Annotated in this window: 55 protein-coding genes (2 of these 55 only partly in view); 52 read left to right on the forward strand and 3 right to left on the reverse strand. The window is 70.1% G+C overall.

Going from position 1 to position 57,671, the window contains the following annotated elements; genetic code table 11:
- The 15 genes from SOM11_RS03060 to SOM11_RS03130 form a co-directional block, all read left to right on the forward strand.
- Positions 1-1,049: the 3' portion of a SufS family cysteine desulfurase gene (locus SOM11_RS03060; RefSeq protein ID WP_320477348.1), read on the forward strand. The gene continues 217 nt to the left of window position 1, outside the view; the window shows 1,049 of its 1,266 coding nt (coding positions 218-1,266); the start codon falls outside the window, past its left edge; its stop codon occupies positions 1,047-1,049.
- Positions 1,046-1,552 (forward strand): Fe-S cluster assembly sulfur transfer protein SufU, encoded by a 507-nt coding sequence (gene sufU, locus SOM11_RS03065; protein WP_320477167.1) that lies wholly within the window; start codon positions 1,046-1,048, stop codon positions 1,550-1,552. The genes SOM11_RS03060 and sufU overlap by 4 nt, the downstream gene beginning before the upstream one ends.
- Positions 1,553-1,647: 95 nt before the next feature.
- Positions 1,648-3,612, forward strand: coding sequence for a threonine--tRNA ligase (thrS, locus tag SOM11_RS03070; protein ID WP_414655445.1), 1,965 nt, complete (start codon positions 1,648-1,650; stop codon positions 3,610-3,612).
- A gap of 2 nt (positions 3,613-3,614) precedes the next feature.
- On the forward strand, positions 3,615-4,196 hold the full coding sequence (locus tag SOM11_RS03075; protein ID WP_320477168.1) for an HIT domain-containing protein: 582 nt from the start codon (positions 3,615-3,617) through the stop codon (positions 4,194-4,196).
- A gap of 23 nt (positions 4,197-4,219) precedes the next feature.
- Positions 4,220-5,134 carry a pyridoxal 5'-phosphate synthase lyase subunit PdxS gene (gene pdxS / locus SOM11_RS03080; protein WP_192060292.1) on the forward strand — a complete coding sequence of 305 codons (915 nt, stop codon included), beginning with the start codon at positions 4,220-4,222 and terminating at the stop codon, positions 5,132-5,134.
- Entirely contained in the window at positions 5,124-5,750 is a 627-nt protein-coding gene (gene pdxT / locus SOM11_RS03085; RefSeq protein WP_320478938.1) for a pyridoxal 5'-phosphate synthase glutaminase subunit PdxT, read from the forward strand. Before pdxS ends, pdxT begins: the two co-directional genes overlap by 11 nt.
- Positions 5,751-5,787: 37 nt before the next feature.
- Entirely contained in the window at positions 5,788-6,552 is a 765-nt protein-coding gene (locus SOM11_RS03090) for a YebC/PmpR family DNA-binding transcriptional regulator (RefSeq protein ID WP_192060293.1), read from the forward strand.
- A gap of 9 nt (positions 6,553-6,561) precedes the next feature.
- Complete coding sequence (gene ruvC, locus SOM11_RS03095) at positions 6,562-7,161, forward strand: crossover junction endodeoxyribonuclease RuvC (RefSeq protein WP_192060294.1); 600 nt, start codon at positions 6,562-6,564, stop codon at positions 7,159-7,161.
- Positions 7,158-7,772 carry a Holliday junction branch migration protein RuvA gene (gene ruvA, locus SOM11_RS03100; protein ID WP_192060295.1) on the forward strand — a complete coding sequence of 205 codons (615 nt, stop codon included), beginning with the start codon at positions 7,158-7,160 and terminating at the stop codon, positions 7,770-7,772. The genes ruvC and ruvA overlap by 4 nt, the downstream gene beginning before the upstream one ends.
- Positions 7,769-8,794 carry a Holliday junction branch migration DNA helicase RuvB gene (gene ruvB / locus SOM11_RS03105; protein WP_192060296.1) on the forward strand — a complete coding sequence of 342 codons (1,026 nt, stop codon included), beginning with the start codon at positions 7,769-7,771 and terminating at the stop codon, positions 8,792-8,794. Before ruvA ends, ruvB begins: the two co-directional genes overlap by 4 nt.
- A gap of 79 nt (positions 8,795-8,873) precedes the next feature.
- The gene (gene yajC / locus SOM11_RS03110) at positions 8,874-9,302 is read left to right on the forward strand and encodes a preprotein translocase subunit YajC (protein WP_243213359.1); all 429 of its coding nucleotides are present in this window, start codon (positions 8,874-8,876) and stop codon (positions 9,300-9,302) included.
- Between the two features lie 90 nt (positions 9,303-9,392).
- Positions 9,393-11,168, forward strand: a complete 1,776-nt coding sequence (gene secD / locus SOM11_RS03115) for a protein translocase subunit SecD (protein WP_243213361.1) — start codon at positions 9,393-9,395, stop codon at positions 11,166-11,168.
- The gene (secF, locus tag SOM11_RS03120) at positions 11,168-12,163 is read left to right on the forward strand and encodes a protein translocase subunit SecF (RefSeq protein WP_320477169.1); all 996 of its coding nucleotides are present in this window, start codon (positions 11,168-11,170) and stop codon (positions 12,161-12,163) included. The genes secD and secF overlap by 1 nt, the downstream gene beginning before the upstream one ends.
- Positions 12,160-12,507, forward strand: coding sequence for a rhodanese-like domain-containing protein (locus tag SOM11_RS03125; RefSeq protein WP_192060300.1), 348 nt, complete (start codon positions 12,160-12,162; stop codon positions 12,505-12,507). Before secF ends, SOM11_RS03125 begins: the two co-directional genes overlap by 4 nt.
- Positions 12,508-12,597: 90 nt before the next feature.
- A complete protein-coding gene (locus SOM11_RS03130) occupies positions 12,598-14,886 on the forward strand; it encodes a RelA/SpoT family protein (RefSeq protein ID WP_371740722.1) in 2,289 nt (762 codons plus the stop codon).
- Between the two features lie 4 nt (positions 14,887-14,890).
- Here SOM11_RS03130 and SOM11_RS03135 read toward each other — a convergent pair whose 3' ends face one another.
- The 3 genes from SOM11_RS03135 to SOM11_RS03145 form a co-directional block, all read right to left on the reverse strand.
- Complete coding sequence (locus SOM11_RS03135) at positions 14,891-15,445, reverse strand: type IV toxin-antitoxin system AbiEi family antitoxin (protein WP_320477170.1); 555 nt, start codon at positions 15,443-15,445, stop codon at positions 14,891-14,893.
- A gap of 93 nt (positions 15,446-15,538) precedes the next feature.
- Positions 15,539-16,771: a DUF349 domain-containing protein gene (locus SOM11_RS03140; protein WP_243213366.1), complete on the reverse strand. Its 1,233-nt coding sequence runs from the start codon at positions 16,769-16,771 to the stop codon at positions 15,539-15,541.
- A 90-nt stretch (positions 16,772-16,861) separates the two neighbouring features.
- Positions 16,862-17,650 (reverse strand): peptidylprolyl isomerase, encoded by a 789-nt coding sequence (locus tag SOM11_RS03145; RefSeq protein WP_320477171.1) that lies wholly within the window; start codon positions 17,648-17,650, stop codon positions 16,862-16,864.
- 91 nt (positions 17,651-17,741) lie between these two features.
- Between SOM11_RS03145 and SOM11_RS03150 the strand changes: the two genes are divergently transcribed.
- The 37 genes from SOM11_RS03150 to gltB all read left to right on the forward strand — a co-directional run.
- Positions 17,742-19,145 (forward strand): replication-associated recombination protein A, encoded by a 1,404-nt coding sequence (locus SOM11_RS03150; RefSeq protein ID WP_192060304.1) that lies wholly within the window; start codon positions 17,742-17,744, stop codon positions 19,143-19,145.
- Between the two features lie 236 nt (positions 19,146-19,381).
- The gene (gene rpsD / locus SOM11_RS03155; RefSeq protein WP_192060305.1) at positions 19,382-20,011 is read left to right on the forward strand and encodes a 30S ribosomal protein S4; all 630 of its coding nucleotides are present in this window, start codon (positions 19,382-19,384) and stop codon (positions 20,009-20,011) included.
- Positions 20,012-20,152: 141 nt separating this feature from the next.
- Entirely contained in the window at positions 20,153-20,341 is a 189-nt protein-coding gene (locus SOM11_RS03160; RefSeq protein ID WP_192060306.1) for a hypothetical protein, read from the forward strand.
- Between the two features lie 65 nt (positions 20,342-20,406).
- Positions 20,407-23,076, forward strand: a complete 2,670-nt coding sequence (alaS, locus tag SOM11_RS03165) for an alanine--tRNA ligase (RefSeq protein ID WP_320477172.1) — start codon at positions 20,407-20,409, stop codon at positions 23,074-23,076.
- 9 nt (positions 23,077-23,085) lie between these two features.
- On the forward strand, positions 23,086-23,595 hold the full coding sequence (gene ruvX / locus SOM11_RS03170; protein ID WP_192060308.1) for a Holliday junction resolvase RuvX: 510 nt from the start codon (positions 23,086-23,088) through the stop codon (positions 23,593-23,595).
- Positions 23,596-23,598: 3 nt separating this feature from the next.
- Positions 23,599-25,029 carry an endolytic transglycosylase MltG gene (mltG, locus tag SOM11_RS03175; protein WP_192060309.1) on the forward strand — a complete coding sequence of 477 codons (1,431 nt, stop codon included), beginning with the start codon at positions 23,599-23,601 and terminating at the stop codon, positions 25,027-25,029.
- Positions 25,030-25,102: 73 nt separating this feature from the next.
- Positions 25,103-26,323, forward strand: coding sequence for a chorismate synthase (gene aroC / locus SOM11_RS03180; protein ID WP_192060310.1), 1,221 nt, complete (start codon positions 25,103-25,105; stop codon positions 26,321-26,323).
- Complete coding sequence (locus SOM11_RS03185) at positions 26,320-26,832, forward strand: shikimate kinase (RefSeq protein WP_320477173.1); 513 nt, start codon at positions 26,320-26,322, stop codon at positions 26,830-26,832. Before aroC ends, SOM11_RS03185 begins: the two co-directional genes overlap by 4 nt.
- Positions 26,829-27,923, forward strand: a complete 1,095-nt coding sequence (aroB, locus tag SOM11_RS03190; protein WP_320477174.1) for a 3-dehydroquinate synthase — start codon at positions 26,829-26,831, stop codon at positions 27,921-27,923. Before SOM11_RS03185 ends, aroB begins: the two co-directional genes overlap by 4 nt.
- Positions 27,924-28,026: 103 nt before the next feature.
- The gene (efp, locus tag SOM11_RS03195; RefSeq protein ID WP_055797347.1) at positions 28,027-28,587 is read left to right on the forward strand and encodes an elongation factor P; all 561 of its coding nucleotides are present in this window, start codon (positions 28,027-28,029) and stop codon (positions 28,585-28,587) included.
- Positions 28,588-28,605: 18 nt separating this feature from the next.
- Positions 28,606-29,016: a transcription antitermination factor NusB gene (gene nusB / locus SOM11_RS03200; RefSeq protein ID WP_192060312.1), complete on the forward strand. Its 411-nt coding sequence runs from the start codon at positions 28,606-28,608 to the stop codon at positions 29,014-29,016.
- Between the two features lie 121 nt (positions 29,017-29,137).
- Complete coding sequence (gene pyrR / locus SOM11_RS03205) at positions 29,138-29,710, forward strand: bifunctional pyr operon transcriptional regulator/uracil phosphoribosyltransferase PyrR (RefSeq protein ID WP_192060313.1); 573 nt, start codon at positions 29,138-29,140, stop codon at positions 29,708-29,710.
- Complete coding sequence (locus SOM11_RS03210; protein WP_192060314.1) at positions 29,707-30,663, forward strand: aspartate carbamoyltransferase catalytic subunit; 957 nt, start codon at positions 29,707-29,709, stop codon at positions 30,661-30,663. Before pyrR ends, SOM11_RS03210 begins: the two co-directional genes overlap by 4 nt.
- Positions 30,660-32,033, forward strand: a complete 1,374-nt coding sequence (locus SOM11_RS03215) for a dihydroorotase (protein ID WP_320477175.1) — start codon at positions 30,660-30,662, stop codon at positions 32,031-32,033. Before SOM11_RS03210 ends, SOM11_RS03215 begins: the two co-directional genes overlap by 4 nt.
- On the forward strand, positions 32,030-32,548 hold the full coding sequence (locus SOM11_RS03220; protein ID WP_192060316.1) for a hypothetical protein: 519 nt from the start codon (positions 32,030-32,032) through the stop codon (positions 32,546-32,548). The genes SOM11_RS03215 and SOM11_RS03220 overlap by 4 nt, the downstream gene beginning before the upstream one ends.
- Positions 32,545-33,714 (forward strand): glutamine-hydrolyzing carbamoyl-phosphate synthase small subunit, encoded by a 1,170-nt coding sequence (carA, locus tag SOM11_RS03225; RefSeq protein WP_192060317.1) that lies wholly within the window; start codon positions 32,545-32,547, stop codon positions 33,712-33,714. Before SOM11_RS03220 ends, carA begins: the two co-directional genes overlap by 4 nt.
- Positions 33,714-36,989: a carbamoyl-phosphate synthase large subunit gene (gene carB / locus SOM11_RS03230; protein WP_320477176.1), complete on the forward strand. Its 3,276-nt coding sequence runs from the start codon at positions 33,714-33,716 to the stop codon at positions 36,987-36,989. Before carA ends, carB begins: the two co-directional genes overlap by 1 nt.
- Entirely contained in the window at positions 36,986-37,858 is an 873-nt protein-coding gene (gene pyrF / locus SOM11_RS03235) for an orotidine-5'-phosphate decarboxylase (RefSeq protein ID WP_320477177.1), read from the forward strand. Before carB ends, pyrF begins: the two co-directional genes overlap by 4 nt.
- Positions 37,846-38,760, forward strand: a complete 915-nt coding sequence (gene gmk, locus SOM11_RS03240) for a guanylate kinase (protein ID WP_192060320.1) — start codon at positions 37,846-37,848, stop codon at positions 38,758-38,760. The genes pyrF and gmk overlap by 13 nt, the downstream gene beginning before the upstream one ends.
- A 73-nt stretch (positions 38,761-38,833) precedes the next feature.
- Positions 38,834-39,100, forward strand: a complete 267-nt coding sequence (gene rpoZ, locus SOM11_RS03245; RefSeq protein ID WP_192060321.1) for a DNA-directed RNA polymerase subunit omega — start codon at positions 38,834-38,836, stop codon at positions 39,098-39,100.
- Between the two features lie 158 nt (positions 39,101-39,258).
- On the forward strand, positions 39,259-40,488 hold the full coding sequence (metK, locus tag SOM11_RS03250) for a methionine adenosyltransferase (RefSeq protein WP_243213383.1): 1,230 nt from the start codon (positions 39,259-39,261) through the stop codon (positions 40,486-40,488).
- A gap of 35 nt (positions 40,489-40,523) precedes the next feature.
- The gene (locus SOM11_RS03255; RefSeq protein WP_320477178.1) at positions 40,524-42,539 is read left to right on the forward strand and encodes a primosomal protein N'; all 2,016 of its coding nucleotides are present in this window, start codon (positions 40,524-40,526) and stop codon (positions 42,537-42,539) included.
- A gap of 14 nt (positions 42,540-42,553) precedes the next feature.
- A complete protein-coding gene (gene fmt / locus SOM11_RS03260) occupies positions 42,554-43,561 on the forward strand; it encodes a methionyl-tRNA formyltransferase (RefSeq protein WP_320477179.1) in 1,008 nt (335 codons plus the stop codon).
- Positions 43,558-44,934, forward strand: coding sequence for an RsmB/NOP family class I SAM-dependent RNA methyltransferase (locus SOM11_RS03265; protein ID WP_320477180.1), 1,377 nt, complete (start codon positions 43,558-43,560; stop codon positions 44,932-44,934). Before fmt ends, SOM11_RS03265 begins: the two co-directional genes overlap by 4 nt.
- 63 nt (positions 44,935-44,997) lie before the next feature.
- Entirely contained in the window at positions 44,998-45,663 is a 666-nt protein-coding gene (gene rpe / locus SOM11_RS03270) for a ribulose-phosphate 3-epimerase (protein ID WP_192060325.1), read from the forward strand.
- A complete protein-coding gene (locus SOM11_RS03275) occupies positions 45,660-45,923 on the forward strand; it encodes a phosphoribosyl-ATP diphosphatase (protein WP_320477181.1) in 264 nt (87 codons plus the stop codon). The genes rpe and SOM11_RS03275 overlap by 4 nt, the downstream gene beginning before the upstream one ends.
- Before the next feature lie 91 nt (positions 45,924-46,014).
- Complete coding sequence (hisG, locus tag SOM11_RS03280) at positions 46,015-46,854, forward strand: ATP phosphoribosyltransferase (RefSeq protein ID WP_243213393.1); 840 nt, start codon at positions 46,015-46,017, stop codon at positions 46,852-46,854.
- A gap of 1 nt (position 46,855) precedes the next feature.
- Positions 46,856-47,650, forward strand: coding sequence for an imidazole glycerol phosphate synthase subunit HisF (gene hisF / locus SOM11_RS03285; protein WP_320477182.1), 795 nt, complete (start codon positions 46,856-46,858; stop codon positions 47,648-47,650).
- Complete coding sequence (gene hisI, locus SOM11_RS03290; protein WP_320477183.1) at positions 47,647-48,039, forward strand: phosphoribosyl-AMP cyclohydrolase; 393 nt, start codon at positions 47,647-47,649, stop codon at positions 48,037-48,039. Before hisF ends, hisI begins: the two co-directional genes overlap by 4 nt.
- Entirely contained in the window at positions 48,026-49,555 is a 1,530-nt protein-coding gene (locus tag SOM11_RS03295; protein ID WP_320477350.1) for an anthranilate synthase component I, read from the forward strand. Before hisI ends, SOM11_RS03295 begins: the two co-directional genes overlap by 14 nt.
- Positions 49,555-50,169: a Trp biosynthesis-associated membrane protein gene (locus SOM11_RS03300; protein WP_192060330.1), complete on the forward strand. Its 615-nt coding sequence runs from the start codon at positions 49,555-49,557 to the stop codon at positions 50,167-50,169. The genes SOM11_RS03295 and SOM11_RS03300 overlap by 1 nt, the downstream gene beginning before the upstream one ends.
- Positions 50,170-50,209: 40 nt before the next feature.
- Complete coding sequence (locus tag SOM11_RS03305) at positions 50,210-50,464, forward strand: DUF6704 family protein (protein WP_192060587.1); 255 nt, start codon at positions 50,210-50,212, stop codon at positions 50,462-50,464.
- The gene (trpC, locus tag SOM11_RS03310; protein ID WP_192060331.1) at positions 50,465-51,238 is read left to right on the forward strand and encodes an indole-3-glycerol phosphate synthase TrpC; all 774 of its coding nucleotides are present in this window, start codon (positions 50,465-50,467) and stop codon (positions 51,236-51,238) included. It abuts the gene before it with no gap.
- Positions 51,238-52,446: a tryptophan synthase subunit beta gene (trpB, locus tag SOM11_RS03315; protein WP_243213402.1), complete on the forward strand. Its 1,209-nt coding sequence runs from the start codon at positions 51,238-51,240 to the stop codon at positions 52,444-52,446. Before trpC ends, trpB begins: the two co-directional genes overlap by 1 nt.
- A complete protein-coding gene (gene trpA / locus SOM11_RS03320; protein ID WP_414655443.1) occupies positions 52,443-53,255 on the forward strand; it encodes a tryptophan synthase subunit alpha in 813 nt (270 codons plus the stop codon). Before trpB ends, trpA begins: the two co-directional genes overlap by 4 nt.
- A gap of 74 nt (positions 53,256-53,329) precedes the next feature.
- Positions 53,330-54,331, forward strand: coding sequence for a prolipoprotein diacylglyceryl transferase (gene lgt, locus SOM11_RS03325; RefSeq protein WP_243213403.1), 1,002 nt, complete (start codon positions 53,330-53,332; stop codon positions 54,329-54,331).
- A gap of 272 nt (positions 54,332-54,603) precedes the next feature.
- Positions 54,604-57,671: the 5' portion of a glutamate synthase large subunit gene (gene gltB, locus SOM11_RS03330; RefSeq protein WP_192060332.1), read on the forward strand. It continues 1,510 nt past the right edge of the window; only the first 3,068 of its 4,578 coding nucleotides appear in the window; the start codon lies at positions 54,604-54,606; its stop codon lies beyond the right edge, outside the window.

The raw sequence follows: 57,671 nt of genomic DNA on the forward strand, positions 1-57,671 counted from the left end.
CCGGGTTCGTCGGCGCCTCCGTCGACGAGATCGTCTGGACGGCGAACGCGACCGACGCCCTGAACCTCGTCGCCTACGGCTTCGCGAACGCGACGCACGGTCGCGGGGGAGCGCCGGCCCGCCGGTTCGCCCTCCGTCCCGGAGACGAGATCGTGCTCACCGAGGCCGAGCACCACGCGAACCTGGTGCCCTGGCAGGAGCTCGCGGCGACGACCGGGGCCGTGCTCCGCTTCGTCCCGGTCGACGACGCCGGCGTCTGGTCGGCGGACGACCTGATCGCCCTGCTCGGCGACCGCACCCGCATCGTGGCGTTCGCGCACGTGTCGAACGTCACCGGGCAGATCGCCGAGGTCGAGCGCCTCGTCGAGGCCGCCCACGCCGTCGACGCCCTCGTCGTGCTCGACGCCTGTCAGTCGGCGCCGCACCGACCGCTCGACCTCCCGGCCCTGGGGGTCGACTTCGCCGCCTTCTCGGGGCACAAGATGCTCGGTCCGACCGGCATCGGCGTCCTCTACGGGCGGGCCGAGCTGCTCGACGCGCTGCCGCCGTTCAAGACGGGCGGATCGATGATCACCACCGTGACGCTCGAGGGCTCCGAGTACCTGCCCTCGCCGCAGCGTTTCGAGGCGGGCACCCAGCCGGTGTCGCAGGCCGTGGCGCTGGCCGAAGCCGTCCGCTACCTCGACGCCGTCGGTCTCGATCGCATCCGCGTGCACGAAGAGACGCTCGCCGAGCGACTCGTCGCGGGTCTCGCCGCCGTCCCCGGCGTCCGCGTCGTCGGACCGCCCGCGGGCGTGGCCCGCTCCGGTCTGGCGTCATTCGTCGTCGACGGGGTGCACGCGCACGACGTCGGGCAGTACCTCGACGCCTCGGGCATCGCGGTCCGCGTGGGGCACCACTGCACGCAGCCGCTGCACCGGCGCCTCGGCGTCGCCGCGACCACCCGCGCGAGCACGTACCTGTTCAGCACCGAGGCCGAGGTGGACCGCCTCCTCGACGGCGTCGCCGGAGTCCGGGCGTACTTCGGGGTCGAGGGGTCCGAGCGATGAGCGCCTCCCTCGACTCCCTCTACCAGCAGGTCATCCTCGATCACGCGAAGCGACGGCACGGCGACGGCGAGCTGCCCGGCGCGCAGGCCGAGCACTTCGAGCGGAACCCCACCTGCGGCGACGAGATCACCGTCCGGCTCTCGGTCGACGAGGCCACCGGGCGCATCGACGGGTTCGCCTGGCAGGGCGCCGGCTGCTCCATCTCGATGGCGTCCGCCTCGGTCCTCAGCGAGCTGGCCCCCGGCCGCACCCTCCCCGAGCTGCGGCTGCTGATCGACGAGTACCGCGCGATGATGCGCTCCCGCGGGGCGGGCGAGCCCGACGACGAGGTGCTCGGCGACGCGGTCGCGTTCCACGGCGTCTCGAAGTTCGTCATGCGCGTCAAATGCGGGATGCTCGCCTGGGTGGCCGCCGAGGCGTGCGCGACCGAGCTCGCGGTCGTCCCGACCGGGAGGGCCGAGGAGGCGCGGGGCACGATCGATCCCGGCTCCGCGCCCGTCTAAACTGGCGTGGTCCCTCCCACGTAAGGAACCTCACGACCGTGACAGATCAGACCGTCCCCGCCGCCCCCGCCTCGACCGACCTGCAGCCCGTCGAGGTGTCCGAGACGACGACGGGGTTCGAGATCTTCACGGACCGGTCGGTGGTGGCGCTGCGGGTCGGCGGCGAGCTGCGCGATCTGGCGACCGAGCTCGACGCGGGCGACGTCGCCGAGCCGGTCCTGATCGGGTCGCCCGACGGTCTCGCCATCCTCCGGCACTCGGCCGCGCACGTCATGGCGCAGGCCGTCCAGGCGATCAACCCCGCGGCCAAGCTCGGCATCGGGCCGCCCGTCACCGACGGCTTCTACTACGACTTCGACGTGGCCGAGCCCTTCACCCCCGACGACCTCAAGGCGATCGAGAAGGGGATGGAGCGCATCATCAAGCAGGGCCAGCGCTTCCGTCGCCGGGTCGTCACCGACGCCGAGGCCCGCGAGCTGCTGGCGGCCGAGCCGTACAAGCTCGAGCTGATCGGCCTCAAGGGCGGGTCGAGCGACGAGATCGGCGACGACGGCGAGTCCGTCGAGGTCGGTGGCGCCGAGCTCACCGTCTACGACAACGTCGACCCCAAGACCGGCGACGTGATCTGGTACGACCTCTGCCGTGGTCCCCACCTGCCGAGCACGCGCCTCCTCGGCAATGCCACGAAGCTGATGCGGGTGGCGGCGGCCTACTGGCGGGGCTCCGAGAAGAACCCGCAGCTGCAGCGCATCTACGGCACCGCCTGGCCCACCAAAGACGAGCTGCGCGCCTACCAGTCGCGACTCGAGGAGGCCGCGAAGCGCGACCACCGCAAGCTCGGCGTCGAGCTCGATCTGTTCTCCTTCCCCGACGAGATCGGCTCCGGTCTCGCGATCTTCCACCCCAAGGGCGGCATCATCCGTCGCGAGATGGAGGACTACTCCCGGCGGCGTCACGAGGCGGCCGGCTACGACTTCGTGTACACGCCGCACATCACCAAGGCGAGCCTGTTCGAGACCTCGGGTCACCTCGGCTGGTACAAGGACGGCATGTTCCCGGCCATGAAGCTCGACGAGGCCCGGAACGACGAGGGCGAGATCACCCGTCAGGGCGCCGACTACTACCTCAAGCCCATGAACTGCCCGATGCACATCCTCGCCTACCGGTCGCAGCCCCGGTCGTACCGCGATCTGCCGCTCCGCCTGTTCGAGTTCGGCACGGTGTACCGCAACGAGAAGTCCGGCGTCATCCACGGGCTGACCAGGGTCCGGGGCATGACCCAGGACGACGCGCACATCTTCACGACCCGCGACAAGATGAAAGACGAGCTGACCGGCACGCTGAACTTCGTGCTCTCGCTGCTCCGCGACTACGGCCTGACCGACTTCTACCTCGAGCTCTCGACCAAAGACCCGGAGAAGTACGTCGGCGACGACGACATCTGGGAGACCGCGACGGCGACCCTCCGCGAGGTCGCGGAGGAGTCCGGTCTCGACCTCGTGCCCGACCCCGGCGGGGCCGCGTTCTACGGGCCCAAGATCTCCGTCCAGGCGCGCGACGCCATCGGGCGCACCTGGCAGATGTCGACCGTCCAGCTCGACTTCAACCTGCCCGAGCGCTTCGACCTCGAGTACGCGGCGGCGGACGGCACGCGCCAGCGCCCGGTCATGATCCACCGCGCCCTCTTCGGCACGATCGAGCGCTTCTTCGGTGTGCTGACCGAGCACTACGCCGGTGCGTTCCCCGTCTGGCTCTCGCCCGAGCAGGTCGTCGCCGTGCCCGTGGCCGACGAGTACGGCGAGTACCTCGACGGCGTGGTCGCGCGTCTCCGAGCCGAGGGCGTCCGCGCCCGGGTCGACCACGGCGACGACCGGTTCCCGAAGAAGATCCGCACGCACACGAAGTCCAAGGTGCCGTACCAGCTGATCGCCGGAGAAGAGGACCGCGCCGCGGGCGCCGTGAGCTTCCGTTACCGCGACGGAACGCAGGAGAACGGCGTCCCGATCGACGACGCGATCGCGAAGATCCTCACGGCGATCCAGACCAAGGCCCAGGTCTGACCGTGTCCGATCCCGCGGCCACCGAGGCCTCGGGCGACTTCGCCGCCGTTCCCGACGCCTTCCAACGTCTGTGGACCCCGCACCGTGCGGTCTACGTCGGGCAGGGGCAGGGCGCGCACGACGACGACTGCCCGTTCTGCGAGGCGCCGTCGAAGTCCGACGACGACGCGCTCATCGTCGCGCGGGGTGAGCACGCGTACGTCGTGCTCAACCTCTTCCCCTACAACCCGGGGCACCTCCTGGTGTGCCCGTATCGCCACGTCGCGACCTACGACCTGGCGACCGTCGACGAGGTGACCGAGATCGCCGCCCTCACGCAGATCGCGATGCGGGTGCTCACCGTCGTATCGCGTGCCCAGGGGTTCAACATCGGGATGAACCAGGGCCAGGTCGGGGGAGCGGGCATCGCCGAGCACCTCCACCAGCACATCGTGCCGCGGTACGGCGGCGACTCGAACTTCTTCCCGATCATCGCCGAGACCAAGGCTGTCACCCGACTTCTGGGCGACGTCCGCGCCGCCGTCGCCGAGGCATGGCCCGCGACCGATCGGGCGTCGGACCCGTCGACGACCCGACAGTCCTGAACAGCCCTAGAATGGAAGGCATCATGAGCGACACGACCCCCGCCTCCACCTCGTCCGCCACAACCGGTTCGGACCGCGTCAAGCGCGGTCTCGCCGAGATGCTCAAGGGCGGCGTCATCATGGACGTCGTCAACGTCGAGCAGGCCAAGATCGCCGAAGACGCGGGGGCCGTCGCCGTCATGGCCCTCGAGCGCGTCCCCGCCGACATCCGCTCGCAGGGCGGCGTGGCGCGGATGAGCGACCCCGACATGATCGACGAGATCGTCGCAGCCGTCTCGATCCCCGTCATGGCCAAGGCCCGCATCGGCCACTTCGTCGAGGCGCAGATCCTGCAGACCCTCGGCGTCGACTACATCGACGAGTCCGAGGTGCTGAGCCCCGCCGACTACGTCAACCACATCGACAAGTGGAACTTCACCGTGCCGTTCGTGTGCGGAGCGACCAATCTCGGCGAGGCGCTCCGCCGCATCACCGAGGGTGCGGCCATGATCCGCTCCAAGGGCGAGGCCGGCACGGGCGACGTCTCCGAGGCCACCAAGCACATCCGCACCATCTCGAAGGAGATCGCGCAGCTGCAGGGCCTCAAGACCGACGAGCTCTACGTCGCCGCGAAAGAGCTCCAGGCCCCCTACGAGCTCGTCAAGGAGATCGCCGAGACGGGCAAGCTGCCGGTCGTTCTCTTCACCGCGGGCGGGGTCGCGACGCCCGCCGACGCCGCGCTGATGATGCAGCTCGGCGCCGACGGCGTCTTCGTGGGCTCCGGCATCTTCAAGTCGGGCAACCCGGCCGAGCGTGCCCGGGCCATCGTCAAGGCGACCACCTTCTTCGACGACCCGCAGGTCGTGGCCGACGCGTCGCGCGGTCTGGGCGAGGCCATGGTCGGCATCAACGTGCCCGACCTGCCGGCGCCCCACCGTCTCGCCGAGCGTGGCTGGTAACAGCACGCAGGTGGGTCGGCGGTCACCTCGCGTCGGTGTCCTGGCGCTCCAGGGCGATTTCCGTGAGCACATCGGCGTCCTGACGTCACTCGGCGCAGAAGCGGTGCCGGTTCGCCGGGCATCCGAGCTGGCATCCGTCGACGGTCTCGTGATTCCCGGGGGCGAGTCGGGCGTGATGGATAAACTGACCCGCCTGTTCGATCTCGCCGGCCCTCTCCGCGCCGCGATCGATGACGGCCTGCCGGTGTACGGCACCTGCGCCGGGCTCATCATGCTCTCCGACCGCATCGTGGACGGCATCGCCGGGCAGAAGAGCCTCGGCGGTCTCGACGTCGCCGTCCGGCGCAACGCGTTCGGAAGTCAGACCGACTCCTTCGAGACCGATGTCGTTGTCCCCGTCATCGGGGCGCCGCCCGTGCACGCCGTCTTCATCCGGGCCCCGGTGGTGACCGAGGTCGGGCCGCTGGCCACGGCGATCGGCGTCCTCGACGACGGCCGTGTCGTCGCCGTCGAGCAGGGCAACCTGCTCGGCACCTCGTTCCACCCCGAGGTGACCGACGACTACCGGTTCCACGCGTACTTCCTCGACAAGGCCCGTGCCCGGGCATCGCGGTAGACTCGTCCCGATTTCCGCCAGCAGTTGAAGGAGCACCGTGTCCGGGCATTCCAAGTGGGCAACGACCAAGCACAAGAAGGCCGTCATCGACAGCCGCCGTGCCAAGTCGTTCGCCAAGCTCATCAAGAACATCGAGGTCGCAGCCAAGCAGGGCGGGGCCGACATGTCGGGCAACCCGACGCTGGTCGACGCCGTTCAGAAGGCGAAGAAGACCTCCGTCCCGAACGACAACATCGACAGGGCGATCAAGCGCGGTGCCGGTCTCAGCGGTGAGAGCGTCGACTACCAGACGATCATGTACGAGGGCTACGGCCCGAACGGCGTCGCCCTCCTGATCGAATGCCTCACCGACAACAAGAACCGCGCGGCGGCGAACGTGCGGACCGTGATGTCCCGCAACGGCGGGACGATGGCCGACCCGGGCAGCGTCGCCTACAACTTCAGCCGCAAGGGCGTCATCGCGGTCATGAAGAACGGCGACCTCACCGAGGACGACGTGCTGACGGCGGTCCTCGACGCCGGCGCCGAAGAGGTCACGGACCGCGGCGAGGGCTTCGAGATCGTCACGGAGGCCTCCGATCTCGTGCCGGCCCGCTCCGCATTGCAAGAGGCCGGCATCGACTACGACTCGGCCGACATCGAGTTCGTCCCCGGTCTCAAGATCGAGGTCGACCTCGAGACGGCACGCAAGGTCTTCCGGCTCATCGACGCCCTCGACGACGACGACGACGTCCAGAACGTCTACGCGAACCACGATGTCCCCGCCGACGTCCAGTCGGCGCTCGACGACGACGACGAGTAGCAGCCCCCGGTGACGCTCCGGGTGCTCGGCATCGACCCGGGGCTCACCCGGTGCGGCGTGGGTGTGATCGAGGTGTCGGCGACCCGGCGGCCTTCCCTGGTGGCGGTGCACGTCATCCGATCGGCTGCCGACTCTCCCCTCGAGCAGCGACTGCTGACCATCGGCCGGGGCATCGAAGCGCTCGTCGACGAGCACCGGCCCGACGCGATGGCGATCGAGCGCGTCTTCGCGCAGAACAACCTGCGCACGGTGATGGGCACCGCTCAGGTCAGCGGCCTGGCTCTCCGGGCTGCCGCCGAGCGCTCGATCCCGGTCGCGCTCCACACCCCTTCCGAGGTGAAGGCTGCGGTGACGGGCTACGGTTCGGCCGACAAGGCCCAGGTGGGGGCGATGGTCGCGCGCCTCCTGGGGTTGACCGAGGCGCCGAAGCCCGCCGATGCAGCCGACGCCCTGGCTCTGGCCATCTGCCATGCCTGGCGTCGCGACGGTTTGGGCGGCGGGGCGGGCGGCACTGCGACCGCGCCCGCCGGCGCCAGCACGCTCACTCCCGCGCAACGGGCGTGGCGGGACGCCGAGAAGACCCTGCGAACTCCTAGGCTGGGCGCATGATCTCGAGTGTCCGCGGCACCGTCCTGTCTGCTTCCGGGGCGTCCGTCGTCGTCGAGGTCGGGGGAGTGGGCCTCCGGGTGGGTGTCACCCCTCAGGTCGCTCTGACCGTCCACCCCGGCGACACGGCGCGCCTCTTCACCACGCTCATCGTCCGAGAAGACGATCTCTCGCTGTTCGGATTCCTCGAGCTGGAAGAGCTCGAGGTGTTCGACCTCCTGCGTGGCGTGACGGGCGTCGGCCCCAAGTCCGCCCAGGGTGTCCTCGCGACCCTCACCCCGAACCAGATCGCGCAGGCCGTCCTCGACGAGGACGACGCCGCGTTCCGTCGGGTCTCCGGCATCGGCCCCAAGACCGCGAAGCTCATCGTGCTCTCGCTGGCAGGCAAGCTCGACGTCGCGCCGTCCGCCCCGAGCGTCACCGCGGCCTCGACCACGGCGTCCGATGTGCTCGTGGCCCTCGTCGGTCTCGGCTGGGCCGAGCGCGAGGCTCAGGCGGCCATCGACGCCGTCGTGACCGAGACCGGTCAGGACTCCGGGCTCGCCGTGCCGCAGCTGCTGCGTGCGGCGCTCGGTCGACTGGGTCCGCAGAAGTCCCCGGCGTCGCGCGCATGAGCGACGACGACGTCACCCGACCGACCATCGAGTCCGAGACGGAGCTCGCCTTCGAGGGGGCCCTCCGCCCGTCGTCTCTCGCCGAGTTCGTCGGCCAGACGAAGGTCAGAGGACAGCTGCAGCTGCTCCTCCGAGCGGCCGAGATGCAGAACCGGTCTCCGGACCACATCCTCCTGGCCGGCCCGCCCGGTCTCGGCAAGACGACGCTCGCGATGATCGTCGCCCACGAGAGCTCCCGACCGCTCCGCATGTCGTCCGGTCCGGCCATCCAGCACGCCGGAGACCTCGCCGCCATCCTGTCGGCGCTCGTCCCGGGCGAGGTGCTCTTCATCGACGAGATCCATCGCATGGCCCGTTCGGCGGAGGAGATGCTCTACCTCGCCATGGAGGATTACCGGATCGACATCATGGTCGGCAAGGGAGCAGGGGCCACGAGCATCCCCCTCGAGCTGTCGCCGTTCACCCTCGTCGGGGCGACCACCCGGAGCGGCATGCTCCCGAATCCCCTCCGCGACCGCTTCGGTTTCACGGCCCATCTCGAGTTCTACGACGAGGCCGAGCTCACCGAGGTGCTGCGCCGGGCCGCGTCGCTGCTCGGCGTCGACGTCGACGCCCGGGCTCTGGCCGAGATCGCCGGCCGCTGCCGAGGCACCCCTCGAATCGCCAACCGCCTCCTCCGACGGGTCCGCGACTACGCGCTCGTGCACGAGCGACCCGCCGACCTCGCGACGGTGCGCGAGGCTCTGGCTCTCTACGACGTCGACGACCTGGGTCTCGACCGACTCGACCGCGAGGTGCTGTCGACGATCCTGAAGCGCTTCGGCGGAGGTCCCGTCGGGCTGAACACCCTCGCGGTCTCCGTCGGCGAGGAGGCCGACACCATCGAGTCGGTGGTCGAGCCGTTCCTCGTCCGGGCGGGTCTCGTCACGCGGACCCCGAGGGGCCGGATCGCGACGCCGGAGGCCTGGCGGCACTTCGGCCTCGCCCGCGACTCAGGGGGCCTCTTCGCCGATGATCTATAATTCCACCAGGTCGGTCGGCGCACAGAGCTAACCGGGTCGCCGACGCCCACACCCCACGAGCTTCGAAAGGCAGTTCCGCATGGACGCCACAACCCTGATCATGGTCCTCCTCCTGGTGGTCCTCGTCTTCTTCATGTTCCGCAACAAGAAGAAGCGGGACAACCAGCAGGCCGACCTCCAGCGCAAGATGGTCCCCGGCGTCGAGGTCATGCTCACGTTCGGGCTCTACGGCACGGTCGTCTCGATCGACGACGAGACCAACGTCGCCGAGGTCGAGGTCGCACCCGGCACGATCGTCAAGGTGCACCGTCAGACCCTGGGCCGCGTCGTCGAGCCCGTCGTCGTCGAGACGAGCAGCGAGACCGACGGCGACGACGCCCTCGACCGCCCCGTGATCGACTCGACCTCCACGGGCTCCCTCGACGAGTCGCCCGCATACGGCGAGCGTGCCGACGAGCCGCGCATCGACACGACCCCGTCGAAAGACTCCGACAAGCCCACTGCCTGATCCGTCCGCCCGGTCGTGTCCTGACGACCGGGCCCGACACGCGCGCGCTCCGACCGGGCGCGCGTTCCCATGAGAAAGCTGAGTTCCTCCGTGGCACGTTCGACGCCGGTGAAGAAAGCCATCCGCTCGCTGACCTGGCTCCTGGTCATCATCGCCGGGTTGACGGCCCTGAACGGCACGGCGACCGTGCTGAACGACTCCGGTCGAGACGGCTGGTGGAACGGCGCGAGCTGGGTCCCCGAGCTGGCGCTCGATCTGCAGGGTGGCACGCAGATCACGCTGGCCGCCCAGCTGCAGAACGGCGAGACGGTGTCGAGTCAGCAGCTCGACCAGGCGGTGACGATCATCCGTCAGCGCATCGACTCCGCGGGCGTCTCCGAGTCGGAGATCACCAAGCAGGGCAGCCAGAACATCGTCGTCTCGATCCCCGGTCGACCCGACAACGCGACTCTCGAGCGCATCGAGGCCTCGGCCAAGCTGTCCTTCCGCCCGGTCCTGTTCACCGGGGCGGCGTCCAGCGCCGAGGTGGGCGGCGAGGCCGACGGCGCGAGCGCCAGTCCGAGCGCCGGCTCGACCACCGCGCCCTACACGCCGAACCCCGACCTCGAGAGCACACCGACGGCGTCGCCGACCAACGGCTCCGACCTCGCGTGGATCACACCCCAGCTCGCAGACGTCTACGAGAACTACAACTGCGCGGCCGACAACGACCTCGCGACGGCGCCCGACGACGAGCCCCTCGTGACCTGCTCGACCGACGGCACGGCCAAGTACATCCTCGGCCCCGTCGAGGTGGCGGGCAGCGACATCAGCGACGCCACGAACGGGCTGGCCACCGACGCGCAGGGCAACTCGACCAACACCTGGGCCGTCAACCTCGAGTTCGACGGTCAGGGCACCGACCAGTTCGCCGACGTCACGTCGCGACTCGTCACCCTCCAGGCCCCGCAGAACCAGTTCGCGGTCACCCTCGACAACCAGGTGATCACGGCTCCGTCCGCCAACGCCGCCATCACCGACGGTCGCGCGCAGATCACCGGCCAGTTCACGCAAGACAGCTCGAAGGCACTCGCAGACCAGCTGAAGTTCGGCGCTCTGCCGCTCAGCTTCTCCGTCCAGAGCAACGAGACGATCACCGCGACGCTGGGGCAGACCCAGCTGGTCAGCGGGCTCATCGCCGGTCTGATCGGCCTCATCCTCGTGGTGATCTACTCGCTGATCCAGTACCGGGCGCTGGCGTTCGTGACCGTGCTGTCGCTGATCATCGCCGCCGTGCTCACCTACCTCGTGATCGCGATCCTGTCGTGGCGCGAGGGGTACCGCCTGTCGCTCGCGGGGGTGACGGGGCTGATCGTCGCCATCGGCATCACCGCGGACTCCTTCATCGTCTACTTCGAGCGGATCCGAGACGAGCTGCGCGACGGGCGGATCCTCGAGAACGCCGTCGAGTCCGGCTGGAAGCGCGCGATCCGCACGATCATCGCCTCCGACACGGTCAACTTCCTCGCGGCCATCACCCTCTTCATCCTCGCCGTCGGCAACGTCAAGGGCTTCGCCCTGACTCTCGGCATCACGACGGTGATCGACCTGATCGTGGTGTCGCTCTTCACGCATCCGATGCTGCAGCTCATCGCCCGCACGCGGTTCTTCGGCGAGGGGCACTCGTTCAGCGGCCTCAACCCGAGAGCGCTGGGTGCCGTCTACCGGGGCAGGGCGCAGTTCCGCGAACCCGTCGTGGCCCGTGGTCGGAAGAAGGCGGGCGGTCGTGAGGCCGTCATCCGCCAGACCATCGCCGAGCGGAAAGCCGCCGAGAAGAACACCCGTCCGGGCGACAACGCGTCCGGCGACGAAGGGACCAACTCCTGATGGCCAGCTTCTCGAAGTTCGGTAACGACCTCTACACCGGCTCGCGATCGTTCGACATCGTCGGTCGACGCAAGACCTGGTACTGGATCGCCGCGCTGATGATCCTCATCTCCGTCACCGTCCCGTTCCTCCGCGGCGGATTCCACTTCGGCATCGAGTTCACCGGCGGCTCCGAGTTCCAGATCGCCCAGCCCGCCGAACTCGATCAGGACATCGCCGCCGAGACGGTCGACGAGGTCGTCCCGAACTCCAACCCCCGGGTGACGCAGGTCGGCACCGACACGATCCGTGTCCAGACCTCCCAGCTCGAGGCGGCCCAGACCAACGACCTCGCCGCGGCGCTGGCGACGGCGTACGACGTCCCCGACGACCGCGTGACCTCGTCGTTCATCGGCGCGTCGTGGGGCGCGGACATCACGGGGCAGGCGATCAAGGGCCTGGTGATCTTCCTGATCCTCGCCGCCATCGGCATGACGCTCTACTTCCGCACCTGGAAGATGTCCCTCGCCGCGATGACCGCCCTGCTGCACGACCTCGTGCTGACCGCGGGCATCTACGGCATCGTCGGCTTCGAGGTCACTCCGGCCGCCGTCATCGGCTTCCTGACCATCCTGGGCTACTCGCTGTACGACACCGTCGTGGTGTTCGACAAGATCCGGGAGAACACCTCCGAAGACGGCGAGGGTTCGCGGCGCACGTTCGGTCAGTCGATCAACCTGGCCGTCAACCAGACGCTCGTCCGGTCGATCAACACCTCGGTCGTGGCCCTTCTCCCGGTCGCGGCGATCCTGTTCATCGGTGCATTCGTCCTCGGTGCCGGCACGCTGCGCGACATCTCGTTGGCCCTGTTCATCGGCATCCTGGTGGGCACGTACTCGACGATCTTCATCGCGTCGCCTCTGTACGCCACCCTGCGGATCCGCGAGCCGGAGATCGCCAAGCGAGACGCCCGCAAGGTCGAAGCCTCCGACGCGACCCTGGTGGAGGCACCGTGAGCCCCGTCGACGACCTCCCCGGGGTCAGTGCCGCCGAGGCCATCGAGCGAGCACGAGCGGGCACGCCCTTGATCGACGTCCGCGAGCAGTCCGAATGGGACGCCGGGCACGCCCCCGAGGCGCGGCTCGTCCCGCTCTCCGAACTCGGCGATCGTCTCGACGACGTACCCGCCGATCAGCAGGTGCTCGTGGTCTGCCACGCGGGCATGCGCTCACTCCGGGCGACGGCGGCACTGCGGCGTGCCGGCATCGACGCGGTCAACGTCGAGGGCGGAATGCTCGCGTGGCGAGATGCCGACGGAGACCTCACCTCCGAGAACGGCGCCCCGGCGTCGGTCGACTGAACCAGAGCGAGTAGCGTTGCCCTGTCGGACCCCTTGCACATCGCGGGCCGTCCGCATCGGCGTCCGTGACCACGAGAGCGAGGGTCGTCCGTGACCGAGATCACCACCAGTCAGAGTGCGCCCTCGTCCGAGCCCGCCGGAGGCACGGCGTCGCTCCGTACCCTCCTCCCGCGTCTCTTCTCGCGCAGTCAGCCCGCGGGCGCCGTCGACCGCCTCGTCAAGACGGTGCGGATGCACCACCCCAAGGCCGACCTGGTCATCATCGAGCGGGCCTACTCGGTGGCAGAGAAGGCCCACCGCGGCCAGCTGCGCAAGAGCGGCGAGCCGTACATCACCCACCCCGTCGCGGTGGCGCAGATCCTCGCCGATCTCGGCATCGGCTCGAAGACCATCGCGGCAGCCCTGCTCCACGACACCGTCGAAGACACCGATTACACGCTGGCGATGCTCCAGAACGACTTCGGTGACGAGATCACGATGCTCGTCGACGGCGTCACGAAGCTCGACAAGCTGAAGTACGGCGACAGCGCGCAGGCCGAGACGGTCCGCAAGATGGTCGTGGCGATGTCGAAGGACATCCGCGTGCTGGTGATCAAGCTCGCCGACCGTCTGCACAACGCCCGTACCTGGGGCTTCGTCGAGAGCGCCTCCGCGACGCGCAAGGCCACCGAGACGCTCGAGATCTACGCGCCGCTGGCCCATCGCCTCGGGATCCAGACCATCAAGTGGGAGCTGGAAGACCTCTCGTTCGCCGTGCTCCACCCCAAGCTCTATGTCGAGATCGACAACCTCGTGAAGCAGCGCACACCCCAGCGTGAGCAGTTCGTCCAGAACGTCATCAACGCCGTCAAATCCGATCTGAAGTCGACGAAGATCCGCGGCGACGTGGTCGGGCGTCCGAAGCAGTACTACTCGATCTACCAGAAGATGATCGTGAGAGGCCGCGAGTTCGACGAGATCTACGACCTCGTCGGCATCCGAGTGCTGGTCAACTCGCTGCGTGACTGCTACGCCGTGCTGGGGTCCATCCACGCCAGATGGAACCCGATCCCCGGTCGTTTCAAGGACTACATCGCGACACCAAAGTTCAATCTCTACCAGTCGCTGCACACCACCGTCATCGGCCCCAAGGGGCGTCCGGTCGAGATCCAGATCCGCACGCACGAGATGCATCAGCGCGCCGAGTTCGGCGTCGCCGCCCACTGGAAGTACAAGCAGCGGATGAACGGCGGGCGCGACGAGTCCGCCACCGGCACCCGGACCGACACCGACATGGCCTGGCTCGCGCACATCTCCGACTGGCAGGCCGAGACGGCCGACCCGGGGGAGTTCCTCGACAGCCTCCGCTTCGAGATCGGTGCGAAGGAGGTCTACGTCTTCACGCCCCAGGGCAAGGTCATCGGTCTGCCGTCCGGCGCGACGCCGGTCGACTTCGCCTACGCCGTGCACACCGAGGTCGGTCACCGCACGATGGGAGCGAAGGTCAACGGACGGCTCGTCCCCCTCGAGAGCGCGCTGTCCAGCGGTGACGTCGTCGAGGTGTTCACCTCGAAGAACCCCGACTCGGGGCCGAGCCAGGACTGGCTCATGTTCGTCAAGAGCCCCCGCGCCCGCAACAAGATCCGGCAGTGGTTCACCAAAGAACGCCGCGACGAGGCGATCGAGCAGGGCAAGGACGCCATCGCCCGGGCCATGCGCAAGCAGAACCTGCCGCTGCAGAAGCTGATGAACCAGGACAGCATCGCCGAGGTCGCCGCTCTGCTCCGCTACGACGACGTGTCGAGTCTCTACGCGGCCGTCGGCGAGGGTCACCTGTCGACCCAGTCCGTCATCGAGAAGATCCTGTCGGCCGTCCAGCAGCAGACCGAGGTCGAGGAGGGCGAGTTCGAGTTCCCGAGCAAGGGCGCCACGCGTCCCCTCCGCAACAGCGACTCGGGGGTGCTCGTCCGGGGCGCTCCTGACATCCTCGTCAAGCTCGCCAAATGCTGCACGCCGGTGCCGGGAGACCAGATCGTCGGTTTCGTGACACGTGGGCAGGGCGTCAGCGTGCATCAGGCGACGTGCCACAACGTCCAGAGTCTGATGAACGAACCCGAGCGGATGATCGAGGTCGAGTGGGCGCCGTCGTCGAAGAGCGTGTTCCTCGTCCAGATCCAGATCGAGGCCCTCGATCGGAGCGGCCTCCTCAGCGACGTCACCCGGGTGCTCAGCGAGCACCACGTGAACATCCTGTCGGCGAGCGTCTCGACATCCGACGAGCGCCTCGCCCTCAGCCGCTTCGTCTTCGAGATGGGTGACACGACCCACCTCGACCGGGTGCTGAACGCCGTGCGCCGCATCGACGCCGTCTACGACGTGTATCGGGTCAGCGCCGGCTGACCGATCAGGCCCCGAGCGGGTCGAGGAGGGACCGCAGCCGGGCCTCGGCGCGCTGCCGGTGGGGGAGTCGTGCGCGTCGATCGATGAGACGCGCGACCTGCACCCACGTGACCCCGTACAGCCGGCAGAGGTCGCCGACGCGTCTCTCGTCGGACGGCGTCCAGACGGAGGCTCGGGCGAGGTCGAGTGCCGTGCGCGCCGGTGCGGTGACGCGCAATCCCGCGACCTCGGCGATCTCGTCTCGATCGATGGTCATCTCACGGATCGAGACGCGTCCGCTCGTGTCGCGGTGCCGAGCATCCGGGGGCACGATGCCGTCATGCCTCCACGGTGGGGACACCGCAGCCATCCAGATCCATGCGGCGGTCTCCCCAGCGGCGATCACCTGCCGTCCGAACAGCCCGACGACCGAGGAGGCGCGGATCCAGGGAGCGTCGACGGTCGCGATCTCGGCCCAGCCGTCCCCGACGGCGTACAACTCGCCGTCCAGGGCGGCAGCGCGCAGTTCGACCTCGGGCAGCTGAGCCGTCGTCAGGAGGCGGGGAAGGGGTGGTGGCATGCTGCCAGCCTGCCCGACCATCGCCCGCACGACGAACCGCCCGGCCCCTCCTTGTGGAGAGAAAGCCGGGCGGTGCGGGCGGTGGTGGAGAGGTCAGGAGCCGAGGGCGTCGAGCCAGACCTTGCGCGCGTCGAGAGCCTCGCGCGCGTCTTTCACCTTGCGCGAGTCCCCGCTGGCCTCGGCCGTGGCGAGCTCCTCCTCGAGCTTCGAGATCGCGTCCTGGAGCTGGCTCGCCAGACCCTCGGACCGCGCCTTGCGCTCGGGGTTGTTCTTCTGCCAGAACTCCTCGTCGAGGGTGCGGACATGCGATTCGACCTTGCGGAGTCGGTCTTCGACGACACGGACCTGCTCGCGCGGAACCCGGCCGATCTCGTCCCAGCGGAGCTGGATCGAGGTGAGCGCCTCGCGGGCGGCGACCCGCTCGGTGACCGTGAGGATCTTCTCGGCCTCGTCGAGGAGCGCGAGCTTCGCCGCGAGATTGCCCTCGTACTCGACGTTGTCTTGAGCGACGACCTCGCCCTTCGCGGCGTACAGGACGTCGCCGGCCCGCTTGAAGCGAGCCCAGAGCGCATCGTCGTACTTCTTGCCCGCGCGACCGGCGCGCTTCCAGTCGTCGAGCAGGTGACGGTACTCGGGGATGCCGTCGGCGCCCTTGCCGGCCAGCGCGTCGGCGGCCTCGACGAGAGCCTGCTTGCGCTGTCGCGCCTCACGGTGCGTCGCGTCCAGCTCGGCGTAGAACGACTTGCGGTTCTGGTCGATGGTCGACCGGGCCGTGCGGAAGCGCTTCCAGAGGTCGTTGCCCTCGCCCTTGGGGATCCGCGGGCCGTCCTGCTGGTGCTTCTGCCATCTCGCGAAGATCTCGTCGATCGTCGCCGTGACCTGCTTCCACTGCACCCGGGCGGGGTCCTGTGCGGCGAGCGTCTCGGCCTCGACGACCAGGGCGGTGCGAACGGCGACCGCCTCGGCCAGAGCCTCCTGGGCCTCCGCGCTCTGCTTCTGAGTGAGCTCGCCGACCGTACTGTCGAGAGCCGTCACGCGAGTGCGGAGCGCCTCGAGGTCGCCCACGGCGCTCGGCTCGACGAGGAGCGCCTTCAGCTGCTTGACGGTCTTGCCGACGTCGGACGCCGAGGCGCCACGGGCCACCCGCTGCTCGAGCAGGGTGACCTGCCCGTTCAACTCGGTGTACTTGCGTTCGTAGTAGGCGAGCGCCTCGGCGGCGGTCGCATCGGGGTACTGGCCGACGGCGCGTTCGCCTTCTGCCTCCCGGACGTAGACGGTGCCGTCGTCGTCGACGCGGCCCCAGGGTGCCTGATCGTCAGTAGCCACTGTTGTCCCTTGCTGGATGTGCTCGTCACGGAGCCCAGGACGGGTCTCGATGATGGGACTCCAGCCTATTGCACCGTCGACGACCGTGGTCTATTCGATGGTCGCCGACGTGATCGTGGTCGCGACGACGGGGGAGCCGTCCGTCGACTCCTGACCCTCGGCGACCGGTCGGACGCCCTCGGCGGCGATCGAGGAGACGAGGTCGTCGAGACCGTCCGTGACGGAACCGACCACCGTGTATCCGCCCGTCGAGGCGTCCAATGTCGTCTCGCCGTAGGTGATGAAGAACTGGGTCGACTGCGAGTTCGGGTCCTCGCCCCGGGCCATGGCGATGGTGCCCGCCGGGTAGACGCCGTCGGCGGGGACGTTCTCGAGCGGTCCGAAGGTGAAACCGGCGTCACCCGTCCCGTCGCCGTTCGCCGAGCCGCACTGGAGGAACTCCGCCGACGGGGCGTCGCTCAGGCGGTGACACGCGGTGCCGTCGTAGAAGCCCTGCTGGATGAGGTCGACCAGCACCGACGTCGCCTGCGGGGCCCGTGCGCCGTCGAGGCTGATCGCCAGCGGGACGTCGTCGTTCAGCACGAGATCGCCGGTCCAGACGCGATCCTCCGCGATGTCCGAGCTGGGCACGTCCCCGGTCGAGGTGGCGGTCGGCGTCGGAGTCGCCGTGGCGGCGGGCGGATCGTCGACGGCACCGGGCCCCGAGGTCGTGTAGAGCAACTGCGAGACGACTGCGGCGGAGACGACGACGAGGGCGATGAGGGATGCGCGGATGTCGTCCCGACGGCGACGGGCGACCTGCCCGGCGTGGATGCTCTTCCGAGCCGTGTAGCGCCGGAGCCTCTCGCGGTTCTCGCGGTCGTCCTTGTTCGCTGCCACGTGTCCTCCATGCCGTGTCGATGGTCGCCCCGCACTGTATCGGAGCCGTGCCGGGCGTCGCTGTCGGCGGCCCGGTCTAGCATGAGTGCCCATGAGCCCGCTCCCGCAGAGCTCGACCCCACTCGCGGTCCGCATGCGTCCCACCAGCCTCGACGAGGTCGCCGGTCAACGGCATCTGCTCCGGCCGGGCTCGCCCCTCGTGACGCTGGCCTCCGACGCGACCGGAGAGCAGGGCGCCGTCTCGGTCATCCTGTGGGGGCCGCCCGGCACGGGCAAGACGACTCTCGCCCAGGCCATCGCGCACACCTCCGGTCGGCAGTTCATCGAACTCTCCGCGGTGACGGCCGGCGTGAAGGACGTCCGCCAGGTGATGGAGAAGGCCCTCACCAATCGCGACCTGTACGGCACGACGACCGTGCTGTTCCTCGACGAGATCCATCGGTTCACCAAGGCCCAGCAGGACGCCCTCCTCCCCGGCGTCGAGAACGGCTGGGTGATCCTCATCGCCGCGACCACGGAGAACCCCTCGTTCTCGGTCATCACACCGCTGCTGTCGCGATCGCTGCTCCTCACCCTCGAGCAGCTGAGCGACGACGACCTCGGCGATCTCGTGCGACGCGCCGTGCACGACCCTCGCGGTCTGGCGGACACCGTCATCCTCGACGACGAGGCCCTCGCGACGATCGTCCGACTCGCATCGGGTGACGCACGACGAGCGCTGACGGCCCTCGAGGCGTCCGCCCAGTCGGCGGCCGCCTCGAGTCTCGAGGCTCCCGGCGCGACCGAGGCCGCCGGTGCGGACCCGGGGGCCGACTTCGATCCCGACGCCGACTACGACGACGACCCCGACGACACCCGACCGGTGATCACGGCGGACACCGTCGCCCAGTCCGTCGACCGTGCGCTGCTGCGCTACGACCGCAACGGCGACGAGCACTACGACGTGATCAGCGCCTTCATCAAGTCGATCCGCGGCTCCGACGTGGACGCCGCCCTGCATTACCTGGCGCGCATGATCGAGGCCGGCGAGGATCCGCGCTTCATCTGCCGACGCATCATCGTCTCCGCGGGTGAGGACATCGGGATGGCCGACCCGAACGCCCTCACCGTGGCGGTGTCGGCGGCGACGGCGGTCCAGATGATCGGCATGCCCGAGGGCCGCATCCCGATGGCCGAGGCCGTCGTCTACCTGGCCACCGCGCCCAAGTCGAACCGGTCGTACAGCGCCCTGGACGCCGCCATAGCCGACGTCCGGGCCGGCCGGGCGGGGCGTGTGCCCAAGCACCTCCGAGACGCCCACTACCCGGGGGCCAGACGACTCGGGCACGGTAAGGGGTACCGGTACTCGCACGACTCCGAACTCGGCGTCGTCAAGCAGCAGTACCTGCCCGACGAGCTGGTCGGCACCGTCTACTACGATCCGACCGGTCACGGCAACGAGAACGCCGTCACGACACGCCTAGAGAAACTGCGCCGCATCATTCGCGGAGAATGACCCGCCCGTGTTAAGCTGATCGCTGCCTGGTATCGGTCTGTCACGCACGGCTGCAGTGACGACATTCGATCAAGGGTCCTGGTCTTTAGCCGATCGGTTCCCGTGGCACCATCCCTCGTGTTTCGTCGAGTACTCGACCCGACCCGGTGTCCTCTCACGAGGTCCTGGTCGGAACGGCGCTTCCTGCGCCCGAGCATCCTCGGCCGTCAGCTTTCACACGATCAGAGAGAAGAACCGTGTCGACCAAGTCACGTACCCGTAGCAAGACCCGTCTGTCGCGTGCCCTCGGCATCGCGCTGACCCCGAAGGCCGCCCGCTACCTCGAGAAGCGTCCTTACGCTCCCGGTGAGCACGGCCGCACCAAGCGCAAGACCGACAGCGACTACGCCGTCCGTCTGCGTGAGAAGCAGCGTCTGCGTGCCCAGTACGGCATCCGCGAGGCGCAGCTGAAGATCGTCTTCAACGAGGCCCGCAAGTCCGCCGGTCTGACCGGTGAGAACCTGGTCGAGCTGCTCGAGACGCGTCTCGACGCGCTCATCGTGCGTTCGGGCTTCGCCCGCACCACGGCTCAGGCTCGCCAGATGGTCGTGCACCGTCACATCCTCGTCGACGGCAAGCTCGTCGACCGTCCCTCGTTCCGCGTCAAGCCGGGTCAGATGATCCACGTCGCGCCGAAGAGCGAGAAGATGGAGCCCTTCCAGGTCGCAGCCGCCGGCGGTCACGTCGACGTCCTGCCCAAGGTCCCGGGTTACCTCGAGGTCGAGATCGACAAGCTGCAGGCCCGCCTCGTGCGTCGCCCGAAGCGCGTCGAGGTCCCCGTGACCTGCGAGGTCCAGCTGGTCGTCGAGTACTACGCCGCCCGCTGACACCCGTCACGACAGCACCCTGAGGGAGCGCGCCACGAACCGTGGCGCGCTCCCTTCGTCGTCGGCGGTCTCCTCCTGCGCGACGGGTAAGCTCGTGTGTCGTCCCGTGCGTCGTCCGCACGACCGTCGTGAGGAGTCCCCGTGAAGAGCCTGTTCCTGCTGACCATCGGCGTCGTCGCCGGCTTCACTCTGGCGCATCTATACAACAAGACGCCTCGCGGCAGCCGACTGTTCGGCGAGCTCGACGGCAGCCTCACGAATTTCCGCGCAGCACTCGTCGACGGCTACCGCGCCCGCGACGCCGAGCTGCGCTCCGACGGCGAGAGCTGATCCACCCACTCGACCCGCGCCTCCTCGACGCCCCCGTCACACCGATCACCCCACACCGGAGAACCATGCAGACCGCCGAGATCCGCCGCCGTTGGCTCGACTACTTCGGAGACCGGGGCCACACCGTCGTCCCCTCCGCCTCCCTCGTCAGCGACGACCCGAGCCTGCTGTTCACCGTGGCGGGCATGGTCCCCTTCATCCCGTATCTCACGGGTCTCGTGCCGACGCCGTACCCCCGGGCCACGAGCGTCCAGAAGTGCATCCGCACCAACGACATCGAAGAGGTCGGCAAGACGCCGCGTCACGGCACGTTCTTCCAGATGAACGGCAACTTCTCGTTCGGCGACTACTTCAAGGAGGACGCCATCGGCTACGCCTGGGAGCTCCTCACCTCGAGCGAGGCCGACGGCGGACTGGCCTTCGACCCGGCCGACCTGTGGGTCACCGTGTACGAGGAGGACGACGAGGCCATCGCCCTCTGGAAGAAGATCGCCGGTCTGCCCGACGAGAAGATCCAGCGCCTCGGCAAAGACACGAACTACTGGCACACGGGTCAGCCCGGGCCGGCGGGCCCCTGCTCGGAGATCTTCTTCGACCGCGGCCCGGCCTACGGCGCCGACGGCGGTCCCGCCACCGACGACGACCGTTACGTCGAGATCTGGAACCTCGTGTTCATGCAGTACCAGATCGAGAACGTCCGCTCGAAGGTCGACTTCGACATCGTGCGCGAACTGCCGAACAAGAACATCGACACCGGGATGGGTCTCGAACGGGTCGCGTTCCTCAAGCAGGGCGTCGACAACATGTACGAGATCGACCAGGTCCGCCCGGTGCTCGACAAGGCCGCCGAGCTGTCGGGCCGTCGCTACGGCGCCGTGCACGAGGACGACGTCCGCATGAGGGTCATCGCCGACCACGTCCGCAGCTCCTTGATGCTGATGTCCGACGGAGTCCGACCGTCGAACGAGGGGCGGGGCTACATCCTCCGCCGCCTTCTTCGTCGCACCGTCCGCTCGATGCGGCTCCTGGGCGTCGAGGGCGCGACCTTCCCCCAGCTGTTCCCCGAATCCCGTGACGCGATGAAGTCGGCGTACCCCGAGGTGGAAAGCGACTTCGGCCGCATCTCGCGCCTCGCCTACGCCGAAGAGGAGACCTTCCTCCGCACCCTCGCCGCCGGTACGGCGATCCTCGACGACGCGGTCGTCGACACCCGCGCGGCCAGCTCCGAGAAGACCCCGCGCCTCGCCGGCGACACGGCGTTCCTGCTGCACGACACGTTCGGGTTCCCGATCGACCTGACCCTCGAGATCGCCGAGGAGAACGGCCTGACGGTCGACCGTGCGGCCTTCGATTCGCTCATGTCCGAGCAGCGGGCACGGGCCAAGGCGGATGCGAAGTCCCGCAAGGTGGCTCTGGCCGACCTCAGCGTCTACAGCGCCTTCCGGGCCGGCGGCGAGACCGTCTTCACGGGCTACGACATGCTCGACACGCCGACGCGCGTGCTGGGGCTCATCGTCGACGGGGCCTCCGTCGACCGGGCCGTCGCAGGCGACATCGCCGAGGTCATCCTCGCCGAGACCTCCCTCTACGCCGAGTCCGGTGGACAGGAGGCCGACGCCGGGACGATCGTGGGTGCGGGCTTCGACCTCGAGGTGCTCGACGTGCAGAAGCCGGTCAAGGGTCTGATCAGCCACCGCGTGCAGGTCCGCTCGGGCGAGGTCGGCGTCGGCGATGCGGCCACCAGCGTCGTCGACCCGGTCTACCGGCGAGGAGCCACCCAGGCCCACTCCGCCACGCACCTCATCCACGCGGCGCTCCGCGAGGTCCTCGGGCCGGAGGCGCACCAGGCCGGTTCGTACAACAAGGCCGGTTACATGCGCCTCGACTTCAACTGGAACCAGGCCCTGAGCCCGGCGACGCGCAGCGAGATCGAGGAGGTGGCGAACGGCGCCATCCGCGACGACCTGCAGGTCGTCACCCGCGAGCTCCCGCTCGACGAGGCGCGATCGCTCGGAGCGATGGCGCTGTTCGGCGAGAAGTACGGCGAGACGGTCCGCATGGTCGACATCGGTGGGCCCTGGTCGCGCGAGCTCTGCGCCGGTACCCACGTCGCCACCAGCGCCCAGGTGGGTCTGATCAACCTCGTCAGCGAGACCTCCGTCGGCTCCACGAACCGCCGGGTCGAGTCGCTGGTCGGTCTCGACGCGTTCCGTGAATTCGCCGCGGAGCGGGCCATCGTGTCCCAGCTCACCTCCTCGCTCCGGGCGCCGCGGGAGCAGCTCGCCGACCGCGTCGGCGACCTGGTCTCCAGTCTCAAGTCGGCCGAGAAGCGCATCGCCGAGTTCGAGCGCGCTCAGCTGGCGACGAAGATCCCGGCCCTGGCGGAGTCCGCGACCGACGTCGGCGACTTCACGGTCGTGGCCGACTCCGTCGGCTCGCTCCGGTCGACCGACGAACTGCGCTCTCTCGTGACGTCGGTCCGAGAGCGTCTCGGGTCGCAGTCGAGCTCCGTCGTGGCCCTCGCCGCCGATGTGGCCGGCAAGCCCGCGGTCATCGTCGCCACCAGCGAGCCGGCTCGCCGATCGGGAGCCAAGGCGGGCGTGCTCGCCAAGGGCGCCGCGACCGTCCTCGGCGGAGGCGGCGGCGGCAAGGACGACCTCGCCCAGGGGGGCGGCTCCGACGTGTCGGCGATCCCTCGGGCGCTGTCGGGCATCGTCGACGCGCTCCGCGGCTGAGCGGCCGACGTGCGTCACGGAGTCCGACTGGGCGTCGATGTGGGCAAGGCCCGCATCGGCGTCGCACGGACCGATCCGCACGGGATGATCGCGACGCCCGTCGAGACGGTGCCCCGCGCCTCCTCGGGCACGGCGGACGTCGAGGCGATCATGAAGCACGCGGCGGAGCTCGACGCGGTGGAGATCGTGGTCGGACTGCCGTTGTCGCTCGCCGGGCGCGACACCGCGTCGACCGCCGATGCTCGGCTCTTCGCCGGAGCCCTCGCCGCAGCGTCCGATCTGCCGGTCCGTCTCGTCGACGAGCGTCTCTCGACCGTCAGTGCACAGAGCGCACTTCGTTCCTCCGGGCGCAAGGGGCGCACACAACGATCCGTGATCGATCAAGTCGCCGCTGTTATCATCGTCCAGCATGCGCTCGATCTCGAGCGATCGAGCGGGAGACCGCCCGGTCAGCTCGTCGACGCCCCCGGCTCCGATGAGGGCGCCGGGACCGAACCCGACACCGACGAAGGACGTTGACTCGTGGCCGACGACCCCCGATGGGACGACATCTTCACGTCGCAGCCCACTCCCGCCGATCCCCCCCGACGAGACGGGGCCGAGCGGCCGACCGACGGCTCCCCATCCGGTGACGACCACGATCGGCCGGCGACGCCCAGCTCACCGCCCGCTCCGGGCTCGCGGCGGGCGCAGCGCGAGCAGGAGCGCCAGGCCTCGGCCGCCGAGGCCTCACCCGCGGGCGATGCCGGCGGGTCCGCGGCAGCCGACGAGTCGATCGAGTCGGCGCAGGCGTCCGAGCCACGTCGTCCCGCCGAACAGTCGCGTCGCGAGCGGACGCCCCGCGAGCGCACGCCCCGGGATCGTCGCGGCTCCGAGCCGCGAGAGCGCGGTCGGCATCGCGGCACGATCATCCTCGTCTCGATCCTCGTCATCGTCCTCGCCGGCGGCACGGCGGGTGTGTTCGCGGCTTGGAACGCCATCTCTCCGATCGTCGCGCGCATCACCGGCGACGACGCGCCCGCCGACTACACGGGCGCCGGCAACGGCGAGGAGGTCGACTTCGCGATCGTGGACGGCCAGGTCGGCTCGGACATCGCCGCCTCCCTCGCCGACAGCGGGGTCACGAAGAGCTACGAGGCCGCCTACTCGATCCTGCTGGCCGATACGACGGTGACCTTCCAGCCCGGCACCTACTCGCTGCAGAAGGAGATGAGCGCGCAGGCCGCCATCGACGCCCTCCAGGACGACGCCAACCGGATCGTCAACCGCCTGGTGATCCCCGAGGGCACCGCGGCGGTGGACATCTACAGCCTGCTGTCCGAGGCGACCGAGATCCCGCTCGACCAGGTGACGGCAGCGGCCGGCGACGTGGCGTCGTTCGGTCTGCCCGCCGGTGTGACCTCGCTCGAGGGTTATCTGTTCCCCGCGACCTACGATCTGGATCCCGCGCTCGACGCTCACGGCTACCTGCAGCTGATGGTCGACACCCAGGTGGCGCGATTGACGGCTCTGGGCGTTCAGCCCGCCGATTACCAGCGTGTCATCACACTCGCCTCCATCGTGCAGCGGGAGGCGGGGCTCGCCGCCGACTACCCCAAGGTCTCGCGGGTGTTCCTCAACCGCCTCGACGACGGCATGCTGCTGCAGTCCGACGCGACGGTCGCCTACGGCACCGGCAACACGCATCTCGTCACCACCACCGACGAAGAGCGCGGCGACGCCTCGAACCTCTACAACACCTACGTGCACGAGGGGCTGCCGGTCGGCCCGATCTCGAACCCGGGCGATCTGGCCCTCGACGCGGCGGTCAAGCCCGCCGACGGCCCTTGGCGCTACTTCGTCACGGTCAACCTCGACTCGGGCGAGACGACGTTCTCGACCACGTTCGCCGAGCACGAGGTCGCCGTCGCGCAGTGGCAGGCGTGGATGCGCGAGCACCCCGAGTACCAGTAGCGGCACGACGTGTCTCGGAGCGCCCCCGGTCGACGGACCGGGGGCGCTCTCGTGCTGTGGGAGGATTGCTCCCATGCTTCGTTGGTTGACCGCAGGGGAATCTCACGGCCCCGAGCTCATCGCCGTCCTCGAGGGCCTCCCCGCGGGGGTGCCCGTCTCGTCGAGCGCGATCAAGGCCGATCTGGCCCGTCGACGTCTCGGCTACGGCCGCGGCTCGCGCATGAAGTTCGAACAGGACGAGCTGCACATCTCCGGCGGCGTCCGTCACGGCCTCACGATGGGCGGCCCGGTGGCGTTGCGCGTCGGCAACACCGAGTGGCCCAAGTGGGTCGAGGTGATGAACCCCGAGCCGGTCGAGATCGGCGACGCGTCGCGCGGGCGCAGTGCGCCCCTGACGCGGCCGCGTCCAGGCCACGCCGATCTCGTCGGCATGCAGAAGTACGACTTCGACGAGGCCCGACCGATCCTCGAGCGCGCCAGCGCCCGCGAGACGGCCGCGCGAGTGGCCCTCGGCGCCGTCGCCCGCTCGTTCCTGTCCGAACTCGGCATCGAACTCGTCAGCCACACCCTCTCGATCGGGCCGGTCCGCGTGCCCGACGGCTCACCGCTGCCGCTGCCGTCCGACCTCGACCGTCTCGACGACGACCCCCTGCGCTGCTTCGACGAGGCGACGAGCGCGGCCATGGTCGACGAGGTCGAGTCCGCCAAGCGCGACGGCGACACCCTCGGCGGCGTCGTCGAGGTGCTCGCCTACGGCGTCCCTCCTGGTCTCGGCTCGCACGTCCACTGGGACCGCCGTCTCGACTCCCAGCTCGCCGCCGCCCTGATGGGCATCCAGGCCATCAAGGGAGTCGAGGTGGGCGACGGCTTCGAGACCACCAGGAGGCGCGGGTCGGTCGCGCACGACGAGCTGCACCGCTCCGGCGGAGTCATCTCGCGAGACACCGACCGTGCAGGCGGCACCGAGGGCGGCATGAGCACGGGAACGGTGCTCCGGGTCCGCGCCGGCATGAAGCCCATCGCGACCGTGCCGCGTGCTCTCGCCACGATCGACGTGACGAGCGGCGAGGAGTCCAAGGCGCACCACCAGCGCTCCGACGTCTGCGCAGTCCCCGCGGCAGGCGTGGTCGCCGAGTCGATGGTCGCGCTCGTGCTCGCCAACTCGGTGCTCGAGAAGTTCGGCGGCGACTCGCTGGGCGAGACCGCCCGCAACCTCCGGGGCTACCTCGACGCCATCCCCGAGAACCTCCGCACCGGGTCCGCCCCCGAGCAGCCCGAGTCCGCCGGCCTGTGAGGCGCCGTCCTGTCGTGCTGATCGGCCCGATGGGTGCTGGCAAGACGAGCATCGGCAAGAAGCTCGCCCGCCGACTCGGCGCCGGGTTCGCCGACAGCGACCGGGTCGTCGTGCAGCGTCACGGTGCCATCGCCGACATCTTCGACGCCGAGGGCGAGTCCGCCTTCAGAGCGAAGGAGCGCGAGGTCGTCTCCGAGTTGCTGGCGTCCGACGGGGTCGTGTCGCTCGGCGGGGGAGCCGTCCTCGACCTGTCGACCCGCGCCTCCCTGGCGGATCTCCCGGTCGTGATGCTCTCCGTGAGCGAATCCGCCGTCGAGTCCCGCCTGTCGGGCAGCCACCGTCCGCTGCTCAGCCGAGGCGGCATGGACGCCTGGCGGCTCATCGCGGCCGAGCGCGAGCCCCTGTACCGCGACCTCGCGTCCGTGGTCGTCGACACGTCCCACCGCCCGGTCTCGAGGGTCGTCGACGACATCGTGACCTGGCTCGACCCCGAAAGAGGAAACCCGTGACCGATCCGCAGCCCACCACCACCACCACCATCCGGGTCGGCGGCGACGCGCCGTACGACGTGCTCGTCGGGCGGGGCCTCGTGGCCGGTCTGCCACGGCTCCTCCCGCCGCAGGCGAAGAAGGTGCTGATCGTGCACGCGCCGACCCTCGGTCGGAAGGCCAACGAGGTCCGCGAGACGCTGGTCGAGGCGGGCTACGAGGCGCTCATCGCCGAGGTGCCCGATGCGGAAGACGCGAAGCGCGTCGAGGTGGCCGCCTTCTGCTGGCAGGTGCTCGGCCAGGCGGACTTCACCCGGACGGACGTCGTCCTCGGGCTCGGCGGCGGCGCGATCACCGATCTCGCCGGCTTCGTCGCCGCGACCTGGCTGCGCGGCGTCGCTCTCGTCCAGGTGCCGACGAGCGTGCTGGGGATGGTCGACGCGAGCGTCGGCGGCAAGACGGGCATCAACACGGCGGAGGGGAAGAACCTCGTCGGCGCGTTCCACCCGCCGATCGCCGTCCTGGCGGACCTCGACATGCTCGACACCCTGTCGAAGAACGAGATCCTCGCCGGTTTCGCCGAGATCGTGAAGGCGGGGTTCATCGCCGAACCCGAGATCCTCGACATCGTCGAGGCCGACGTCGACCGCGCGACCGACCCGTCGACGCCGGAGTTCCGGCGGGTGGTCGAGCTGTCGATCGCCCTCAAGGCGCGGGTCGTCGGAGAGGATCTCACCGAGCAGGGTCTCCGCGAGATCCTGAACTACGGTCACACGCTGGGGCACGCGGTCGAGCACGCCGAGCGCTACCAGTGGCGTCACGGCGCCGCCGTCTCGGTCGGCATGGTCTTCGCCGCCGAGCTCGCCCGATTGACCGGCCGGCTGTCCGACGACGCCGTCGACCGTCACCGCCGCATCCTCGAGTCCCTGACCCTGCCCGTGAGCTACCCGCTGGGTCGCTGGAACACCCTCCTCGCGACGATGCAGCGCGACAAGAAGGCCCGTGCGGGCATGCTCCGATTCATCGTCCTCGACGGGATCGGCAAGCCGACGGTCATCCAGGGCCCCGATCAGAGCCTCCTCTTCGCGGCCTACCAGGAGATCGGGTCCTGACCCGGGCGGGGTTCCGCTCCGAGTCCGCGCTCGACGGGTCCGCTACACTCGTCGATGGCCTCATCCGGCCGACACCCACCGACTCCGAACGGACCCCGCGCGCATGGCGACTACAAACGACATCAAGAACGGTGCCGTCCTCAACCTCGACGGCCAGCTCTGGAACGTGATCGAGTTCCAGCACGTCAAGCCGGGCAAGGGTGGCGCGTTCGTCCGCACGAAGATGAAGAACGTCATGTCGGGCAAGGTCGTCGACAAGACGTTCAACGCCGGCACGAAGATCGACTTCGCCAACGTCGACCGTCGCGAGTTCACCTACCTCTACGCCGAGGCCGACGGCTACGTGTTCATGGACACCAGCGACTACGACCAGATCAACGTCCCTGCGACGGTGGTCGGCGACGCGAAGAACTTCATGCTCGAGAACCAGAACGTGCAGATGGCCCTCCACGACGGCACGCCGCTCTACATCGAGCTGCCCGCGTCGGTCATCCTCGAGGTCACGTACACCGAGCCGGGTCTGCAGGGCGACCGCTCCACGGGCGGCACCAAGTCGGCGACGGTCGAGACCGGCTACGAGATCCAGGTCCCGCTGTTCCTCGAGAACGGCACCAAGGTCAAGGTCGACACCCGCGACGGCAGCTACCTCGGCCGCGTCAGCTAGTCCGGGTCGTCCACAGCAGTGAGTGCCCGCACCAAGGCGCGCAAGCGCGCCCTCGACGTCCTGTACGTCGCCGACATCCGCGAGATCAGCATGACGGACGCCCTCGTCATGGAGACCACCCGGGCCATGGGCCAACCCGAGCGCAGCTCGAGCTGGGGTTACGCCCGCGAGATCGTCCAGGGGGTCATCGACCACCGCTCGGAGATCGACGAGCTCATCGAGACGTACTCGCAGGGCTGGTCCCTCAACCGGATGCCCACGCTCGACCGGGCCATCCTGCGCATCGGCATCTGGGAGCTCGGTCACAACGACGAGATCCCCGACCACGTCGCCATCAGCGAGGCCGTCGAGCTGGCTCAGTCGCTCAGCACCGACGACTCCGCCGTCTTCGTCAACGGTCTGCTCGGCCGCATCGCCGCCAGCAGCTAGGCTGGTCCGAACCGAGGGGCCGTAGGGCGACCGCACGGTCGCCGGGCCTCTCCGCAGCTCCACCATCCCGACATCCGACATCCTTTAAGTTCCGTCCAGAGAGGCGGGGAAGGGGGTCCGATTGAGCACCCGTACCGTGCTGAGTCAGGCTGACATCGCGCGCGCTCTGACGCGCATCTCCCACGAGATCCTCGAGTCGAACCGGGGCGCCTCCGGCCTCGTCGTGCTCGGCATCCCGACCCGTGGCGTCGTCCTCGCCGAGCGCATCGCCGAGTCTCTGGCGACGATCTCGGGCGAGCCGATCCCGGTCGGGTCGGTCGACGTGACCATGTACCGCGACGACCTCCGCAGCCAGCCGACCCGCGCCTCCCGGCCCACGTCGCTGCCCGTCGGCGGCATCGACGGCAAGACCGTCGTCCTGGTCGACGACGTCCTGTACTCAGGGCGGACGATCCGGGCGGCGCTCGACGCCCTGAGCTCGCTCGGCCGGCCGCGTGCGGTCCGCCTCGCCGTCCTCGTCGACCGGGGCCACCGCGAGCTGCCGATCCGGGCCGACTTCGTGGGCAAGAACCTGCCGACCTCGACCGCGGAGCGGATCTACGTCCGGCTCGCCGGCGTCGATGCGGACGAGCTGGTCGCCATCGAAGGAGGCGCGGCGACAGAGGGTGCCGTCGGCGCGGGTGCTCACGCATGAGGCACCTGCTCAGCACCTCCGACCTCGGACTCGACGATGCCCTGCGCATCCTCGACATCTCGGAGGACATGGCCGACGTCAGCACCCGCGAGGTCCGCAAGCTGCCCACGCTGCGCGGGACGACGGTCGTCAACCTCTTCTACGAAGACAGCACACGCACGCGCATCTCCTTCGAGGCCGCGGCGAAGCGACTCAGCGCCGACGTCATCAACTTCGCGGCGAAGGGCTCGAGCGTGTCGAAGGGCGAATCCCTGAAGGACACGGCGCAGACGCTCGCCGCGATGGGCGCCGACGGCATCGTGATCCGGCACCCGTCCTCCGGGGCTCCCCGGGTGCTCGCCGACAGCGGCTGGGTGGACGCGGGCATCGTCAACGCCGGCGACGGCACGCACGAGCACCCGACCCAGGCGCTGCTCGACGCGTTCACGATGCGACGCCGGGTCCACGGCGCCGCGAGTCGGGGTCGCGACCTCGACGGTCTGCGGGTCGTCATCGTCGGCGACATCCTGCATTCGCGGGTGGCCCGGTCGAACGCCTGGCTGCTGCGGACGCTCGGCGCCCAGGTCACGGTGGTCGCGCCTCCCACGCTCCTGCCCGTCGACGTCAGCCGATTCGGCGTCGACGTCCACTACGACCTCGACGAGGCCCTGTTCCAGGTGCGACCCGACGTGGTCATGATGCTGCGCATCCAGCAGGAGCGGATGAACGAGGCGTTCTTCCCGAACGCCCGCGAGTACGCCCGCGCCTGGGGGCTGAGCGCCGCACGGTTCCGTGCGCTGCCGCCGGAGACCGTCGTGATGCACCCCGGGCCGATGAACCGCGGTCTGGAGATCAGCGACGAGGCCGCCGACTCGCCGCGATCGACCGTCCGCGAGCAGGTCGCCAACGGCGTCGCCGTGCGCATGGCCGTGCTCTACCTCACACTCGCCGGCGACCGGGAGGACTCCCTGTGACCACCACCCAGATCATCCGCGCCGTCGAGACCGTCGACGGCGACCGCACCGACGTCCTCGTCCGAGACGGCGTGGTCGTCGAGCTCGGCACGCGTCTCAGCGCCGTCGGGGCCACCGTGGTCGACGCCGACGGGCTCCTCGTCCTGCCGGGTCTCGTCGACCTCCACACGCACCTCCGGGAGCCGGGCGGCGAGGGCAGCGAGACCGTTCTGACCGGCTCGCGTGCCGCCGCCGCGGGGGGCTTCACCGCGGTCAACGCGATGGCGAACTCGTCGCCGGTGGCCGACACCGCGGGGGTCGTCGAGCAGGTGCAGGCGCTCGGCGACCGGGCCGGGTACGTGACCGTCCGACCGATCGGCGCCGTGTCGCGGGGTCTCGAGGGGACGCACCTCTCCGAGATCGGCGCCATGGCCCGATCCCGCGCCGCCGTCCGGGTGTTCTCCGACGACGGCCACTGCGTGAGCGACCCCCTGCTGATGCGTCGCGCGCTCGAGTACGTCAAGGGCTTCGGGGGAGTCGTCGCGCAGCACGCCCAAGAACCACGACTGACCATCGGCGCCCAGATGAACGAGGGGGCGCTCTCGGCCGAGCTGGGTCTCGCCGGGTGGCCCGCTGTCGCGGAGGAGGCGATCATCGCGCGCGACGTGCTCCTCGCCGACCACGTCGGTGCCCGGCTGCACGTCTGCCACGTCTCGACGGCCGGCAGCGTCGAGGTGATCCGCTGGGCGAAGTCCCGGGGCATCGACGTCACGGCCGAGGTCACGCCGCACCACCTGCTGCTCACCGAAGACCTGGTGGCCGGGTACGACTCGCGGTACAAGGTCAACCCCCCGCTTCGCGGGAAGGACGACGTGCAGGCCCTCCGCTCGGCCCTCGCGGACGGCACCATCGACATCGTGGCCACGGATCACGCGCCGCACACCTCCGAGGCGAAGTGCTGCGAGTGGGACGCCGCGGCGAACGGCATGGTCGGCCTCGAGACGGCCCTGCCCGTCGTCCAGCACACGATGGTCGACACGGGGCTCATCGGCTGGGGCGACGTCGCGCGCATCATGTCGACGACCCCGGCCGTCATCGGTCGGGTCTCGGGGCAGGGGCGACCCCTCGCCGTCGGAGAGCCCGCCGAGCTGACCCTCTACGATCGGAGCGTGACGCGCACCTTCTCCGCCGAGCACCTCGCGGGCAAGAGCACCAACTCGCCGTTCATCGACCGCGTCCTGCCGGGCCGCGTCGAGGCCACCTTCCATCAGGGCTACGCCACCGTCGAAGGCGGCGCGGTGGTCGAGACCGAGACGATCGCGCGTGCCGCCGCGGCCGTGGCGGCGCACCGGGTGTCGGTCGAGGCCACAGCCGGGGCGGAGACCCGATGACCTACTGGTGGATCGGCCTCGGAGTCCTCGTCCTCCTCGCGGCTCTGCTCTGGCAGATGGCGCGATCGTGGCGTGCCCGCGGCCGACGTCAATCCGACATCGCCCTCCCCGAGATCGCTCCCGACGGCCTCGGCACGCCGAGCATCGAGACCGACGGCTTCTACGTGGCCACGAGTCGAGCGGGCGATCCGCTCGACCGCATCGTCATCGGCGGGCTCGGCTTCCGCGGACGCGCGGGCGTCTCGGTCCATGTCGAGGGCGTCCGCCTCGAGATCGCGGGCGAACCGGCGAAGCTGATCCGCGCCTCCTCGATCCGCGACGTCGGCCGGGCCACATGGACGATCGACCGCGTCGTCGAAGAGGGCGGGCTCGTCCTCATCGCCTGGACCCTCGGCGAGACCGACGTCGACACCTACCTGCGCATCGTCGACGACCCCACCGCGGTCGTCGACGGCATCCGCGGAATCATCCCCACGGCCCCCCGGGCCGGAACCAGCACTGGAGAGAACCTGTGAGTGAAAAAGCCGTCCTCATCCTCGAAGACGGGTCGCGGTACGTCGGGCTCGCTTACGGCGCCGTCGGCCGCACCCTCGGCGAGGTGGTCTTCTCGACCGGCATGACCGGCTACCAGGAGACCCTGACCGACCCCTCGTACGCCGGGCAGATCGTCGTCATGACGGCCCCGCACATCGGCAACACCGGGGTTAACGACGAAGACCCCGAGTCGCGTCGCATCTGGGTGGCCGGCTACGTGGTCCGCGACGCCAGCCGCGTCGTGTCGAACCACCGGGCACAGGGCAGCCTCGACGACCAGCTCGTCGCCGACGGCGTCGTGGGCATCCGCGGCATCGACACCCGTGCCGTCACGCGGCGCCTCCGCGACGTCGGCTCGATGAAGGGCGGCGTCTTCAGCGGTGCCGACGCCGAGCTCGACCCGGCCGAGCAGCTCGCCCTCGTCGCTGCGGGCAGCGACATGCGCGGTCTCAACCTCTCGAGCCAGGTGTCCACGCTCGAGCCCTACGTGGTCCAGCCCGAGGGCGAGCGCATCGGCTCGGTCGCCGTCCTCGACCTGGGCGTCAAGACCTCGACCCTGCGCTACCTGGCCCAGCGCGGCTTCGAGGTGCACGTGCTGCCGCAGTCGACGACGCTCGACGAGCTGCGCGCACTCGCCCCCGACGCGCTCTTCTACTCGAACGGCCCGGGCGACCCGGCCGCGAGCGACACGCAGGTCGAGCTGCTGCAGGGCGCTCTCCGCGACGGTCTGCCCTACTTCGGCATCTGCTTCGGCAACCAGCTGTTCGGCCGGGCGCTCGGCTTCGGCACGTACAAGCTGCCGTTCGGCCACCGGGGCATCAACCAGCCCGTCCTCGACAAGACGACCAACCGCGTCGAGATCACCAGCCAGAACCACGGCTTCGCGGTCGACGCGCCCATCGACGGCGTGCTCGACTCGCCCGCGGGCTTCGGCCGGGTCGAGGTCAGCCACTACAGCCTCAACGACCAGGTCGTCGAGGGTCTGCGGGCCCTCGACATCCCCGCGTTCTCGGTCCAGTACCACCCCGAGGCGGCCGCCGGTCCGCACGACAGCAACCACCTCTTCGACCGCTTCCGCGAGGCGGTCGTCGCCCGCTCGCACGGCAAGTCCGTCGACTTCGGCTCCGACATCGAAAGCAGCATCTGATGCCCAAGCGCCCCGACATCAACTCCGTCCTCGTGATCGGCTCCGGGCCGATCGTCATCGGCCAGGCGGCCGAGTTCGACTACTCGGGAACGCAGGCCTGCCGCGTCCTCCGCGAAGAGGGGGTGCGCGTCATCCTGGTCAACCCGAACCCGGCCACGATCATGACCGACCCCGACTTCGCCGACGCCACGTACATCGAGCCGATCACCTCCGAGGTGCTCGAGGCGATCATCGTGAAGGAGCGCCCCGACGCGATCCTCCCGACCCTCGGCGGGCAGACCGCCCTGAACGCGGCCATCAAGCTCGACGAGGAGGGCATCCTCGCCAAGCACGGCGTCGAGCTGATCGGCGCGAAGGTCGAGGCGATCCAGAAGGGAGAAGACCGCCAGCTCTTCAAGGACCTCGTGCTCGAGTCGGGCGCCGACGTGGCCAAGTCGTACATCGCGCGCACCGTCGACCAGGCGGTCGAGTACGCCGAAGACCTCGGCTACCCTCTCGTGATCCGCCCCTCGTACACGATGGGCGGCCTCGGCTCCGGCTTCGCCTACACGCGCGACGAGCTCGTCCGCATGGTCACCGACGGTCTGCACCAGAGCCCCACCACCGAGGTGCTGCTCGAAGAGAGCATCCTCGGCTGGAAGGAGTACGAGCTCGAGATGATGCGCGACACGGCCGACAACACGGTCGTCGTCTGCTCCATCGAGAACGTCGACCCGGTCGGAGTCCACACCGGCGACTCGATCACCGTCGCTCCGGCCCTCACCCTGACCGACCGCGAGTACCAGAACCTCCGCGACATCAGCATCGACATCATCCGTCGGGTGGGCGTCGACACCGGCGGCTGCAACATCCAGTTCGCCATCGACCCGTCGAACGGCCGCGTCATCGTCATCGAGATGAACCCCCGCGTCTCGCGCTCCAGCGCGCTGGCGTCGAAGGCCACCGGGTTCCCGATCGCCAAGATCGCCGCGAAGCTGGCCCTCGGGTACCGGCTCGACGAGATCCCGAACGACATCACCAAGGTGACCCCCGCCTCCTTCGAGCCCACGCTCGACTACGTCGTCGTCAAGGTGCCGCGGTTCGCGTTCGAGAAGTTCCCCGCGGCCGACACGACGCTCAGCACGACCATGAAGAGCGTCGGCGAGGCGATGGCCCTCGGCCGCAACTTCACGCAGGCGCTGCAGAAGGCGCTGCGCTCGCTCGAGAAGCGCGGATCGAGCTTCCACTGGCAGGGCGCCCCCGGAGACAAGGAGGCGCTGCTCGCGTTGGCCGCGACGCCGACCGACGGTCGCATCGTCACCGTGCAGCAGGCCCTCCGCGCCGGTGCGACGGCGGACGAGGTCTTCGAGTCCACGAAGATCGACCCCTGGTTCATCGACCAGATCGTGCTGATCAACGAGGTCGCCGAGACGGTGGCCGCGACCGAGTCCCTCGACGCCGAGACGATCGCCTTCGCGAAGGACCACGGCTTCAGCGACGCCCAGCTGGGGCAGCTGCGCGGTCTGCCCGAGCAGCAGGTCCGTGACGAGCGGCACGCCCTCGGCGTCCGGCCCGTGTTCAAGACCGTCGACACCTGCGCGGGGGAGTTCCCGGCCCTCACGCCGTACCACTACTCGAGCTACGACTTCGAGACCGAGGTGGTCGCGAGCGACCGCCGCAAGGTGATCATCCTCGGCTCGGGCCCGAACCGGATCGGGCAGGGCGTCGAGTTCGACTACTCGTGCGTGCACGCCAGCTTCGCGCTGAGCGACGCGGGCTTCGAGACGATCATGATCAACTGCAACCCCGAGACCGTGTCCACCGACTACGACACGAGCGACCGCCTGTACTTCGAACCGCTCACCCTGGAGGACGTCCTCGAGGTGGTCCACGCCGAGAGCGCCAGCGGCGAGCTCGTCGGCGTCGTCGTCCAGCTCGGCGGTCAGACCGCGCTCGGTCTCGCCAAGGGCCTCGAGGCCGCCGGCGTCCCGATCCTGGGGACGAGCCCCGACGCCATCGACTCCGCCGAGGAGCGCGGGCTCTTCCAGGGCATCCTCGACGCCGCCGGGCTGCACGCCCCGAAGAACGGCACGGCCACCGACTACGAGACCGCCGTCGCGGTCGCGGAGGAGATCGGCTACCCCGTCCTCGTCCGCCCGTCGTACGTCCTCGGCGGTCGCGGCATGGAGATCGTCTACGACAGCCCCTCGCTGGCCGACTACTTCGTCCGGGTCGAAGACCAGGCCATCATCGGCCCCGATGCGCCGCTGCTGGTCGATCGGTTCCTGGACGACGCGGTCGAGATCGACGTCGACGCCCTCTACGACGGCACCGAGCTCTACGTCGGCGGCATCATGGAGCACATCGAGGAGGCCGGCATCCACTCGGGCGACTCGAGCTGCACGCTCCCTCCCGTGACGCTCGGCAAGGGCGAGATCGACCGGGTCCGTGCCGCCACCCTCGAGATCGCGCGCGGCATCGGCGTCTCCGGTCTGCTGAACGTCCAGTTCGCCATCGCCGCCGGCGTGCTCTACGTCATCGAGGCGAACCCGCGTGCGAGCCGCACGGTGCCCTTCGTCTCGAAGGCGCTCGGGATCCCGCTGGCCAAGGCCGCGTCGCTGGTCATGGTCGGACGCAGCATCCGCGAGCTCGTCGACGTCGGGCTGCTGCCGGCGAGAGACGGCTCGGACGTCCCGCTCGACTCGCCCATCTCCGTCAAGGAGGCCGTGCTGCCCTTCAAGCGCTTCCGCACGAAGGACGGCCAGATCGTCGACAGCGTGCTGAGTCCCGAGATGCGTTCGACGGGCGAGGTCATGGGGATCGACCGCGACTTCCCGCGGGCCTTCGCCAAGAGCCAGACCGCGGCCTACGGCGGCCTGCCCACCTCGGGCACCGTCTTCGTGAGCGTCGCCGATCGCGACAAGCGGGCGATCGTCCTGCCGGTGCTGCGCCTCCAGCAGCTCGGTTTCACGATCCTCGCCACCGAGGGCACCGCGACCGTGCTGGTGCGCAACGGCATCGAGGCGGACACCGTCGCGAAGTTCAGCGCGGGCGGCCACTCGGTCGTCGATCTGATCAACGCCGACGAGGTCGACATCGTGATCAACACGCCGAGCGGTTCGAGCGCCCGTGCCGACGGCTACGAGATCCGTGCGGCGACCGTCGCCGCCGACAAGGCGCTCTTCACGACCATCGCCCAGCTCGGTGCCGCGGTCGCGTCGATCGAGGCCGTCCAGACCGAGCTCGAGGTCACGAGCCTGCAAGACTACGGACTCGCGCGGGCGGCCCGACTGTGACGGCCGGGGCCTCGGCTCCGGCCTTCGGCGAGCGGCTCGGCGAGGTCTTCGACCGTCTCGGCCCGCTCTGCGTCGGCATCGATCCGCACCCGTACCTGCTCGACGCCTGGCGTCTGCCGGGCGGGGCGGCCGGGGCGCGCGACTTCGGTCTGCGGGTGGTCGACGCGGCGCACCGAGGAGGCGCGGGCATCGTGAAACCGCAGGTCGCCTTCTACGAGCGGTGGGGTTCGGCCGGCTTCGCCGCCCTCGAAGAGGTCCTGCACGCCGCGCGTCAGGCGGGGCTGCTGGTCATCGGCGATGCCAAACGCGGCGACATCGGCAGCACCATGGACGCCTACGGGGACGCCTGGTTCGATCCGGAATCGAGCCTCCGGGTCGACGCGCTGACGGTGTCTCCGTACCTCGGTCTCGGCTCCATGACCGGTCTGATCGCACGAGCCCGTCGCGCGGGTACGGGCGTGTTCGTGCTCGGCGCCACCTCCAATCCGGAGGCGCGGGTCACGCAGACGGCGCGGCGCACCGACGACGACGGCACGGTCTCGACCGTCGCGGGCGGTATCGTCGACGACGTGCTGCACGACAACCAGATCGCCGGAGAACCCCGGTTCGGCTCCGTGGGGCTGGTGCTCGGCGCGACGGTCGACCTCGTAGCCGCCGGCGTCGACCCCGACCGCTTGACCACCACGCCCGTCCTCGCGCCCGGGTTCGGGCACCAGGGCGCGCTCTACCGCGACATCCCCGCCCTCTTCGGCGCTGCGGGCCGTTCGGTCGTCGTCTCGACCTCCCGGGCGCTGCTCGAGCACGGTCCGTCCGACCTCGCCGACGCGATCCGTCGCGACTCCGACGAGATCCGCCGATGCCTCGTCTGACGCCGCCGCCCGTCGACCGCGCGGCCGCGGCCCGCGCCGCCGTCGCCGCCCGTCGGGGCCGGGCCGCCGTGAAGTCCGCGATCGCCGAGAGACGACGTCAGGCGCTCGACGTCGCCGAGACGGCGTGGGCCGGTGAGGCCACGGCACCCGAGGCCACCCTCCGCGTCCGCGAGCTGCTCACGAGCATCCCGGGGATCGGCCCGACCCGGGCGGCGCGCATCATGACCGATCTGGGCATCGCCGAGTCCAAGCGGGTCGGGGGTCTCGGAGTCCGGCAGCGACGCACGCTCGGAGACTGGCTGGCACATCGCGAGGCGCGCGGGCGGCTCCGATCGCGTCTGGTCGTCCTGGCCGGTCCGACGGCCGTCGGCAAGGGCACGGTCTCAGCTCACATCCGCGACAACTACCCCGACGTCCACCTGTCGATCTCGGCGACGACGCGGGCTCCGAGACCGGGCGAGGTCGACGGCGTGCACTACTACTTCGTCGACGACGCCGAGTTCGACCGGATGATCCGCGAGCGGGAGCTCCTCGAGTACGCGACCGTCCACAACTCGTACCGGTACGGCACGCCGCGCCCTCCGATCGACGCGGCGCTCCGCGACGGCCGCAGCGTGCTGCTCGAGATCGATCTGCAGGGGGCGCGTCTCGTCCGTGCGGCGATGCCCGAGGCCGTGCTCGTGTTCCTGCTCCCCCCCACCTGGGACGAACTGGTCCGTCGACTCATCGGCCGCGGCACGGAGGACGCCGCCGAGCAGCAGCGACGACTCGAGACCGCGAAGGTCGAGCTGGCCGCCCAAGACGAGTTCGACGTCAAGGTCGTCAACCACGACGTGGCCGAAGCGGCCCGAGAGGTCGTAGAATTGATGACTGCGTCCGACGACGCGCGACAGCGCGACTGATCGACGCCACGACTTCCCCCTCAGCCTGCCCGGTCGGCACGCCGAGACAACGCACCACGAACGAGGAGTAACCATGGCCGACAAGAACAAGGGCATCATCGATCCGCCCATCGACGAGCTGCTCTCGAAGGTCGAGTCGAAGTACGCGCTCGTCATCTTCGCGTCGAAGCGCGCCCGTCAGATCAACGACTACTACGCCGACCTCCACGAGGGCAGCCTGTTCGACAACGTCGGCCCGCTCGTCGACAGCACCATCGACGACAAGCCGCTGTCGGTCGCCATGCACGAGATCAACGAAGACCGGCTCGAGGTCAAGCCGCTCGCCGTCACAGCCGACTAGGCATCCGCCGCCCACAGGCGGCACGTCACGGGACGACCAGCTGTCAGGGGTCGGTCCTAGACTCTGACGAGGCCCCCGGGAGACCATCCCGCGGGGCCTCGTCACGTCCCACGGCACGATGCATCCGTCGAGCCGACCATGAGCCACGAGGGGTCCCCTTGACCACGACCGACACCACCAGCACGAGCCGTACGACTCCGACGGGCCTCCGTCTCTTCACCTCCGAGTCCGTGACCGAGGGCCACCCCGACAAGATCTGCGACCAGATCTCCGACGGCATCCTCGACGCTCTGCTGGCCGTCGACCCCGCCAGCCGGGTCGCCGTCGAGACCATGGTCACGACGGGTCTCGTGCACGTCGCCGGAGAGGTCACCACCAAGGGCTACGTCGACATCCCGACGATCGTCCGCGATCTCATCGTCGGCATCGGCTACGACTCGTCGGCGGTCAGCTTCGACGGCCGCACCTGCGGCGTCGAGGTCTCGATCGGCTCGCAGTCGCCCGACATCGCGCAGGGCGTCGACTCGGCGCTCGAGGCGCGGGGCGGCGACGACGACGTCCTCAACCGCCAGGGTGCGGGCGATCAGGGCATCATGTTCGGCTACGCCACGAACGAGACGCCGCAGTACATGCCGCTGCCCGTCTGGCTCGCCCACCGTCTCGCCGAGCGACTCGCCTCGGTCCGCAAGACGGGCGAGCTCGACTACCTCCGACCCGACGGCAAGACCCAGGTCACGGTCGGCTACGACGGCGTCGTGCCCGTCACGGTCGACACCGTCGTGCTCTCGACGCAGCACTCGCCGAGCGTCTCGAGCGCTCAGCTCGAGAGCGACGTGATCGAGCACGTCATCCGTCCCGTGCTCGCCGACGCGGGGCTCGACTCGAGCGGCACGCGATTCATCATCAACCCCACCGGGCGCTTCGAGATCGGCGGGCCCCAGGGCGATGCCGGGCTCACCGGCCGCAAGATCATCGTCGACACCTACGGCGGCGCGAGCAGGCACGGCGGCGGGGCGTTCTCGGGCAAGGACCCGTCGAAGGTCGACCGGTCCGCCGCCTACGCCATGCGGTGGGTCGCGAAGAACGCCGTCGCAGCAGGTCTCGCCGACCGCCTCGAACTGCAGATCGCCTACGCCATCGGACGCGCGGCCCCGGTCGGTCTCTACGTCGAGACGTTCGGCACGGGTCACGTCTCCGACCAGGTGATCATCGACGCCATCGGCGAGGTCTTCGACCTCCGCCCGGCGGCCATCATCCGCGACCTCGACCTGCTGCGCCCGATCTACGCGGCGACGTCGACCTACGGCCACTTCGGCCGCGACCTGCCCGACTTCACGTGGGAGGCCCTCGACCGCGTCGACGCGCTGCGGGCCGCCGCCGGGCTCTGATCATCGGTGACCCCGCCACGCCGTCCGAGAACCCCGTGAGCGCGACGTCCGCCGAGACCCCCGGTCGGCCCGTCGCCCGTGTGCTCGTCGACTCGCCGCTGCCGCAACTGGATCGTCTCTTCGACTACCGCGTCCCCGCGCGTCTGGTCGGGCAGGTCGTCCCGGGCATCCGGGTCAAAGTACCGCTGCGATCCGCCGGCCGTATCGCCGACGGATTCGTGGTCGACGTCGTCGACGGATCCGACCATGCGGGCGAGCTCAGCGAAGTCGACGACATCGTGTCCGAGGTGCCCGTGCTGGCCCCCGAGGTCTGGCGGCTCGCCCGGGCGGTGGCCGACCGCGCCGGCGGCTCCGCGAGCGATGTCCTGCGCCTCGCCGTGCCTCCTCGGCAGGTGCGGGTCGAGAAGGCCTGGGCCGCCGCGCGCCTCGCGGCGGAGGGTGCCGACGAGCCGGTCACGGCGCCCGAGCCCGTCGTCGCCCAGGCCGTCACCGCGTACCGGGCCGACTCGCTCCACGATCTCGTCCCCGCGAGGGGCCGGGCCGCCGTCGACGCCGTCCCCCTGCTGGTCGAACTGGCCGACGACGGCGCGTGGGTCGGCCACTGGGCCGTCACCGCCGCTCAGCTGGCCACGGTGGCGCTGGCGGCGGGCGACAACGCGATCATCGCCGTCCCCGACTACCGAGACGAAGATCACGTCCTGCGGGCCCTCGCCGCGGTCGTCCCGTCCGAGGCGATCGTCCGTCTCGACTCCCGGCAGTCGAACGCCGACCGGTACCGGGCGCTCCTCCGTGCCCGCGGCGACGACCCCGTCGTCATCGTCGGCAACCGCTCGGTCCTCCTCGCGCCGTCGGCTCGTCTCGGCGTCATCGTCGTCTTCGACGACGGCGACCCTCTCTTCTCCGAGCCGCTCAGCCCCTACGTGCACGCCCGCGACACCGCGCTCGTCCGCCAGGCGCAGCAGGACACGGCCCTGGTCTTCCTGGGCCACGCCCGGAGCACCGACGTCCAGCGCCTGGTCGAGCTGGGCTTCCTCGCCGAGGTCCGCCCCGATCCGCGGTACCAGCCAAAGGTGATCCCGACGTCTCAGCAGTCCGCGCACGACGGCTTCGCCGCGCGGGCACGGATCCCCTCCACGGCCTGGACGGAGGCCCGAGCCGCCGTCGAGCACGGACCGGTCCTCGTCCAGGTGGCTCACCCGGGCTACTCTCCGCGGCTCGCCTGCACCGAATGCGGCGACACCGCGCGCTGCCTGCGCTGCAACGGTCCGGTCGTCCAGCGCGAGCAGGGCGCCCAACCCGCCTGCTCCTGGTGCGGAGCACTCGCGGTCGGCTGGCACTGCAAGACCTGCGAGGGCACGGCGATGAAGGCCGTCGGCGCCGGTGCGTCCCGCACGGCCGACGAACTCGGCAAGGCCTTCCCGGGGGTCCGCGTCATCGTGGCCGACGGCACGCGACCGATCACCCACGTCGACGACGCGCCCGCGCTGGTCGTCGCCACGCGCGGTGCCGAGCCCGTCGCCCCCGGCGGCTACCGGGCGGTCCTCCTCCTCGACGGGGAGCGCATGCTGGCGAGAGAGAGTCTCCGAGTCGCCGAAGACTGTCTCCGCTGGTGGGCCAATGCGACGGCTCTCGCGGCTCGACGCGCACCCGTCGTGCTGGTCGGGGTCGGGGGAGCCCTGGCCTCCGCGCTGGCCACCTGGGAGCTCGCCCGCTTCGCCTCCTCCGAGCTCGCCGACCGTCGGCAGCTGCGCTTCCCGCCGGCCGTCCGCGTCGCGACGGTGACGGGCACCGTCGACACCGTCGCCCGAGCCCTCGGCGAGCTCCCCGACGAGGTGCGGGCCGAGACGCTCGGCCCCGTCGACGTGCCCGAGGCCGGGGTACGCGCCATCGTCCGCTTCGACGTGCGGCGCGGCGGCGAGGTGGCGCAGATCCTCAGGTCGCAGGTGATCCGGGCGGCCACCGAGCGTCGCAAGGCCATCGGTCAGAAGCGCGGTCGTGCCGTCCCTACACTCAGAGTGCGGTTCGACGACGTCGAGCCGTTCACCGATTGAGTTCAGGAACCCCCGTGCGTCTCGTCTTCGCCGGCAGCCCCGCCGCCGCCCTCCCGTCCCTCCGCGCCCTCGCCGAGAGCGAGCACGAGATCGTGGCGGTGCTGACCCGCAGCGACACCCCTCAGGGCCGCAAGCGCGTGCTGACGCAGACACCGGTCGCCGTCGAGGCCGAGCGTCTCGGTCTGCCCGTGGTCAAGGCGCGTCGGATCACCGACGACGTGACCGAGCACCTCCGGGCACTCGACGCCGACCTCGGCGTCATCGTCGCCTTCGGGGCGCTGCTGCGCGAGCCCGTGCTCTCGCTGCCTCGACTCGGCTGGGTCAATCTCCACTTCTCGCTCCTCCCGCGGTGGCGCGGGGCGGCACCCGTCCAGCGCGCCCTCATGGCCGGCGACGAGGTCACGGGGGCCGTCGTGTTCCAGCTCGTCCCCGAGCTCGACGCCGGCGACGTCTACGGCGTCGTCGAGCAGCGTCTCGACGGCGCCGAGACCGCGGGCGGCCTGCTCGACGACCTCTCGGTCTCCGGTGCGGAGCTGCTCGAGCGCACGGTCGCCGACCTCGCCTCGGGCACGGCCGTGGGCGTCGCGCAGACCGGCACGGTGACGCTGGCCCCCAAACTGACCCTCGACGACGGGGCGCTCGATCTCGGGCGGCCCGCCGGCGAGGTCCTCGACCGGTGGCGGGGGGTCACGCCCGAGCCAGGGGCGCACGTCCCCTTCGAGGGCGCCCGCCTCAAGATCCTCGAGCTGCGCGCCGTCGAGTCGCCCGATCTCGCCGTCGACCCGGCACCCGGCGCCCTCTCGCTGTCCGGCCGCCGCCTCCTCGTCGGCACGGCCACCGCGCCCCTCGAGCTGATGAGGGTCCAGCCCGCCGGCAAGAAGGCCATGGCGGCGACCGACTGGTTCCGCGGGCTGTCCGGCGATGACGCCCCGCGCCTCCTCGTGACCGCGAGCGACTCGGCACCCGACCCGGGCGGACCCGGCCGCCCCTCCGACCCCCTCGACGAAGGAGACCGCTCATGAGCCGTGTCCAGCCCGCCCGTCGGGTCGCCCTCGACGTCCTCCGCGCCGTCTCCGACGACGACGCCTACTCGAACCTGCTTCTCCCGTCGCGCATCGCCCGTGCCCGTCTCGACGCCGCCGACGCGGGTCTCGCGACCGAGCTCACCTACGGCACGCTGCGCCTCCAGGGGTACTACGACCTCGTCATCGCGATCGCCGCCCGACGGCCCGTGTCGAAGATCGACCCGGCTCTCCTCGACGTCCTGCGGCTGGGCGTCCATCAGCTGCTCTCGACGAGGGTCGCCACGCACGCCGCGGTCGACGAGTCGGTCGAGCTCGCCCGCGAGGTCGGCAGTCGATCGGGCACCGGCTTCGTGAACGGGGTCCTCCGCACCGTCTCCCGCACCGACCCCGGGGTCTGGCGCGAACGCGTCCTCGAGGGCGCCCGGGGTGCCGACGAGGCGCTGGCCGCCGAGTGGTCGCACCCGGCGTGGGTCGTGCGGGCCTTCCGTCAGGCGCTCACCGCCGAGGGGCGGGGCGACGAGCTCGTCGAGCTGCTCGAGGCCGACAACAGGGCCCCGCGGGTGAGTCTCGTGGCGTTGCCGGGGCTGGCCGCGGTCTCCGAACTGGGAGGCGTGGGTGGCGTCCTCTCGCCCGTCGCGGCGACCAGCGGCGGCGGAGATCCGGCGAGCCACCCCGCCGTCCGAGACGGACGCGCCCGGGTTCAAGACGAGGGGTCGCAGATGGCGGCTCTGCTGCTGAGCCGCCACCGCCCGATCGCGGACGGCGAGCGGTGGCTCGACATGTGCGCCGGGCCGGGCGGCAAGGCGGCGCTGCTCGGTGCGGAGGCGGCCGGAGGCGGCGCGCGGCTCCTGGCCAACGAGCTCGTCCCGGCGCGGGCGGGACTCGTCCGTCAGGCGCTCGAGCCCGTCCCCGGCGGCGTGCAGGTGGTCGAGGGCGACGCGACGCGCTTCGGCGCGGAGCAGCCCGAGTCGTTCGACCGCATCCTTCTCGACGCGCCCTGCACGGGGCTCGGCGCCCTCCGCCGCCGTCCCGAGGCCCGCTGGCGCAAGCAGCCCCGCGACGTCGGCGAGCTCACCGCCCTGCAGGCCCGCCTTTTCGCCAGTGCGATCGACGCCCTGGCACCCGGGGGAGTCCTCGCCTACGTGACGTGCTCGCCTCATGTCGCCGAGACCCGGGCCATCGTCGAGACCGGCGTGCGGGGTCGCGACGACCTCGCCGTCGTCGACGCGACCGCCTCAGCGGAGACGATCGTGGGCGCACCCGTCGACCTCGGCTCGGCGCCGTACGTCCAGCTCTGGCCGCACCGGCACGGGACGGACGCGATGTTCGTCGCACTCGTCGAGAAGCGGCGTCGACCCTCGCCGTCCTGACGCGGCGCCGATCGTCGCCCTCGTGACGCGGCGCCGGACGGGTGGCCCCGCTAGGCTCGTCGGGTGTCCGTCCGCATCAGCCCCAGCATCCTCTCGGCCGACTTCGCCAACCTCGAGCGCGACCTCCATCGCATCGGCGACGCCGATCTCGTCCACGTCGACGTCATGGACGGCCACTTCGTGCCGAACCTGACGCTCGGGCTCCCGGTGGTCGAGCGCCTCCAGCAGGTCAGTCCGCTGCCTCTCGACGTGCATCTGATGGTCGACGACGCCGACCGCTGGGCTCCTCGGTACGCCGAGCTCGGTGCGTTCTCCGTGACGTTCTCGGCCGAGGCCGCCGCCGATCCCGTCGCCACGGCGCGCGCGATCCGCAGCACGGGGGCTCGCGCCTCCGTCGCCGTGAAGCCCGGCACCGACATCGCGCCGTACCTCGAGACGCTCGACGAGTTCGACATGATCCTCGTCATGACGGTCGAGCCCGGTTTCGGCGGCCAGTCGTTCATGACCGAGACCATGCCCAAGCTGGCCCGCGCTCGTGAGGCTGTCGACCGGTCCGGGCTCGACGTCTGGCTCGAGGTCGACGGCGGCATCGACGTCACGACGATCGTCACGGCGGTCGCGAACGGGGCCGATACGGTCGTCGCCGGCTCGGCCGTCTACGGCGGCGAGCCGTCGGAGCGCATCGCGGCTCTCCGTGCCGCTGCCGCGACGGTAGCCTTGACCTCGTGAAGACCTTCGACGAACTGTTCGCAGAGCTCAGCGACAAGGTCCGCGACCGCCCCCAGGGGTCGGGAACGGTGGCTGAGTTCGATGCGGGCGTGCACCAGATCGGCAAGAAGATCGTAGAAGAGGCCGCCGAGGTGTGGATGGCCGCCGAGTACGAGGGCGACACGGCGACCTCCGAAGAGATCTCGCAGCTGCTCTACCACCTGCAGGTGCTGATGCTCGCCAAGGGGCTGACCCCCGCCGACGTGTACCGACATCTCTGATCCGTCTCCGCAGCCCCGCGAGACCGTCGTCCACCGGCGGTCCGACGTCATCCGGCCCCGACGGGCCGACCAGAGAGAACAGAGTCACCACATGCTCCGCGTAGCAGTGCCCAACAAGGGCTCCCTCAGCGAGACCGCGACGGCCATGCTCGGCGAGGCCGGGTACACGGGTCGCCGCGACACCCGCACGCTCCACGTCGAGGACCCTCGCAACGGCGTCGAGTTCTTCTACCTCCGTCCGCGCGACATCGCGACCTACGTCGGCTCGGGTGCGCTCGACGTCGGCATCACGGGCCGCGACCTCCTCCTCGACTCGCACTCGCCCGCGCACGAGGTCGCCCCTCTCGACTTCGGCGGCTCGACCTTCCGCTTCGCCGGTCCTCCCGGGCGGTTCACCGACCTGCGTGAGCTGCAGGGCACCCGGGTCGCCACGAGCTACGCGGGTCTCGTCGGCTCGTTCCTCGCCTCGCACGGGGTGACCGCGAACCTCGTCGGTCTCGACGGTGCGGTCGAGAGCGCAGTCCGCCTCGGCGTCGCCGACGCCGTGGCCGACGTCGTGTCGACCGGCGGCACCCTCCGGGCGGCGGGCCTCGAGATCTTCGGCCCCGTCATCCTCGAGTCGACGGCCGTGCTCATCGCCTCCGACGAGAGCGTCGACGGGCTGGCCGTGCTGCACCGCCGCCTGCAGGGCGTGCTCGTGGCGAGGCAGTACGTGATGATGGACTACGACATCCCGGTCTCCAAGCTCGACGCCGCGACGGCGATCGCGCCGGGCATGGAGTCCCCGACGGTCGCGCCCCTCCACGACGCCGAGTGGGCGGCCGTGCGGGTGATGGTGAAGCGGACCGACACGAACCAGGTGATGGACGCCCTCTACGACCTCGGCGCCCGGGCCATCCTCGTCAGCCCGATCCACGCCGCGAGGCTCTGAGATGACCGCCGCCGACCCGACGCTGGCCGTCCGGGTCATCCCGTGCCTCGACGTGGCGGCCGGTCGCGTCGTCAAGGGCGTCAACTTCCTCGATCTCCGAGACGCGGGCGACCCCGTCGAGCTCGCGCGCACCTACTACGAGCAGGGTGCCGACGAGATCACCTTCCTCGACGTCACCGCGACGGTCGACGAGCGCGCGACCATGTACGACGTGGTCCGCGCCACGGCCGAGCAGGTCTTCATCCCGCTCACGGTCGGGGGCGGGGTCCGCTCGACCGACGACGTCTCGCGTCTGCAGGCCGCGGGTGCCGACAAGATCGGCATCAACAGCGCGGCGATCGCCCGACCGGCCCTCGTCGGCGAGATCGCCGACCGCTTCGGCGCCCAGGCCGTCGTGCTCTCGCTCGACGTGAAGCGCTCCCCGCGAACCCCGTCCGGCTTCGTGGTGACGACCCACGGCGGCCGCACCGAGACCGATCTCGACGCGCTGGTCTGGGCACGAGAGGCGGTCGAGCGCGGTGCCGGCGAGCTCCTCGTCAACTCGATCGACGCCGACGGCACCCGTGAGGGCTTCGACCTCGAGCTGGTCGCATCGATGCGCGCCGTCAGCCGTGTCCCCGTCGTCGCTTCAGGAGGCGCGGGTGCGGTCGAGCACTTCGCCCCCGCCATCCAGGCGGGCGCCGACGCGGTGCTCGCCGCCTCCGTCTTCCACACCGGTCAGCTGACCGTCGACGACGTCAAGCGCGAGCTGGCAGCGTCCGGCATCCTGGTCCGTCGATCGCAGGAGCACTCATGACCGCCCCCCTGACCCGCGAGTCCGCCGCACCGGTCGTCGCCCGCGCGCGCTTCGACGCCGACGGGCTGCTGCCCGCCATCATCCAGGAGGAGTCCTCCCGAGACGTCCTCATGATGGGCTGGATGGACGCCGAGGCGTTGATCCGCACGCTGACCGAGGGCCGGGTCACCTTCTGGTCGCGGTCCCGTCAGGAGTACTGGCGGAAGGGCGACACCTCGGGTCACGCGCAGTTCGTCCGCTCGGCGGCGCTCGACTGCGACGACGACGTCCTGCTCGTCACCGTCGAGCAGATCGGGGCCGCCTGTCACACCGGCGCGCACTCCTGCTTCGAGGTCGGCCCGTTGTCGCCGGTCACGGCCACGTCGATCGACGGAGATCCTCGTGTCTGACCGGGGCACCACCTCCCGGGCCGAGTTCGACGCGGCCCTGTCCGGCCACCGCGTCGTCCCGGTCGTCCGCGACCTCTTCGGCGACGGCGAGACGCCGGTGGGCGTCTACCGGAAGCTCGCGGCGGGGCGACCCGGCACGTTCCTGCTGGAGTCCGCCGAGCAGGGCGGCATCTGGTCGCGCTGGTCGTTCGTCGGCGTGTCCTCCTTCGGCGTGCTCACCACCCGCGGAGACGACGTCGAATGGATCGACTACGGCATGAGCCGCGAGCGTGCGCTGGGCGATACGACCGGGCGACCCCTCGAGGTGCTCTCCGCGCTCTTCGAGCGCTGGCAGACGCCGCGCCTCCGCGAGCTGCCGCCCCTGACCGGTGGGCTCGTCGGCTTCATCGGCTGGGAGGCCGTCCGCGAGCTCGAGTCGCTGCCCGACGCGCCGCCCGCCGAGTTCGAGGTCCCGTCCCAGGCCCTCAGCTTCGTGAGCGAGCTGGTGGCGCTCGATCACCGCACCGGCGCCGTCATGCTGATCGCCACGGTGCTGAACGACGAGACCGACACCTCCGACGCCCTGTGGGCCGACGCGCAGTCGCGCCTCGACGGTCTGCAGAGTCGTCTGGCCGAGCCCAGCGAGGCGTTCCTCTCCGACGTCGATCTCACGATCGCCCCCGACCCGGTCCGACGCACGAGCGACGCCGAGTACGGGGCGGCCATCGAGCGGTCGAAGCAGTACATCCGCGACGGCGACGTCTTCCAGGTGGTCGTGTCGCAGCGGTTCGACCACGAGCTCACGGCCGATCCGCTCGACGTCTATCGCGTCCTCCGCACTCTCAACCCGAGCCCTTACATGTACCTCGTGAGCCTCGACGACGTCGACGGTCGGCCCTACTCGATCGTCGGATCGTCGCCCGAGGCCCTGGTCAAGGTCGACGGACGGCGCGCCTACACGCACCCCATCGCCGGTTCGAAGCCGCGTGGCGGCAACCCCGAGGAGGATCAGCTGCTCGCCGACCAGCTGGCCTCCGACCAGAAGGAGCGAGCCGAGCACCTGATGCTCGTCGATCTCGCCCGCAACGACCTGCTCAAGGTCTGCACCCCGGGTTCCGTCGAGGTGACCGAGTTCATGCAGGTCGAGCGCTTCAGCCACATCATGCACCTCGTGTCGAGCGTCGAGGGGGATCTCGCGCCGGGGCGCAACGCCATCGACGCCTTCCGGGCCACGTTCCCCGCAGGCACCCTGTCGGGCGCGCCCAAGCCCCGCGCCCTCGAGATCATCGACGAGCTCGAACCGGCGCAGCGGGGGGTCTACGGCGGGGTCGTGGGCTACTTCGACTTCGCCGGTTCGGCCGACGTCGCGATCGCCATCCGCACCGTGCTCCTGCAGGGCGGCACGGCGCGGGTCCAGGCCGGCGCCGGTCTCGTCGCCGACAGCGATCCCGTCGCGGAGAACGAGGAGGCGCGCAACAAGGCCGCGGCCCCCTTGCGTGCCGTGGCCGTGGCCAACGCCATGACGAGGCTCGTCTGATGAGCGCCCGCCGCATCAAGCTCACCACCATCCTGCTCGGGATCCTTCTGGCTGCCGTGGTGCTCCTCGCCTGGACGCAGCCGTGGTTCGAGCTCGCGATCAGCCTGCCCCAGGGCGGCTCCGACCGCGTGACGGCCAGCGGAGACGTCGCCGGCGGCGCCCTGTCGGCGCTCTCGCTCGCGAGCCTCGCCCTGTTCGCCGCGCTGACCATCGCGGGTCGCGTCTTCCGCATCGTGCTCGGCGTGCTGCAGACCCTGCTCGGCGTCTGCGTCGCCCTCGGGGCCGGAACATCCCTGGCCGACCCGATCGGCGCCTCCGGAACCCCCATCACCACGGCGACCGGCGTCGAGGGGGCCGAGTCGCTCGTGTCGCTCGTCGACTCCGTCTCGGCCACGCCCTGGCCGTGGGTGGCGCTGGTGACCGGCATCGTCTCGGCGCTGCTCGGCGTCGCCGTCGTCGTCCTCTCGGGGATGTGGCCCCAGGCCACCCGGAAGTACTCGGCGACCCGGCTCGTGGCCGCCGATCCCGCGACCGACCCGGCCGCCGCCTGGGACACCCTCTCGAGCGGGGACGACCCCACCGAGAGTCCCGACGAGACGGCCCGCAGCCGGTAGACTCGTCGCGTCCCATCTTGATCCAAGGAGCACCGTGAGCATTCAGACGAAGCCCGACGACCGCCACGAGGCCGCCGAAGACCTCGGTCACGGCAACTCGCCCGCCGCGTGGACGGCTGTGATCATCATGCTGGTCGCTTTCTCCATCGGCACCGTCGCCTTCTTCCTCGCCATCCCGTGGATCGTCTGGGCCTCCGCCGGGCTCGTGATCGTCGGGCTCGTCGTCGGGCTCGTGCTCAAGCGCGTCGGGTACGGCGTCGGCGGTCACCGCTATGTCCCGAAGGCGCACAACTAAGTGCTGGAAGACCTCTACGCCGGCTCCCTGGCCGATGCCGAGGCCCGGCGTGAGCTGGTGCCGTTCGCGTCGGTCGAGGCGGCCGCCCTCGAACGTCCTGCGGCACTCGACGCCCTGGCCGCGCTCCGACCCGACGAACGCGTCAAGATCATCGCCGAGGTGAAGCGGGCCAGCCCGTCCCGCGGCGATCTGTCCGACATCGCCGATCCCGCCTCCCTCGCCGTCTCGTACGCGACGGGTGGGGCCAGCGCGATCAGCGTCCTCACCGAGGGTCGCCGATTCAAGGGCACCCTCGCCGATCTCGAGGCCGTCCGACAGGTCGTCGACGTCCCCGTGCTCCGCAAGGACTTCATCGCCGACCCGTACCAGGTCTTCGAGGCGCGTGCCGCAGGCGCCGATCTGGTCCTCCTCATCGTCGCCGGCCTCTCGCAGCCCAGACTCGTCGAGCTGCACGAGCTCGTGCGGTCGCTCGGTATGACCGCGCTGATCGAGACCCACTCGGCCGACGAGGTCCGACGCGGTCTCGACGCCGGCGCCGAGCTGCTCGGCGTGAACGCCCGCGACCTCTCGACGTTCGAACTCGACCGCGATCTGTTCGGTCGACTCGCCGACGGCATCCCGTCCGGTGTCGTCCGCGTCGCCGAATCCGCCGTCGCGTCACCCGACGACGTCGCCCACTACCGTCGCGCCGGCGCCGATGTCGTGCTCGTGGGCGAGGCCCTCGTCACGCACGGCGACCCGGTCGACGCACTCACCCGCTTCCTGGAGGTCTGATGGCACTGCGCGACGAGACGGGGCCCTACTTCGGCTCCTTCGGGGGGCGCTTCGTCCCCGAATCCCTGGTGGCCGCACTCGACGAACTCGACTCGGCCTACAAGGCCGCGGCGGTCGATCCCGAGTTCCAGGCGGAGCTCCGTGCCCTGCACGCGACGTACACGGGTCGACCCTCGATCATCACCGAGGTCCCGCGCTTCGCCGAGCACGCCGGCGGGGCGCGCGTCATCCTGAAGCGCGAAGACCTGAACCACACGGGTTCGCACAAGATCAACAACGTGCTCGGACAGGCGCTGCTCGCCCGCAAGCTGGGCAAGACCCGGCTGATCGCCGAGACGGGCGCCGGGCAGCACGGTGTGGCGACCGCCACCGCGGCCGCCCTGTTCGGCATGTCCTGCGTCGTGTACATGGGCCAGGTCGACACCGAACGTCAGGCCCTCAACGTGGCCCGCATGCGCCTCCTCGGGGCCGAGGTCGTCTCGGTCACGACCGGGTCGCGCACGCTGAAGGACGCCATCAACGACGCGATGCGCGACTGGGTCGCCAGCGTCGACACCACGCACTACGTCCTCGGCACGGTCGCCGGTCCGCACCCCTTCCCGGCGATGGTGCGCGACTTCCACAAGATCATCGGCGAAGAGGCTCGCGAGCAGGTCCTGGCGCTCACCGGGTCGCTCCCGGACGCCGTCACGGCGTGCGTCGGCGGCGGGTCGAACGCCATGGGCATCTTCCACGCGTTCCTCGACGACCCCTCGGTCGAGCTCTGGGGCTACGAGGCCGGGGGAGACGGCGTGGAGACCGGTCGTCACGCTGCGTCGATCACCCTGGGTCGGATCGGCAACCTGCAGGGCACCAAGTCGTACCTCATGCAAGACGAAGACGGGCAGACGCTCGAGAGCCACTCGATCTCGGCCGGCCTCGACTACCCGAGCGTCGGGCCCGAGCACGCCTGGCTCGCCGAGAGCGGACGGGCCCACTACGAGCCCGTGACCGACGCCGAGGCGATGGCCGCGTTCAAGCTCCTCACTCAGACCGAGGGCATCCTGCCCGCGATCGAGACGGCGCACGCCCTCGCCGGCACGATCAAGCTCGGTCAGCGTCACCCCGACTGGACGATCCTGGTCTCGATGAGCGGCCGAGGCGACAAAGACGTGGCGACCGCCAGCCGCTACTTCGGCGTCCTCGACGAGCAGGCGCAGCAGCTGTGAGCGGCGCCGACGCCCCCACGGGCAGCAAGGTGGCGGCGGCCATCCGAGCTCGTCGCGAAGCCGGGTCCGGCGCCGTGATCGGATACCTCCCCGTGGGGTTCCCCGATCTGGCGACGAGCATCGAGGCCGCCGTGACGCTCGCCGAGAACGGCATCGACGTCATCGAGCTGGGCATGCCGTACTCCGATCCCGTCATGGACGGACCGGTCATCCAGGCTGCCACGCAGAAGGCACTCGCCGAGGGCTTCCGAGTCCGCGACGTCTTCACGGCCGTCCGCGAGATCACCTCCCGTGTCGACACCCCGGTCGTCGTCATGACGTACTGGAACCCGGTCGAGCAGTACGGCGTCCAGCGCTTCGCCGACGACCTCGCCGCTGCGGGCGGTGCCGGTCTCATCACCCCCGACCTCATCCCCGACGAGGGCTCCGTGTGGATCGCCGCCGCCGAGGCCGCCGACCTCGATCGGGTCTTCCTCGCCGCGCCGTCCTCCAGCGAGGCTCGACTCCGCCAGTCGGTGGAGGCCAGCCGCGGATTCGTCTACACGGTGTCGACGATGGGCATCACCGGCACCCGCACCGACGTCGATTCCGCGGCGCACACCCTCGTCGACCGCCTTCGTGAGGCAGGTGTCGAGTACGCGTGCGTCGGTCTGGGCATCTCGACCGCCACCCAGGTGCGTGAGGTCCTCGCCTACGCCGACGGGGCGATCATCGGCTCGGCCTTCGTGCGCGCCCTCGCCGAGGGCGGGCTCGACGCCCTCGCCGAGGTCGCAGCCGATCTGTCGTCGGGCGCCACCGTCTCACGCTGACTCCTGCTCGCGCTAGAGTCTTCCCGCGTCGGCCCGCCGACACCCCGTGTTCCCCGTGAAAGGCGTTTCCGCCCGTGTTCGTTCCCCTGAGCATCCCGAGTCCGTCCGCCGAATGGCAGTACTTCGACGTGACGGCCTGGATCAACGAGACCTTCGGCGCCTCGGTGCCGGGTTCGCTGCGCATCCACGCCTACGCCCTCTGCATCCTGGCCGGCATCGTCATCGCCGGCATCATCACGAACCAGCGTCTGAAGCGCCGCGGGGCCGAGAGCGGCGTCGTGATCGACGTCATGCTGTTCGCCGTTCCGCTCGGCATCATCGGCGGTCGCTTCTTCCACGTCATCACGCACCCGGGCGACTACTTCTCGTCGCCCGACCAGTACGTCCACGTGTTCTTCATCTGGGAGGGCGGTCTCGCGATCTACGGCGCCCTCCTGTTCGGCGCCCTCGGCGTCTGGCTGGGCTGCCGGTACTCGGGTCTGCGCTTCTGGACCTTCGCCGACGCCCTGGCCCCCGGGCTTCTCGTGGCTCAGGCCTGCGGTCGACTGGGCAACTGGTTCAACAACGAGCTCTTCGGCATGCCGACCGACCTGCCCTGGGGTCTCGAGATCCAGTCGAGCAACCCGGCGTACCCCACCGGGCTCCCCGAGGGCACGCTGTTCCACCCGACGTTCCTCTACGAGATCGTGTGGATGCTCGCGGGTGTCGCGATCCTGCTGCTGATCGAGCGCAAGACCACTCTCGAATGGGGCAAGGCGCTGTCGTTCTACCTCGTCTGGTACGGCATCGGCCGGGCCTGGTTCGAGTCGATCCGCACCGACCCCAGCCTGCTCTTCTTCGGCATCCGCACCAACGTCTGGATGAGCTTCGCCGCCATCCTCCTGGGCATCGTCATCTACGTCGTCGCCACGCGACGGCACCCCGGTCGGGTGCCCAGCGCCTACGCCCCAGGGCGGTCCCCGATCGATCGCGACACTGAGCTAGACTCGCGACGCACGGAAGCGGACGACGACGACCCCGAACTCGTCGCCGTCGGAGCATCGGACGACACCGCCGATACGACACCGCGGTCCTAGGGCACACAGCCCCGGTACCACCGCACCAGGCCAGGGATCCCACGACTCGACCGAGTCACGGCCTCCCTCCAGCCGGAGCCGCTCCCGCATCGAGAACCACCTCACGACCGCCACAAGCTGTCAGGGCAACTCCGCTGAGCCGAAGCACCACCGGACAACCGATCCACCGTCCGGTCGGCGACCGACGTCAGCCGCACCTCCGCGGCGACGTCCAGTGACACGGGCCGACGACGTCCCGACTCCTACAGGATCTCTTCGTGAGGACGGATTCCATGGCCCCCACGCCAGCCCATCAGCAGTTCAGCACGGTCCCCTCCGCGGTCGGTCTCTACGACCCGCGCAATGAGAAGGACGCCTGCGGTCTCGCCATGGTCGCGACCCTCCGGGGCACCGCCGGGCACGACATCATCGACGCGGCCCTCGGCGCCCTGCGCAATCTCGAGCACCGCGGTGCCATCGGATCGGACGCCGGCACCGGCGACGGAGCCGGCATCCTCTGCCAGATCCCCGACGCGTTCTTCCGCGACGAGGTCGACTTCGAGCTGCCCGAGGCGGGGGAGTACGCGGTCGGCATCGCCTACCTGCCCCTCGACGAGCAGGAGCGCGCCGAGCTGAAGACCGGCATCGAGCGCATCGCCGATCTGGAGCACCTCGACGTGCTCGGGTGGCGCGACGTGCCCGTGCGCCCGGACGAACTCGGGACCTTGGCGCGCAACGCCATGCCCGCCTTCGAGCAGCTCTTCCTGGCGAGCCGTCAGAGAGGCGCCGACGGTCGGCGCCTGTCGGGCGTCGAGCTCGACCGCCGCGCCTTCCGTCTGCGGAAGCGCGCCGAGCGCAAGCTCTCCGCCTACTTCACCTCCCTCGGCAGTCGCACCATGGTCTACAAGGGCATGGTGACGACACTCCAGCTGGAGCCGTTCTACCCCGACCTCAGCGACGAGCGCTTCGCCTCGAAGCTTGCCATCGTCCACTCGCGGTACTCGACGAACACGTTCCCGTCGTGGCCTCTCGCCCAGCCGTTCCGCATGATCGCGCACAACGGCGAGATCAACACGGTCCGCGGCAACCGCAACTGGATGCGCGCGAGGCAGTCGCAGCTCGAGTCCGAGCTGATCGGCGACCTCAAGCCGCTGCTGCCGATCGTCAGCCCGGGTGCCAGCGACTCCGCCTCGTTCGACGAAGTGGTCGAGCTGCTCAGCCTGACCGGCCGGTCGCTCCCTCACGCGATCATGATGATGGTCCCCGAGGCGTGGGAGAACCAGGTCGACATCGACCCCGAGCTGCGCGACTTCTACGAGTACCACTCGATGCTCATGGAGGCGTGGGACGGCCCCGCCGCCATCACCTTCACCGACGGCTCCGTCGTCGGGGCGACGCTCGACCGCAACGGTCTCCGTCCGGGCCGCTACCTGGTCACCGACGACGGGCTCGTCGTGCTCGCCAGCGAGATCGGCGTCCTCGACATCGACCCCGCCAAGGTCGTCCGCAAGGGGCGCCTGCGCCCCGGCAAGATGTTCCTGGTCGACACCGAGGCCGGGCGACTCATCGAGGACGACGAGATCAAGCGCGACCTCGCGGCGGAGGCTCCGTACGGCGACTGGCTGGCCGAGGGGCGCATCCACCTGTCCGACCTCCCCGACCGCGAGCACATCGTCCACACCCCCGCGTCGGTGACGCGGCGCCAGCGGACCTTCGGATACACCGAAGAAGAGGTGCGCATCCTCCTCGCCCCGATGGCGAAGACCGGCGCCGAGCCCCTCGGGGCCATGGGCAGCGACACGCCCATCGCCGTCCTGTCCGAGCGCCCGCGCCTCCTGTTCGACTACTTCACGCAGCAGTTCGCCCAGGTGACGAACCCGCCGCTCGACTCGATCCGCGAGCAGGTCGTGACCTCGCTGAAGCTCGGCCTCGGCCCCGAGCGCAACCTTCTCGCGGCCACACCCGAGCATGCGCGCCAGGTCATCCTGGACTTCCCGGTCATCGACAACGACGAGCTGGCGAAGATCCAGCACATCGACCCGAGCCCCGGCTCGCGCGCCACGTCGACCATCCGGGGTCTCTACCGCTCCGACAAGGGACCTCGTGCGCTCGAGAAGCGCATCGCGGCGATGTGCAACGAGGTCGACGACGCGATCGAGGCCGGGGCGCGCTTCATCGTCCTCTCCGACCGCGACTCGAACCAGGACTTCGCGCCGGTGCCCTCGCTTCTGATGATCGCCGCCGTGCATCATCACCTGATCCGCACCGAGAACCGGATGAAGGTCGGGCTGATCGTCGAGGCCGGCGACGTGCGCGAGGTCCACCACGTCGCCACCCTGATCGGCTACGGCGCGTCGGCGGTGAACCCGTACCTCGCGATGGAGACCAGCGAGAACCTCGTCCGGTCGGGAATGATCACGGGTCTGTCGCCCGAAGACGCCGTGCACAACCTCATCAAGGCGCTCGGCAAGGGCGTGCTGAAGATCATGTCGAAGATGGGCATCTCGACCGTCTCGAGCTACGCGGCGGCGCAGGCCTTCGAGGCCGTGGGCCTCAGCCGCGAGTTCGTCGACACCTACTTCACGGGCACCTCGACGATGCTGGGCGGCATCGGCATCGACGTCATCGCGGCCGAGAACAAGGAGCGTCACCTCAGCGCCTACCCGGCCGACGGCTCCGTCGTCGCCCACGAGCGTCTGGCGACGGGCGGCGAGTACCAGTGGCGTCGCGAGGGGCCCAAGCACCTCTTCAACCCCGACACGGTCTTCCGTCTGCAGCACGCGACGCGCACCCGCCGCTACGACATCTTCCGCGAGTACACGAAGCTCGTCGACGACCAGGCCGAAGACCTCATGACCCTCCGCGGCATGTTCGCCTTCAAGCACGGCGTCCGTCCGTCGATCCCGCTCGACGAGGTCGAGCCGATCGAGGCCATCGTCAAGCGCTTCTCGACGGGTGCGATGAGCTACGGGTCGATCTCGAAGGAGGCGCACGAGACTCTCGCGATCGCCATGAACCGTCTGGGCGGCAAGTCCAACACGGGTGAGGGCGGAGAAGACGTCGAGCGTCTGCTCGACCCCGAGCGGCGCAGCGCCGTGAAGCAGGTCGCATCCGGACGCTTCGGCGTCACGAGCATGTACCTGACCCATGCGACCGACATCCAGCTGAAGATGGCGCAGGGCGCCAAGCCCGGCGAGGGCGGCCAGCTGCCGCCGACCAAGGTCTACCCCTGGGTCGCCCGGACTCGTCACGCGACCCCCGGCGTCGGTCTCATCTCACCGCCGCCGCACCACGACATCTACTCGATCGAAGACCTCAAGCAGTTGATCTTTGACGTCAAGCGGGCGAATCCGACCGCTCG

This window comes from Frigoribacterium sp. CFBP9029 (assembly GCF_034045305.1).
In the GTDB taxonomy this organism is placed as follows: Bacteria; Actinomycetota; Actinomycetes; order Actinomycetales; family Microbacteriaceae; genus Frigoribacterium.

Excerpts from the sequence above, each read along its gene's own strand:
- SOM11_RS03300 (WP_192060330.1), top strand. The coding sequence starts at position 49,555 with ATGAGCGCCCGCCGCATCAAGCTCACCACCATCCTGCTCGGGATCCTT.
- hisF (WP_320477182.1), top strand. The coding sequence starts at position 46,856 with ATGACCGCCGCCGACCCGACGCTGGCCGTCCGGGTCATCCCGTGCCTC.
- trpB (WP_243213402.1), top strand. The coding sequence starts at position 51,238 with ATGGCACTGCGCGACGAGACGGGGCCCTACTTCGGCTCCTTCGGGGGG.
- SOM11_RS03265 (WP_320477180.1), top strand. The coding sequence starts at position 43,558 with ATGAGCCGTGTCCAGCCCGCCCGTCGGGTCGCCCTCGACGTCCTCCGC.
- gmk (WP_192060320.1), top strand. The coding sequence starts at position 37,846 with ATGCCTCGTCTGACGCCGCCGCCCGTCGACCGCGCGGCCGCGGCCCGC.
- ruvB (WP_192060296.1), top strand. The coding sequence starts at position 7,769 with ATGAGCGACGACGACGTCACCCGACCGACCATCGAGTCCGAGACGGAG.
- SOM11_RS03210 (WP_192060314.1), top strand. The coding sequence starts at position 29,707 with ATGAGGCACCTGCTCAGCACCTCCGACCTCGGACTCGACGATGCCCTG.
- rpoZ (WP_192060321.1), top strand. The coding sequence starts at position 38,834 with ATGGCCGACAAGAACAAGGGCATCATCGATCCGCCCATCGACGAGCTG.
- secF (WP_320477169.1), top strand. The coding sequence starts at position 11,168 with ATGGCCAGCTTCTCGAAGTTCGGTAACGACCTCTACACCGGCTCGCGA.
- efp (WP_055797347.1), top strand. The coding sequence starts at position 28,027 with ATGGCGACTACAAACGACATCAAGAACGGTGCCGTCCTCAACCTCGAC.
- ruvA (WP_192060295.1), top strand. The coding sequence starts at position 7,158 with ATGATCTCGAGTGTCCGCGGCACCGTCCTGTCTGCTTCCGGGGCGTCC.
- pdxS (WP_192060292.1), top strand. The coding sequence starts at position 4,220 with ATGAGCGACACGACCCCCGCCTCCACCTCGTCCGCCACAACCGGTTCG.
- carB (WP_320477176.1), top strand. The coding sequence starts at position 33,714 with ATGCCCAAGCGCCCCGACATCAACTCCGTCCTCGTGATCGGCTCCGGG.
- alaS (WP_320477172.1), top strand. The coding sequence starts at position 20,407 with ATGCAGACCGCCGAGATCCGCCGCCGTTGGCTCGACTACTTCGGAGAC.
- hisI (WP_320477183.1), top strand. The coding sequence starts at position 47,647 with ATGACCGCCCCCCTGACCCGCGAGTCCGCCGCACCGGTCGTCGCCCGC.
- sufU (WP_320477167.1), top strand. The coding sequence starts at position 1,046 with ATGAGCGCCTCCCTCGACTCCCTCTACCAGCAGGTCATCCTCGATCAC.
- SOM11_RS03135 (WP_320477170.1), bottom strand. The coding sequence starts at position 15,445 with ATGCCACCACCCCTTCCCCGCCTCCTGACGACGGCTCAGCTGCCCGAG.
- aroC (WP_192060310.1), top strand. The coding sequence starts at position 25,103 with ATGCTTCGTTGGTTGACCGCAGGGGAATCTCACGGCCCCGAGCTCATC.
- SOM11_RS03150 (WP_192060304.1), top strand. The coding sequence starts at position 17,742 with ATGAGCCCGCTCCCGCAGAGCTCGACCCCACTCGCGGTCCGCATGCGT.
- SOM11_RS03220 (WP_192060316.1), top strand. The coding sequence starts at position 32,030 with ATGACCTACTGGTGGATCGGCCTCGGAGTCCTCGTCCTCCTCGCGGCT.
- yajC (WP_243213359.1), top strand. The coding sequence starts at position 8,874 with ATGGACGCCACAACCCTGATCATGGTCCTCCTCCTGGTGGTCCTCGTC.
- hisG (WP_243213393.1), top strand. The coding sequence starts at position 46,015 with ATGCTCCGCGTAGCAGTGCCCAACAAGGGCTCCCTCAGCGAGACCGCG.